Genomic DNA, 56,718 nt, shown 5'->3' with positions numbered 1-56,718 from the left:
TCCTGTTTGCAGCTTTCGCATTCTTTACAGGAGTCTACTAAACATCCAACTCCAGCCAGATCACCGACTTTAAATTTGGTTACTTCATCACCAACTTTGGTAATTCTTCCTACAATTTCGTGTCCGGGAACTGAAGGATATTTGCTGCCGCCCCAATCATTTCTGGCGGTGTGAAGATCGCTGTGACAAACGCCACAATATAAGATTTCGATTTCGATATCGGTTGGAGTAACTTCTCTTCGTTCGATTTGCATCTCGTTCAAATCCTCATCTTTAGAAGGAGTTCCATACGCTTTTACGTTAAATGTATTCATATAATTATTTCTTTTTTAAAGAACAAAGGTAGTTTGTTGTAAAAATATTTGGTGTTAATGAAATGATAAATGTTTAAAGACTTAATTTGATACAATCTATATTAATTAATTTTAAGTCAATCCAAACACTCAAAAACTAGCGGTTTCAAACATCAATATAATTATCAAAATCACCCTTCCGGAACCCAGACAGAAACATTTCCGGCCGGAACAGGGAAAATTCCCCACCCATTTTCATCGATGATGACTTTCTCCGGAAACCAACCCAGGTAATCATAAAAAGTTTTTCCAGCATATTGTTTCCCCATTTCCATTGATTTTTCCGAGGCATCTTTATTACTTAAAACTACTGCGCAACCTTCGTTGTATCCGTCGCCTTCGCGGATCCATCCCAAAGAATTCGGATCCTCAAAATAATCACGTTGCGTTCCATACGCAAACAGTTGACGCGCTTTTAAAAGTTCCTCTATTTTTTCTACTTTATCTAAAAATATTTCCTGATCGTTTCCCTCTTTATCTTTATCGGTATAATGCGCACCAAAAAGATCGGGATAAAATACGCAGGGATAACCATCTTGCCGTAATAAAATGAGTGCATACGCCAAAGGTTTAAACCATTTCTCCACGGGAGCCTCCAGATCCTGAAGTGGCTGCGTATCGTGATTATCAACCAAAGTAACTGATAGCAGTGGATTTGTTGCAGTTAAAGTATCATTGAAAATAGTGCGTAAATCATAATCTGCTCCTGCGATAGACGCTGCGTGAAAATTATGATGAAGGGAGGAATCGAACAAGCTCATTGAACCTTCCGTAGCATCGATATATTTCTGCAATAATGGTAATTCTCCCGGAGCCCAGTATTCACCAACTGCAAAAACGTTTTTTCCTGTATTAATGCGCAGGTCATACAACCATTCCTTATAAAAATCTGGCGACTGATGTTTTACAGCATCCAACCGAACACCATCAAAATGGATCTGATCATGATACCATTTTCCCCACGAATTTAATTCTGCACGAACGAAAGGGTTTCGGTGTTCAATATCATTGTACATGAGGAAATCGTAATTGCCCTTTTCCCGCGCGATCATTTGATCCCAGCCAACACCGTGATCATTGATGATCTGAAAAATACCTTCTTCCTGACCTTCCGCATAATCGACTCCGGAGAAGCATTGAAAATTCCACTTGAAATTTGAATATTTATCTCCTCTTCCCGGAAACGTAAATTTGGTGTAAGATTCAATTTCGAAAGGTTCCGAAATATTTTGCTGACGGTTTTCTGGATTAACTTTCACCGCACTAAACTTTTCTCTTTCGTCGCCACCGGCTTTATGATTAAGCACAATATCTGCGATAACAGAGATTCCGTTTTCCTGCAAAACTTTACAGGCTCCCAGTAATTGATCTTTGCTTCCGTACTTAGTATTGATGCCTCCTTTTTGGTCAAATTCGCCCAGATCAAATAAATCGTAAGGGTCATAACCTACAGAATATCCGCCACCTGCACTTTTATAAGCGGGCGGAAACCAGACTGCAGAAATCCCCATATCTTTTAAATACTGGACAGCATTTTTTGCCTCATCGTACAATTTTGAATCTCCTTCAGAATACCAATGGAAATACTGAATCATGGTCGCGTTCATAAGATAAATTTTTAAAGAATTTTGGTAGCAAAAATTATCCCACAATTTTGGGCTGAGTTTTATTCAGCGTTAATAATCTACTTTAAAATATTTAATTTCTCTTCCTGAAGATCAAGCAGGCGCAAATGTTTTCTGATAATTTCGTCATCGAGCAAAAGTTCTTTTCTATTTTTCGCGATGAGAAATTCCTTCTGTGTCGTGATGATGTCGGAAAATATTTTTTGATATTGGTCGTAATTTATGATAATTTCGGAACTGTTGAGTTTCTTTTCCCAGATCTCAAGTTGATCTTTTAATGCCGGAAAACTTTCGATCTTATCCGAATAATCGCTGCGGATTTTGTTGATCGCAACTTGCGCGAGTTCCGTTCGAATTTCATAATCAATTTCTTTTTCAGTTTTAATAAAATCCCGGTCTTCGGGAGGAAATCTTTTAAGCAAAAGAGGAAGCGTAAGTCCCTGAACAACCAGTGTTAAAAGAATCACAACGAAAGTGATAAATAGAATAAGATTCCTCTGCGGAAAGGGAGAACCATCATCTAAAGTGAGCGGAATTGAAAGTGCTGCAGCCAAAGAAACCACGCCTCTCATTCCAGTCCATCCCAATAATAATGGTGATTTCCAGTTGGGAGCTTCCGGATCGGCAACTTTAATAAAATTACGCATGATCATCGTGGTAATTACCGCGCCATAAACGGCTAAAATTCTTACAACAACTAATACTAAAGTAACTGCTGCGCCATATCCTATCGCGGTGTAAATGTTCGTGTTTCCTAAACCAGATATGATTTCCGGCAATTCTAAACCGATCATCATGAATACGATCCCATTCAATAAATAGCAAAAACTTTCCCAAACCGTCACCGCGCGAAGTCGGGAAGCGCTCGTTAAAAAATCCTGGTTTCTATATGACAAAAATAATCCACCACTTACCACGGCCAAAACTCCGGAAGCGTGAAGTTCTTCTGAGGATAAATACATCGCAAAAGGAGCAACCAAACTGAGCAACATATCGGTGTTCGCATCGGTAGGTAAAATTTTGTGAAGTTTTAAAAAGATATATCCGATCAAAACTCCGATTCCAACGCCACCAATACACATCCAGACAAAACTTCCCGCTGCTTCTTGCCAAACAAATTGTCCCGTCGCGGCGGCGATCATGGCAAATCGGAAGATGATCAAAGACGAGGCATCATTCAATAAACTTTCGCCTTCCAAAATAGAAGCAAATCTTTTCGGAACTTTTACAAATTTTAAGATCGCACCGGAACTCACCGCATCTGGTGGAGAAACGATTCCGCCCAGTAAAAATCCTAAGGCTAAAGAAAAACCAGGGATAAAATGATTTGCAAAAATAGCCACAGAAAATGCGGTCAGAAATACAACTACAAAAGCAAAACTGAAGATGATCCGTCGCCATCTCCATAAATCTTTCCAGGAAGTCGTCCAGGCAGCTTCGTACAATAATGGCGGTAGAAAAATTAAAAAAATGAGTTCTGGTTCTACTTTAATCGTAGGAACTCCAGGAATAAAACTTACGGCAAGACCAGCGATGACCAATAAAACCGGATACGCAACCTGAATTTTTTTTGCTAAAATAAGAAGCAGTGTGATGAGTAAAATCAACCCAAGGTAAAAAGCAAAATTCTCTAGCATCAATAAATTTTGAAGTAAAAGTAATAATTATTTGGGTTTATTTAATTCAAAACTTAAGAGTGATTATTCGAATTCTTCAAATGGAATTTTTAGCTGAACAGAAATTTGTTTTTTTTCCTGTGTATTTAGATTTGAAAGTGATAAACCTAACAAACGAACCGGTTTATCAAAAGGCCGAAGTTCCCAGAGTTTTTGAGCTGTTTCGTAAAAACTTTTTGCATTTTCAAAGTAGTCTTCCTGTGTTCGGCTGCGCGTGTAAACCGTAAAATCTTTATATTTAATTTTCAGCGTTAAAGATTTGCCTTTTATTTCTTTGTTGGAAAGTCGTGTTTCCAGATCTTCACTGATGATTTGCAGCTGTTTAAAAACGGCTTCTTCATCGAGTAAATTCTCCCAGAAAGTTTCTTCAACGCCTACACTTTTTTGAATTCGGTGGGATTTTACTTCACTGTTATGAATTCCGCGAACCACGTTGTAATAGTAATGTCCGGATTTCCCGAAAAGTCGGTGCAGTTCTTCGAGAGATTTTTTCTTTAAATCTGAACCTTTAAAAATATGAAGTTCGTGCATTTTATTTGCCGTTACTTTTCCAATCCCGTAAAATTTCTCGATGGGCAGATCTTCCATGAAATCCAGAATTTGGGTTGGATGGATGGTTTTTTGTCCGTTCGGTTTATTATAATCGGAAGCGACTTTTGCCAAAAATTTATTAATCGAAATTCCTGCGGAAGCAGTTAAACCCGTTTCTTCAAAAATTCTCTTTCGGATTTCGCGTGCGATATCGTTCGCCGATTCCATGTCCTTTTTATTCTCCGTAACATCCAGATAGGCTTCATCCAAAGAAAGGGGTTCTACCAGATCCGTAAATTCGTAAAAAATCGCCCGAATTTGCTGTGAAATCTCTTTATACCGATGAAAACGCGGCTTCACAACAATTAAATGCGGACATTTCTCTAAAGCCAGTCTTCCTGGCATCGCAGATCGAACTCCAAATTTTCGGGCTTCATAACTTGCTGCAGCTACAACTCCATACATTCCACCGCCGACTGCCAAAGGTTTTCCCTTCAACTCCGGAAAATCATGCTGCTCCACAGAAGCGTAAAACGCATCCATATCAACATGAATTATTTTTCGGTCGATTTGCATGGCGCAAAATTAGGGAATGACTTTGGAAGTTTAATAGGATATCAAATAAGTATTAGATATAAGTTAGAATTTGTAAATTTGAAATAAATTGTATCAAATGAGTACCGCTGAAATAAAATTAGATTTAATCAATAAAATTGCGAGGTTAAAAGAAACCCGGATCATTGAGGAGATTCAGAAGCTTTTAGATTTTGAATTGGATGAAGGTATTTTTCAAATTTCCGATTTACAAAAATCAAGACTTACCGCAGCCCAAAATGATATTGTTACAACTGATGAAGAAGCAAATACAGAAATTGAAAAGTGGCTACAAGAAAAATAAATTGGACGAAAGATGCCAACTTTGAAAGAAAAGAAATCCTCTCCTATTGGATCAGTAGAAATAAGTCTAAAATCTACAGCGTGAAATTGAATAAAATGTTCATCGATACTTTAAAACTTCTGGCTGATAATCCTAAAATTGGTCGAAAAACGAATTTTGAAAATGTGTATGTGAAGATCATCAGTAATTATCTCCTCTTTTTTGAATTCGATGATGCCCAAATAAAAGTGCTATCTATTTGGGATGGTAGAAAAGAGGAAAGCACAAATCCACTTAAATAAAAATAATTAATAGAAAAATAATGACCGACGATAAATTAGCCGTCCTCATCGACGCAGATAACGTTCCTTATAAAAATGTAAAAGAAATGTTGGAGGAAATTTCAAGAAATGGAACACCAACAATTAAAAGAATTTATGCCGACTGGACTAAACCTAACGCTTCGGGTTGGAAAAATGTTTTGCTCGAAAATGCAATTACTCCCATTCAACAATACAGTTACACCACCGGAAAAAACTCCAGCGACAGCGCATTAATTATTGATGCAATGGATATTCTGTACTCCGAAAAAGTGAACGGATTCTGTATCGTGTCCAGCGACAGTGATTTCACAAGATTAGCAACCAGACTTCGGGAAGCAGGGATGACGGTTATTGGATTTGGAGAAAAGAAAACGCCAAAACCTTTTATTTCTGCCTGTGATAAATTTATTTATCTGGAGATCTTAAACAGCACCGAAGAGGCGGATACTACAGAAGAATTAGAAAATACAGTTGCCAAAAAACCTGCCAAACAGAAAAGAAAACGTGAGCCTTTAAGTAAAGTTGATTCGCGCACGATTAAATTAATTACTGAAAGTATAAACGATCTGGGTGATGAAGAAGGCTGGACTTTCCTCGGAAATCTTGGTAATTTTATTCTGAAAAAGAAACCCGACTTTGATCCGAGAAACTTTGGATTTGCAAAGTTGCTGCCCTTAATCAGAAGTATCGGTAAGATTGAAATTGATGAGCGCGAAACGGGTCTGAATAATATCCGACACATTTATGTGAAGGTGAAATAGGGGATTTTCAAAATGCCAAAAAAGTTTGATGCATTTTAATTTCCGTAGGAAATCTTAATTTTGTTTCATTTTTAATCTGAAACTTAATAGATTAATTTATAAAAATTATTTCTTAGAAGATTGTAAAACTTTCTAAAACAAAAAAAACGCATCCCAAAAAGATGCGTTTTTCTATTTATAAGGTTGATAAATTAATCGTTGTAATTCTTCACCAAACCTTTTACGATTTTTATAACATTAGGCATTGCTTTATCTGCCGCCTGCAAAACTTCTTCATGAGAAACAGTGAATGCAATATCGGGTCCGCCCACATCAGTAATAATTGAAATCCCAAAACACTTCATTCCCTGATGTTTTGCCACAATAACTTCCGGAACAGTGCTCATTCCTACTGCATCTCCACCGATTGCTTTTATCATTCCGTATTCTGCCGGAGTTTCAAAAGTGGGTCCCTGCAAAGCAACATAACAACCTTGGTGCGCAGTAATGCCTAAATCTTTAGCAACATTCGCCGCAACTTCGATCATTTTTTTATTGTACGGTTCGCTCATATCTACGAATCTTGGTCCGAACTCTTCTAAATTTTTTCCACGGAGCGGATGTTCCGGCATCATGTTAATGTGATCGTTGATGATCATTACATCTGCAACTTGAAAGGCAGGATTTACGCCACCGCAAGCATTTGAAACGATGAGGTTTTTAATTCCTAATAAGTGAAAAACACGAAAAGGAAAAACTACCGTTTGAATATCGTGACCCTCATAATAATGAAATCGGCCATTCATCATTAAGACTTTCTTCCCTTCCAGAATTCCATAAATTAGCTCGCCGCCGTGTCCCGCAACAGTCGTTTGCGGAAAGTTCGGAATTTCGGGATATTGTAATGTATGGATCGCCTGAACTTCATTCTTCAACGCACCCAAACCGGAACCTAACACGATCGCAAAATCAGGCGTTTCCTGAATGATATTCCTGATGAACTCTGCAGTTTCCTTAATTTTTGCTAACATAGTTGAGAATGATTTGGTTAAATTCTTCTTTTTTATCGATGTGAACGTTGATCGGCCAGTAATAAACGATCTCCCGAAGATAATCAAATGTTTTCAGCCTTACATAATCCTTTTCTGTGGTAAGGATCAGTTTGTACTCGCCAAGTTTTTTATACTCTGTGACGATATATTTTATATCCTGATCCGTGAAATTATGGTGGTCTTTAAATTTTAAATGTTTAACTCGCTGAGAAAATTTCGAAAGGTGATCGAGCAAAGGTTTTGGATTTGCGATTCCTGTAATTAAAAGAATATCGTAATAACTCAGATTATTATCAGGCAGAAATTGATCGTGGGCATAAATATTTTCATCATAACCAATACTTGAAAAAAATACTTTCTGGTCATATCGCGGTTTGATCCTTGAGATATAATACTGTTTTTTCTCCTCCGTTAAATCATCAGGACATTTTGAAACCATTATAATTTGAGCGCGTTTTGCACCACTTCTGCTTTCCCGAAGATCTCCTGCAGGCAACAAAAAATCTTTAAAATAAGGATCATTGTAATCCGTCATCAAAATATTAAATCCCGGTTTAATGGCTCTGTGTTGAAAGGCATCGTCTAAAACTAGAACGTTCAGATCCATATTGTCGATCATCTTTTTCGCACCCGGAACCCGTTCTTCCGAAACACCGATCACGAATTTATTTTTGAATCTTTCAAACAATTGCATGGCTTCGTCGCCGACCGTTTTGTAATTGCTTTCGTAGTTGGTGATTCCATAACCTTTCGTGAGTCTGCCGTACCCCCGGGAAAGTACGCCGGTTCGATACGTTTTAGATAAAAATTCTGCGAGATACATCACCATTGGTGATTTTCCGCTGCCGCCCACCGAAAGATTTCCGACGTTAATGATCGGTGTTTTAAATGTGGTCGATTTAGAGATTCCCCAATCATACATTAAGTTTCTTAAACTTGTTACGAAATGATAACCAAGGGAAAAAGGGTAGAGATACCATCTTTTCATAGCCCGCAAAATTACATATTTTACCCCTAAAATAAAATACTAAAACACCCATTTTTGCAACTAATCAAGCTAATATTTTTAATATCGATATTATTTGCGGGTCTCAACCGGAATTTTAAACATTTTGTTTAAATTTGCTCGCATAGATCAAAAGTCATGAAAAAGAAAAATATTGCCGTGGTAATGGGCGGTTATTCCGACGAATACAAAGTTTCCCTAAAAAGCGGACAACTTATTTTTGATTCGCTGGACCGTGATTTGTACAATGTTTACAAAGTCATTATTCTAAAAGAAGAATGGTATTTTTTGGATGATAGAGGAGATAAAGCATCAATCAATAGAGCAGATTTCTCGGTGAATCTGAGCAGTGGTTTCGATGTTAAATTTGATGTTTGCTTTAATATTATTCATGGGAAACCAGGTGAGAATGGCGAGCTTCAGGCCTATTGGGACACGATCGGACAAAAATATACGGGTTGTAATTTTTATCAAAGTGCTTTAACATTTAATAAAAAAGATACTTTAGCCGTATTGTCAAAATACGGAATTCCTTCTGCTGAAAGCGTGTATCTGCGAAAAAATGAGGAAGTAAATGAAGAAGAAATCATCGCAAAATTAGGTTTACCGCTTTTTATAAAGCCCAATCAATCCGGTTCTTCGTTAGGAATTACTAAGGTTAAAGAAAAGTTTGAACTCAGAAAAGCTATGGATTTTGCTTTTGCTGAAGATGACGAGATTTTAATTGAAAGTTTCCTCGATGGAATGGAAGTTTCGGTTGGTGTTCTGGATTACAAGGGTAAAACTATTGTTCTTGGAATAACAGAAATTGTTCCCGATAATGAATTTTTCGATTACGAAGCAAAGTATGAAGGTGCTTCCGAAGAAATTACGCCTGCTAGAATCGATGACGAAACCCGGAAAAGAGTTGAAGACATCGCAAAAAAAGCATACGAATGTTTAGGAATGAGTGGTTTTTCCCGAAGTGAATTTATCATCATGAAAGGCATTCCTTACATGCTGGAAATGAATACGAATCCCGGGTTTTCGCCGACTTCAATTTTACCGCAGCAAGCCAAGATCTATGGGATTTCTCTTCAGGACTTGTGCGGAAATGAAGTTGATAAAGCTTTAATGAAAAGTAAATAAAATATTTTAGATTTGAAAATGACATTCATCTAAAATCTAATAGTCAAAATCTAAAATTATATGAGAGTTGCAGTTTTTCCCGGATCATTTGACCCGATCACCCTTGGACATTTTGATATTGTTGAAAGAGCCACACCGCTTTTCGATAAGATCATCATCGCTATTGGCCAGAATTCGCAGAAAAAATATATGTTCTCTTTGGAACAGCGCATGGAATTTATTCGAAATACTTTTAAGGATTTCCCGAATGTTGAAGTCGACCATTTTGAAGGTTTAACGATTGATTATTGCCATAGCAAAAATGTTAAATTTATTTTAAGAGGACTTCGCAACCCTTCCGATTTCGAATTCGAAAAAGCCATCGCTCAAACCAACCGGGAATTGACGAAAACCGACAAAGTGGAAACTATTTTCCTGCTAACATCCGCGAGCAAAGCGTTCATCAGTTCAAGTATTGTAAGAGAAATTCTCACTTTCAAAGGAAATTACGAATTGTTGGTTCCGGATTCGGTTCGGGTCTAAATAATGAGTAATAAAATTAAATTATGGGTACTGATTTTAATCAAGTTTTCAGAGATCGAACAAAAAAGCTTTGTGTTTTAATAGCAAGAACGCTCTCAATTTTACCTTACTCTGAAGATTTATCAGTCATAAGAAAACAAATTCATCGCTCGTTAACTTCTGTTGCTGCAAATTACAGAGCGGTTGGAAGAGCAAGGTCTGAAAAGGAAAAATTTTTAAAATTGTTTTACTAAAGTTTTGGAAATACATCAAAATTTAAATTTCGTCATCGAGATTCTCGGTACAATTTCTTTTGCAATGTCGGGGAGTTTTGCTGCTATGCAAAAACGCCTGGATCCTTTCGGTGTTTTGATTATCGCTTTTGTAACATCAGTTGGCGGTGGAACGGTGAGAGATGTGCTTTTAGATGTGCCGGTTTTCTGGATGCACGATATGATCATTTGTTCCGTTATTTTTATAACCTGTCTGTTATCGATGATCTTTAAATCGATTGAAAAAAAATTCAGGGTAACTTTATTTGTATTTGACAGTTTCGGGTTGGGACTGTTCACCATTGTGGGAATTCAGAAAGGTTTGAGTGCAGAACTTCATCCTTTGATCTGTTTAACTTTGGGCACGATCACGGGTTGTTTTGGTGGAATCATACGCGATATTTTACTGAACAGAATTCCTTTGATCTTCCGTAAAGAAATTTACGCAACAGCTTGTCTTTTAGGTGGGAGCTTGTTTCTTATGATGGTTAAGTATGGCACTTTTACCTATCTTTTTGTGCAAATTTCGACCATTCTTTTAATCGTTATGATTCGAACTTTAGCGGTTAAATATCAGTGGCAGATCCCTAAATTTTATGGTGCAGATCATAATTCAGAAATGTAGGATAAAGAGCCAGGTAAAAAGTAAAAAGAGCCATGGGAGAAATTTCGTCTTAGGACAGAATTTACCGACTGACGCGTAGAAGTTATCTACGACTTTTATTTGATAAGTCTTAAGCAAAAATTATCGGCGCTCGTTTCTTTCGCACATTCGAAAAAAAAATCCTGCAATTTGCAGGATTTATAATTAAGTGAGGCTTTTATTTAGAACGATTTTCCACGTTGCCGCATATTCGGATTATGCATGTGTTTCTGCATCGACGGCATTTTCAACTGATCTTTCATCATTTTAATTTGATCGGTCATCATTCCGGCGGAATCTAAGCGTTTCGCTTCTTCCAGTAATTTTTGAGCTTCATTTCTGCGACCCTTTTGCATGGCTCCGGCAGCAATGTTTAGCGTCGCCATTGCACGGTCATGTTTCATATTCAGACCATATTCCAGGGCTTTTCTCATCAATGGTTCTACTTTCGCGGGATTATCCTGCGCGAGGAGCAAACCTTGTAAATAATGATAATAGCCATATTGGTTTTTATGAAGTTCTGACTGGTAATTCTTAATTTTTGAAAGCCAAAAAGAGGCTTTCACGGTATTCTGTTTTCTTAAAAACCAAAAAGCCAGCAGGATCAGCTCATTTTTAAAAAATAAAAAGATCGGGATGGCAGAAAGAATAACCACAACAATGCCCCAGCCAATATTTCTGTTCATCATCAGATAAACTCCGGCGGCGATCATTAGAGCGGCAATAACGAATTTTATGTATTTGTTCATTGTTTAAATTTTAGAAGTGCAAAGATAATCATTTGCCTGAATGGTGAAAAGTTCGGGCAGATCTTTTATTTTGTTTTAAATGTTTTCATTTTTCTCTATTCTTTCCCAGGTTTGAAAACTGAAATCATATTCGTTTTTCTCGTCTTTTTCGTGAGCGATCTCCTCAGTTTTCTGCCAGATCTTGGGATTGATCTTCGGAAAATAAACGTCGGCCTTTAATTTTGCATTTACTTGGGTAACTTCCAGCTTATCTACTAATTCCATGGTTTGTTCGTAGATATTTCCACCACCGATGACGAATACTTCTTCGTCCATTTTCTTAGCAAATTTTAAAGCTTCTTTCAAGCTTCCTACGATCAAAATCCCTTCTTCAAACCAGTCTTTTTTTCTGGAAACTACAATGTTTGTACGGTTCGGCAGTGCTTTCCCTATACTTTCATATGTTTTTCTACCCATGATGATCGGGTGATCGGTGGTGATCTCTTTAAAATGTTTTAGATCGGTGGGTAAATGCCAGAGCAACTGATTATCTGCTCCTATCTCATTATCTAAACCCATTGCCACAACTATAGTTACCATTTTTCTGTAATTTTCACAAATTTAAGACATAATTTGTATATTTGGGTATCGAATTAAAACATTAAAAATAATAAACTATGAGAAATAAGGGATGTATGAGCGCCGGAACGATCGGTATTGCTCTGCTTGTAATTGCCGCTGTGTTATTCTTTTGGGGTAAGAACGGCTACAACAGTTTTACGACAAAAGAACAGACGGTAAATACAAAATGGTCAAATGTCGAAACCGTTTATCAAAAGCGGGCGAACCTAATTCCAAACCTGGAAAGAACGGTAAAATCATATTCCCAGTTTGAGCAGGAAACTTTGACCAAAGTTATTGAAGCCCGTTCCAAAGCAACATCGATCACCGTAGATCCAACCAACATGACGGAAGCTGATATGGCGAAATTCCAGGCGGCACAGGGAGAATTGAGTGGCGCTTTAAGCAGATTGATGGCAGTGGTTGAAAGCTATCCAAATTTAAAAGCCGATCAGCAGTACATCAATTTCCAGAGAGAATATACTGCAATTGAAAACAGCGTGAGAAGTGAAACTGTTTATTATAACGAAGCTGCACAGGATTACAACACTTCGATCAAGACCTTCCCAAATAATGTTTTGGCGAATTTCACCAACTTTAAAGAAAAACCTTATTTCAAAGCTGCAGCAGGTGCTGAAAAAGCGCCCGAAGTTTTTACCAATTAATGAATAATTTTTTAACAGACCAGCAAATGGCTTCCCTCGTGGAGGCCATTCAAACAGCAGAAGACCATTCTACGGGGGAAATTCGGATTCATATCGATTCCAATACCGAAGGAAATAATGCAGAGATCGCTTTTGAAGTTTTCAAAAGACTTTGTAAGGATAAAACTGTTGCGAGAAATGCGGTGCTTTTTCATGTCAACTTCGAACAAAAATATCTTACGATTATTGGTGATGAAGGAATTCACGAAAAAGTAAATCAAAATTTCTGGAATAAAATGCACGATGAAATTACCACAGAATTTTCTAAAGGAAATTTTCATGATGGTTTAAAAAGTGCCGTTTTAGAAACTGGTCTCGAACTCAAAAAATATTTCCCGATTTCGGGAGAAAATCCCAATGAATTGCCGAATGAGATCACTTTCTCTTAAAAACTTTTTTATATTTATTTTTCTAGGTTTAAACATTTTTGTTTTTGCACAGAAAATCTCCCCAAAACCGGCGATTCTTTATCCGGTTTATGATGAAGCTGGACTTTTAACTAAAGCAGAAAAAGATCAGCTCAATCAAAAACTGATCAAATTTTCCGATTCAACTTCTACAGAAATTGAGGTCATCATTATTCCTACAACGGGCGGCGAAGATGTGAATTATCTAGCCACAATGTATGGTGAAAAGTGGGGAATTGGGCAGAAAGGAATCGATAACGGAATTGTTTTTCTTATCGCAACCGAAGATCACACCATGGCGATCCAGCAAGGTCGGGCGGTGGAACAATATTTAACCGCTTCTGTCGCAGGACAGATCATGGATTATATTGTTACTCCCAATTTTAAACAGGGTTTATGGTTTGAAGGAATAAATCGCGGAACAACCGCCTTGATGGAAGCTGTTCAGGGAAAATTTAAACCTATTGCAAAAAGTTCTAAGAAAGAAGGGTTAAGTACGCTTCAAATGCTGCTGATCGGTTTTTTCATATTAATGATATTGAGATTCCTATTTAGTAACCGTGGCGGCGGCGGTGGTAATAATGACGATGACGAAATGCTTTCCAGACGGGGTCGACGGTCGTATCCAGGCGGATTTTTTCCATTCCCCGGCAGTTTCGGTGGCGGTGGATTCGGTAGCGGTGGCGGATTTGGTGGCGGTTCAGGCGGTGGCTTTGGCGGATTCGGTGGCGGTGGAAGTTTCGGCGGCGGCGGTGCATCCGGTGGTTGGTAGGGACAAATCGCGATTTGTCCAAGCGCCAAGGTAAAAGTAAAAAGAGCCAAGGTTAATTGTTGTATTTTGAAAGAGCCAAAGATTGATTGGATAGTTTTTGAAGAGCCAAGGAAAAAGTAAAAAGAGCCCAAGTGTCAGAATGTTTTTACTTCAACAAACAATTTTTAATAATCAAATATTTCACAAATCAATAGGAACGGGCTTTAGCCCGTTTTTTCGTTAACGAAATGAATTGGCTTTAGCCGAAACCTATTTTCACATAAAATCTATTTTGAAATAATAAAATAATACTTTGTATAAATTCTTTCTTCATCCAATTACTTTAAAATCTGCATCGAATTAGCGTATAAAAAATCAGCTCCGAAATTTCGAAGCTGATTGTATTTTCATAGGAGGTTTTCTTTATTCAATTGAAATACTTCCGCCACTGCTTTCCTTATTAGAAAGAATATTCAAATTGCCTTTTCTGGTCACATTAATATCACCTGATGAACTGGCAGAAGCGTTGAGCTGATTTGTTACAGAAACACTTACATCTCCAGAACTCGAGGCTTGAAGATCTGCGTTTTCCGCAATGACTTTTTGAGCATTCAAGCTTCCCGAAGAAGAAGCGCTAAGATTCGCGTTTTTTGCTTTACCTGAAATGTCAATATCTCCCGAAGAAGTTGCTTCTGATCTCAGATTTACGGCCCAGATTTTTCCGGTAAAACTTCCTGAACTTGAAACATCGATCGACATCTCATTAGCTTCCAAATCGCCGGTGATATCTCCCGAACTCGACGCTTCGATCGTCATGCGTTCTTGCGTAAATTTATCTTTAATGTCGATTGAGGCAGAAGAACTCGCTTTCACAGCAGAAAAATCTTTTGCGAAAATTTTTGCAGCTACATTCCGTGCAGAAATATTCTCACCAGATTTAAAATGAATGTATATTTTTCCGTTAGAATTTTCTACCAAAATATCATCTATAATATCAGATGGCGCGGTTATGATTATTTTTTCTTCGTCCGATTTAACGACTACCGCATCGATTGATTGAGCGACTTTAATTTCATCAAAAGACATTTTGTATTCTTTGTTTTTTATCATTCCGGTTCCTACTTTTGGCTTTATGTTGAAAGGGAAACCGTTGTCTGATTTCACGTTGCATGACGATAGGATTAGGAATGCGGAGAAAATAGAGATTGTTAATGTTTTCATAGTTTTTTGTTTTAGCGAATGTTTATCATGTTAAAGATAAATTTTAAATTAATATCTTTATGCTTTAATAACAATTTACGAATGAAAAATATTACATCTGTTTTTTTAATTTCATCTTTGGTAATGACAACTGCCTGTACTACTATGAAAACTACTGAAAATTCTCCCACAGAAATTCCGGCACCGGATGCCAATATGGCGAACAATCCATTTATGAAAAAAAGTTCCCTGCAATACCAAGCACCGGAATTTGATAAGATCAAAGACGAACATTTTAAACCAGCCTTCGATTACGGGATGAAAGTTCAGTTGGCCGAATTTGAGAATATCGCGAATAATTCTACAGCTCCAACTTTTGAAAATACCATTCTGGCTCTGGAAAATAGTGGTGAAGTTTTAAAAAGAGCACAACTTGTTTTTTATAATCTGACGGGTTCGAATACCAATCCAACTTTACAGAAGTTAGAAGAAGATTATGCACCTATTTTTTCTGCATTGAGCGATAAAATGTATTTGAACGAAAAGTTGTATGCTCGAATTAAAGCCATTAAAACTGAAAATTTAGGTTCGGAAGAGAAGAGAGTTTTAGAATTATACACTACCAATTTCGAAATCGCCGGAGCCAATCTTTCTCCGGAAAATAAAGCGAAGGTTAAAAAAATCAATGAAGAATTAGCAACGCTTTCTACGCAATTTTCAAGTAAACTGCTCGATGCTAGAAAAGATGGGGCGCTTTTGATTACTGATGTTAAAGAATTAGATGGACTTTCTGCGGATGAAATTGAAGCTGCTGCAGCAGATGCAAAAGCTGCCGGAAAAAAAGGATATTTATTGGCGCTGCAAAATACGACGCAGCAGCCGATGCTTCAAAATTTGAAAAACAGAGCAACTCGCGAAAAGCTTTTCAAAGCCTCTTGGTACAGAGCTGAAAAAGGAGACGCCGATGATACGAGAAGTATTTTGGAAAGACTGGCTAAAATCAGAATGGACAAAGGACATTTGATGGGTAAGAAATCTTTTGCAGAGTGGAAACTTCAGGATCAAATGGCAAAAACTCCGGAAAATGCGATGAATCTTTTAGCGCGTTTGGCAACTCCAGCGGTGGAAACGGCAAAAAGAGAAAGCGATGAAATTCAGGCATTGATCGATAAACAAAAAGGTGGATTTACCGTAGAACCCTGGGATTGGAATTTTTATGCAGAGCAAGTTCGAAAAGCAAAATATGATTTAGATGAAAATCAGATCAAACCTTATTTTGAAGTAAGAACAGTTCTCGAAAAAGGAGTTTTCTACGCCGCTGAACAATTTTATGGAATCACTTTCAAAGAAAGAAAGGATATTCCGGTTTACCATCCCGATGTGAAAGCGTACGAAGTTTTTGACAGAGATGGAAAATCTTTAGCCATTTATTATTTAGATTTCTACACCAGAAACAATAAAAATGGTGGAGCGTGGATGAGTAATTTTGTTGAGCAATCTCATTTGTTAGGTCAGAAACCTGTCATCGTAAATGTATTCAATTTTCAGAAACCTGCGGAAGGAAAACCTTCTTTGATATCTTATGATGATGTTACGACCATGTTCCATGAGTTTGGACATACTTTACATGGATTGTTTGCTGACCAGAAATATATTTCGATTTCTGGTACAAATGTGCCGCGTGATTTTGTAGAATTTCCTTCTCAAATTAATGAATTCTTCGCTTTGGAACCATCAGTTTTGAAAAATTACGCTTTGCATTATCAAACGAAACAGCCGATGCCACAAGCTTTGGTTGATAAAATTAAAAAAGCCGGGACTTTCAACCAGGGATATTCAACTACTGAATTAGTTTCTGCGGCAACTTTAGATATGAACTGGCATTCCGTAACGGATGAATCTCAGTTTAAACCAGCGCTGGAATTCGAAAAAGACGTTTTGGCGAAATTTGGTTTTAACTTAAAAGAAGTTCCGCCAAGATATCATACTCCATATTTTGCGCACATTTGGGGCGGTGGATATTCTGCAGGATATTACGCTTATATGTGGAGTGATATGTTGAATGCTGATGCTTGGGACTGGATCACAACGCATGGTGGAATGACCCGTGAAAATGGCGATCGTTTCCGTAAATATATTTTATCTGTCGGAAATTCAGAAGATCTGAACAAAGCAATCAAGGATTTTACAGGAAGAGATCCTGATTTGAAACCATTGTTGAAAAGCAAAGGATTTATTAAATAGAACTTTTTTCAATTTGATCAATATGAACCGCAGATATTTCTGCGGTTTTTTTTATTTCTCTTAAACACAAATGGCGAGAATGATCTCAGAAATTCCACATTTTTAATATATACTTTCTTGAATGTCGGTGATTATAATTGGATTTAAGATGCTTAGAAAATCTCAGCATGACCGTCTTTTTTTATAATTGAATTCTAGTCATTGTCAGGTTGAGCTTATCGAAACCTGCCGTCACAAAGATTTCAAACATCCAATTGTTACAGTAATCGACTAGTATTATTTGTGCGGTAAATTTGTGGGATTTGTGTTTAGAAAAAATTGGAAAACAAACGACTTATACTTCTAGCCCGGATTGCAGTGAAAATCCTTTTTTTTGCCGCTGCAAACAAAAGATTGCAACGGAAAGCCGGAACCTCTTTTTGGCATATATTCATGCTACATTGCTCCGAAAAAATTCTTAATTTTGCAAAAAATAAATAGAATGCCGAAAATTTCTCAGCGCGCGCAAAATATGCCTGCCTCGCCCGTTAGAAAACTAGTTCCTTACGCATTACTTGCTAAACAAAAAGGAATAAAAGTGTATCACCTGAATATTGGTCAACCCGATATCGAAACGCCGCAATCTGCTTTGGATGCAGTGAAAAACAACGATTTAAAGATCTTTGAGTATGCGCTTTCTGAAGGGAATTTAGACTACAGAACGGCTTTGAAGGATTATTATCATACGCTGGGGTTTACGGATTTAACACCCGATAATTTTATTGTAACCAATGGTGGATCGGAAGCATTGAATTTTGCGCTTTCCACTTTGTGCGACGCAGAAGATGAAGTGATTATTCCAGAACCCTATTACGCGAATTATAATGGTTTTGCAAGCACTTTTAATGTAAATGTTGTTGCGGTTTCCTCTACGATCGACAGTGGTTTTGCATTGCCTCCGATCGAAGATTTTGAGAAGAAAATTACACCAAAAACGAGAGCGATCTTAATTTGTAATCCGGGCAACCCAACCGGTTATCTTTACACGCGCGAAGAATTGCAGCAGTTGGCAGACATTGCGGTAAAGCATGATATTGTGATTATTTCTGATGAGGTTTACCGGGAATATGTATATGATGGAAAGCAACAGATCTCGATGTTTGAGTTCCCCGAAATTGCTGATAATTGTATTATTATTGATTCCGAATCAAAGCGATATTCGATGTGTGGCGTAAGAATTGGGTCGTTGATCACCAGATCAAAAAAGATCCACGATGCAGCAATGCTTTTTGCACAGGCAAGGTTAAGCCCTGTTCTATTGGGACAGATCGCAGCGGCCGCAGCTCATCAAAATGATGCCGATTATATACTGAAAGTTCGTGCAGAATATACGCACCGTAGAAATGTTTTGGTCGATCTGCTGAACGGAATTCCGGGCGTGATTTGTCCGAAACCAAAAGGAGCTTTTTATTGCGCGGTAGAATTACCCGTAGATGATACCGATAAATTTGCACAATGGCTTTTAGAGAGTTATTCGAATAATAACGAAACCATTATGGTTGCCCCAATGAGTGGCTTTTACAGCAATCCGGAATTGGGCAGAAAACAAGTGCGGATCGCCTATGTTTTGAAGGAGGAAGATTTACGCAGAAGTGTAGAATTGCTCAGCGATGCACTTCAGAAATATAAAATTGAATTTAATTTGTAATCAAAAAAAATCTATGTTCAAAAAAATAAAAAACTTTGCGATTTTGGGATTACTTGCTTTTGTGGTTAACAGTTGCGCAGGTATTAATCCAAATAATTCATCGAAAAGTAGCGACATCAATTTCGTTTCTTATTCAAAAACTTTGGGAAGAGCCGGTTTTCTGAAAATTGTCGCAACGAAAGATTCTTTGATTTCGACAAAATTCGGAAGTGCTTTTGATGACATTCCAGAGGTTAAAGAGAAAATTAATTCTGCAGACTGGAACAAAATTGTATCTGCTATTAATTTAGAGATGATCAAAAAAACCAAAAGTGAGGAGGCGCGAGGACATTACGACGGTCCAGATGAGATCTTTGAGATCAACACCTCAGAAAAGAATTATACCTTAATGAACGTAGCTGATTCAAAGTCGTATCAACAACTTGAAAATCTGAAAGACCTTCTTAAAAAACTGACTGTAGCGAAATAATGAAGGAAAATATATCCTTAAAACCTTACAATACTTTCGGCGTAGATGTTTCTGCAAAATATTTTGTGGAAGTCACTTCATTGGAGGAATTGCGTGAAGCACTCAACTACTCAAAAACTCAAAACATACAACTCCTCATCCTCGGTGGTGGAAGTAATTTGTTGTTTACGAAGGATTTCGATGGTTTAGTGATTCAATTAGATTTAAAGGGAATTTCTGAAGAAGTCGTTGATGAAAATAAAGTTTTGGTGACCTCGAAAGCCGGTGAAAACTGGCATGAGTTTGTGCAGTATTGTCTGGATCGAAATTACGGAGGTTTAGAGAATTTATCGCTCATTCCGGGGAATGTTGGAACTTCGCCGATGCAGAATATTGGCGCGTACGGAACGGAAATCAAAGACACTTTTGATAGTTGTAAAGTTCTGAATTTAGAGACTCTGGAAGTCGAAATTTTCGATCGTGAAAAATGCAGGTTTGGCTATCGCGAATCGATTTTCAAAATAAAAGAAAAGGGAAAATATATTATTTTAGAAGTTACCTTTAAGCTGACCAGAAAAGATCACTTCATTAAAACCGAATACGGCGCGATTCAATCTGAATTACAAAATTTAGGATTTCAACACTTCGACAAGCTCAGTGTGACCATTCAGGATATTTCAAAAGCCGTGATTAATATTAGAAAAAGTAAGTTGCCTGATCCGAAAGTCATTGGAAATGCGGGAAGTTTCTTTAAAAATCCAACAATTCCTCTATCTCAATTTGAAGATTTGAAAGAGAAATTCTTAACTATTCCCGGTTATCCAAACGGTGATTTCGTAAAAGTTCCTGCAGGTTGGTTGATTGAACAATGTGGCTGGAAGGGTAAACAGATCGGAAACGTCGCTTCGCACAAATTACAGGCTTTGGTCATCGTAAATGCTACTGGAAATGCTTCTGGAAAAGAAATTTATGATTTTTCCACCATGATCATTGAGTCTGTTAAAGAAAAATTCGGAATTGAATTGGAAAGGGAAGTGAATATTATTTGATGTGATAATGCGATGATGTATAAATTTGATCATCGCAAATTTTTTAAATATCGACACAACATAACATTCAATCATCGCCTTGTCACTTCGTCAAATCAACACATGAACTTATGAAAATAGCCGTCCTCGGAGCTGGAAATATGGGTTTGTCCTTTTCAAGATCTTTTTTGAAATACGAACTTATTCTCCCTGAAAATCTTCATTTAATTACCCGTAAAAAAGAAAAGATAAACAAAATATCAAAACTTTTTCCAGGTTCTAAAGTTTCTGCTTTTGAAGAGGTGAAAGAGATTGAGGCCGATTTAATTATTATTGCCGTGAAACCACAAGATTTTCAATATGTCGTGGAGAATATTTCCTTTCAATTGAAGGAAGATCAAATGCTGCTTTCCATCATGGCGGGAATCAAAATTGAAAAAATTCAGCATCTTTTAAATCATAAAAAAGTCGTCCGAGCCATGCCAAATTCGCCCACGCTTTTGGGAATGGGAATTACGGGTTATACTGCGGCAGAAGGAATTTCTTTTCCTGATCTGATGCAAATTGAACGATTTCTAAACTCGACGGGACGATCCGTTTATTTAGAAGATGAAAATCTTTTGGATGGCGTTACAGCACTTTCCGGAAGTGGACCTGCTTATTTTTATTACATCGTTGACGCCATGATCAAAGCTGGAACAGAAATGGGAATCGAGGAAAATCTCTCGAAACTTTTTGTAAAGCAAACCATGTTGGGCGCTTATCATTTGATTAATAATTCTGATAAAAATTTAGAGGAACTCATCAAAGATGTGGCCTCAAAAGGCGGAACAACGGAAGCAGCGTTGAAAGTTTTTGAAGATAATGAACTGAAAGAAACTTTAAGGAAAGGAATTTTAGCTGCGGAAAAGCGATCAAAAGAATTGAGTAACTAAATTGCTTACTGAAGCATTTAGTTACTAAAATAATGTAAAATTCTACAGAATTAATTTCATAAACATTTGTCTATTTGAAATTTTCTTCGTTATTTTGCACTCTCAAATATTCATAAGAAATAAGAACATCCAGATATGTCAAGAATTTGCCAAATAACAGGAAAGCGTGCAATGGTAGGAAACAATGTTTCTCACGCTAATAACAAAACGAAGCGTCGTTTTGAAATTAACTTATTAGAGAAGAAATTTTACCTTCCAGAGCAAGAGAAATCTGTAACTTTAAAAGTTACTGCTCACGGATTGAGAATTATTAATCGAATTGGGATTGAAGAAGCGATCCTGAGAGCAACTAGAAACGGATTTATTAAAAAATAAGAATCATGGCAAAAAAAGGAAATAGAGTACAGGTGATTTTGGAGTGCACAGAGCACAAAGAAACAGGTGTTGCAGGAATGTCAAGATACATCACTACCAAAAATAAAAAGAACACTACTGAGCGATTAGAATTGAAAAAATTTAATCCGGTTCTTAAGAAATACACCCTTCACAAAGAAATTAAGTAATTTTTTAAAAGAATAAAAAATGGCAAAGAAAGTAGTAGCAACGCTTCAGGGTGGTGCAGGTTCTAAAAAAATGACCAAAGTTGTGAAAATGGTAAAATCCGCAAAAAGTGGTGCTTACGTTTTCGAAGAAAGAGTAATGAACGCTGACGAAGTTGAAGGTTTTTTGAAAAAATAATTTCTGCTTAAGCGAGAATATATAAAACTATCCTATTGGGTAGTTTTTTTGTTTTATCTTTGGTTGCAGTCCGCTTAAAGGCTGTAATTTCTAATTTTAAATTTGTATTTCTTATAATGAGCTGGTTTAAAAAAGTATTTAAAAAAGAAGAGAAAGAAACTTTAGATAAAGGTTTGGAAAAATCGAATCAAGGTTTTTTTGAGAAAATTTCGAAAGCAGTTGTCGGAAAAAGTACTGTAGATGCGGAGGTTTTGGATGATCTGGAAGAGGTCCTCATCGCTTCCGATGTTGGCGCTACTACAACAATAAAAATTATCGAAAGAATTGAGCAGCGCGTTGCAAGAGATAAATTTGTCGGAACCGATGAACTCGATCAGATCCTTCGCGAGGAAATCACAGGTTTGCTATTAGAAAATCCACATGCCGGAACCGGCAATATCGACGGGTCCAAAAAGCCTTACGTTATTATGGTTGTTGGGGTGAATGGAGTAGGAAAAACAACGACCATCGGGAAACTGGCACACCAGTTTAAAACGGAAGGCAGAAATGTTGTTTTAGGAGCTGCAGATACTTTTCGTGCAGCAGCAACAGAACAGTTAACGATATGGAGCGAAAGAGTAGGAGTGCCGATCGTGAAACAGAATATGGGATCTGATCCTGCTTCTGTGGCTTTTGATACTGTACAAAGTGCGGTGGCTACTAAAGCAGATGTTGTAATTATTGATACCGCCGGGAGACTTCACAACAAAGTGAATTTAATGAATGAGCTCACCAAGATCAAAAGAGTAATGCAGAAAGTTATTCCAGATGCGCCCCATGAAATCTTATTGGTTCTGGACGGTTCCACAGGGCAAAACGCTTTTGAGCAGGCCAAACAGTTTACCGCTGCGACGGAAGTTAACGCATTGGCGGTGACGAAATTAGATGGTACGGCAAAAGGAGGTGTCGTGATTGGAATATCGGATCAGTTTCAAATTCCTGTAAAATATATTGGCGTTGGGGAGAAAATGACAGACCTGCAATTATTTAATGGAACAGAATTTGTAGATTCTTTTTTCAGAAAACGGAATTAGAAAGATTTTAATTATTCTAATTTTTTTTCTAACTTTAAAAAATCAAATTCTAAATTATTAACATTAAATTTTTAAAACTATGGGAATTTTAACTTGGATCATTTTTGGTCTTATCGCAGGAGCAATCGCTAAATTCATCATGCCTGGAAATCAGAACATGGGTTGGATTTTAACAATTATTTTAGGTATAGTAGGTGCATTCGTAGGTGGATGGATCGGAACAATGCTAGGATGGGGAACGGTAGAAGAGTTCGACATTAAAAGCATGTTGCTTGCAGTAGTTGGAGCTTTAGCAGTCCTCTGGATATATGGAATGGCTACAAAAAGAGCCTAACCAAAAACATTAAAAAAATCCCGGTTTGAATTTCAAACCGGGATTTTTTGTGGCGTTAATCGAATTTTATCTGATAAGCTGTTTCCATCATTACGCTGCTTTTTAATTTTGGATTGGTTACCTGTTCGAAAATCTTGTAATTATCTGCGCCAATTTTATTTTTAATGAGCCGTGCAGAAATTTGATCTTCGCCCATATCTTTAAACAGTTGCTCGAATTTGCTTATTCGTTTTGGATAACTCGCCGTATTGTATTCTTTCAGGTTTGCTTTTTTCGCTGCAAAGTTAATCGCATCATTCAAAGTTCCCAGTTCATCAACCAGACCAATTTGCTTGGCTCTGGTTCCGCTCCAAACTCTGCCGCCTCCAATTTCATCAATTTGCTCGAAAGATTTTTTGCGGTTCACCGTTACAAAATGCACAAATCTTTTATAAGTCTGTTCTACACTTCTCGTCATCATCGAAATGCCGCCCGGCGTTATGCCATTAATTGGAGAGTACATATTGGAATTGGCATTCGTATTTACGGCGTAAGAATTTAAACCGTTCTTGTTGGCGATTTCTTTAAAATAAGGGATCATTCCGAAAACACCTATTGAACCCGTTAACGTATTAGGTTCAGAATAAATTTTATCGGCAGCCATGGCAATATAATATCCGCCGGATGCAGCGTAATCACCAAAAGAAACGACCAGTGGTTTTTTCTTTTTCAGTTGTTGAAGTTCAAAAAGGATCTCGTCGGAAGCATTTGCGCTTCCACCTGGAGAATTGATTCTGAAAACAACGGCTTTCACTTTTTCATTGTCTCTCAGTTTCTGAATCTCCTTTACGAAGTTTTCTGCGTAAACCGCATCGTAACCTTCGCCGTTATAAATTGCTCCAGATGCATAAAGAACTGCAATCTGATTGTCTTTCTTCCCTTTTTCATCCTCTTCAAAACTACTTATATAAGTGTTGAAAGATATTTTACTGAGTTTATCTTTTTCTTTCAGGTTTAATTTTGCTTTAAGAAGCTGGTCATATTCTGTTTTCTGAATAAGCTGATCTGCCAATTTATATTTTAAACTTAAATCTGGAATGATCCCGTAAAGACTGTCGACAATAGTTCTAAACTGAGCAGTATCGATTTTTCGTGAATTTGCAATCTTCGCAGAATTTACAGACCATATATCATTTAGCAAAGTAGAAAGTTGTTCTCTGTTCTCCGGCGACATATCATCTCTTAAAAAAGGTTCCACTGCAGATTTGTATTTTCCGTGGCGAATGACTTCAATCCCGATCCCAAATTTCTCTGCGAAACTCTTCATATATAAAACTTCGGTCGATAAACCTTTCAATTCAATTCCGCCCGCAGGATTAAGATAATATTTGTCGGCTACAGAACCTAAATAATAGGCAGGTTGCGAAACTACATTTCCATAAGCGTAAACGAATTTTCCACTTTTTTTGAAATCTTCTAAAGCGGCCCGAATATCATCAAGTTGTGTCATTCCGGCTTTTATTCCGTCCGTTTCAATGCTGATGCCTTTGATTTTGGAATCTGCTTTGGCATTCTTAATCGCTTCGAGCATATCGAAGATCAAAATATTCTTCTGCTTTTCATTAAAGGAGAAGATTCCCTCATTATCTTCGGAAGGACTATCGATAACATGGGTTTTAAAATCTAAAGTAAGCACCGAATTATCTTTTACGCTCGCTTTTTTATCATTACTGAAAACGCTGGCCATAATCATCATCACTAGAAACAGTAAGAAAATGGCTCCAATGATCATAATTGCTACTATATTTGCTAAGACATTTTTAAAAAAACTTCTCATAATCTAATAATATTTTGCAATATGTCGCACTATGATGTTACTTTGTTACTCGGAAGTAATCTTGGGGATTCCGAGGCAAATATCGAAACTGCTTTAAGTCTTATTCAGCAGGACATTGGGTCAATTATCAAGCAAAGTTCAATGTTGAAGAATGACCCTGTCGAATTTGTTAGTAATAATATTTTTTGTAATATTGCAGTATTAATAAAAACACAATTTTCGCCTGTTAATCTTTTGAATTTGATAAAAAGAATTGAGTTTAATATGGGAAGGATAACAGACTCATCACTTACAAATACCTACTCCGACAGGATTATAGATATTGATATTGTAAGATATGGGAACGTTAAATTTGAATGTGAAATTTTACAAATTCCTCACCACAAGCATTTGTATGAACGCGATTTCTCTCGAAAATTGTTAGTAGATATTGAGAAACATTAAAAACACACATATGAAATTAGGTTTATTTTTAGCATTAACTCTACCTATTGCTTTCTACGCACAAGATAGTTTAGCGGTTTCAGGTAGTAATGATTATCCCAACACTTTCTCCAGCGGTTCTTCAAAGGTTCAAAAATTTGATAACTCTGCCAGAAGGTTTAACGATTGGGCAATTTCTATCGGCGGCGGTTCAGCATTTCTGGCCAAAGGCGATCTAACATCTTTTTATGATAAGAAGATTAACTGGGGCTATAACGCTTACGTAAGTTTAGACAAACAGATCACCCATACTTTTGGGATGAGCTTGCAATACCAATTAGGAAAAACAAACCAACGTGGACAATTACCCGGCGCCGAAGGTGCTGTTGCGGGAGTTGCAGACGCTTGGACCAAATTCCAGCAAATCGCTGTAATAGGAGATGTTAATTTTTCTAATTTATTGAGAAGAGTTGACAATCATTCCCCTTACCGATGGGCGCTGCACGGTTACGCTGGTGTAGGTATTCAGGCTTATGAGACTTTGTTGCTGGACAATGACATTTCTAAATATGCACCAAATACTTTTCCACTTGCTGTAGATCAAAAATTTGGTCTTGCATCTTTTTTTTATCAAACCGGTCTTGGACTTAAATACAAAGCATCAAAACGAGTTGATGTAGAATTAAGAACGATGTACATCGTAAGTGGCGATGACGAATTCGATGGTGGCGGTGACTTAAGAGACACCGGATATCCAAGGATTAATTATAACCTTATCAATGACAGCTATTCTGATGATATGATGACCGTTAATTTAGGTTTAACATTTAAATTAGGAAAGCATGGTTCTCATTTAACATGGCATGATCCTTTGCAGGAAGTATATTACAAAACCAATCTTTTAGAAAATTCATCCCAGGACTTAATTGTTTGCCAAAAAGGTGATAATGATAATGATGGCGTTTGTGATGATTGGGACAGACAACTTGATACTCCTGCAGGCGCAAGAGTTGATGGTGCTGGTGTCGCATTAGATATGGATTTAGATGGAGTGATCGACCTTTACGACAAATGTGTAACTGTTCCAGGTCCTGTAGAAAATAACGGATGTCCGGTAAATTCTACGACAATATCAACTTCTGGAAATAATTAATTATAAAAATCCTTCCTTGGCACGGTGTTTGCTCATAGGCACGGAGATCAGGCTTTTTTTTAACAAAATATTGGCAAATGATCAATTCCCTTGGAAAATATAAAAAATATATCATTTATTAACTTAACAAAAAAAATTATGAAACTAAATTTAGCAATCGTGGCTTTAGCCGTAGCCTTGCCTACTGCTATGTTCGCTCAAGATTCAGTGGCAGTTTCTACTGAAGGTTACCCGAACACTTTCTCCTCAGGTTCTGCAAACGTGTCTCCGTTTACGCAAAACTCTAAGAGATTTAATGATTGGGCAATTTCAGCAGGAGCCGGTGTACCACTTTTACAGTCTGCAGACTTAACATCCATCAAAAATGGTAACGGAAAAAACGTTTTCGGATATTCTGCTTACTTAAGTGTTGACAAAGCAATTACTCATGCTTTTGGTTTAAATCTGCAATATGACAGAGGTGAAACAAGACAGGGGTTTTTCAATACAAAAACTGATAACGCAGCAGGGACTGGTTACCAAGATGTTGGAGCGAGAACACAGTACGATGCGATCTCAATCTTAGGAGATGTCAATTTTTCTAATCTTTTAAGAAGAGTTGATAATAAATCACCTTACAGATGGGCTTTACATGGTTATGCTGGTATCGGAACTTTGGCATATAGATCTTATTTAGAAAATGCAGGCGGTCAAAAATTAATGACGGAGATCAAACCATTTTCTTTCAATTCATTATTTGGTCAGGCAGGAGCTGGATTAAAATATAAAATTAACAGAAGAATTGATCTTGAAGGTAGAGTAATGTATGTCGTTACAACTGATGATCAATTTGATGGTGGTGGTGCACAATACAGCACAATCAACAAAAGAGAAGATCAGGTTTCTGACAATTTCTTAAACGCAACTTTAGGTCTTTCTTTAAAATTAGGAAAACATCAGTCTCACTTAATGTGGCACGATCCTTTGCAGGAAATTTATTACAAATTAGACGTTTTGGCTGATAAAAACCAAGATATCGAAGTATGTAAAAAAGGTGATGCAGATAATGATGGAGTTTGTGACGATTGGGACAGACAACTTGATACTCCTGCAGGTGCAAGAGTTGATGGTGCAGGTGTAGCTTTAGACACAGATTTAGATGGAGTAATTGATCTTTATGACAAATGTGTAACCGTTCCTGGTCCAGTTGAAAATAATGGTTGTCCAACTAATTCTAGTTCTACGATTACAGACAATACAAGAACAATGGAGGGAATCGAATTTGATTTGAATTCAGACAGAATTCTTCCGTCAAATACGCCGATCTTGAACAATGCTGTAAATTATATCAATTCTTCTACAGGCGCTTATAACGTAGTAGGTGGAACGGATACAAGAGCTTCAGATGCTTATAACCAAAAACTTTCTGAAAGAAGAGCAAACACAGTTAAAAGTTATTTAATGCAGAACGGTGTAGAATCTGGAAAATTAAACGCAATCGGTAGAGGTGAAAAAGACCTTAAATACCCAGAGTGTGAACCAGCTACTAAATGTCCGGAATGGAAAAACAGAGCAAACAGAAGAGTTTACTTCGAAACTAAATAAATTTTAATTAATTATAGTTTAAAAGCCACGCATTGCGTGGCTTTTTTTGTTTAATGAATTTTGTTTCAGTATTTTTACTCCATGATTTCGTCGCAGGATTATCAAAAATTAAAATTTCAAACCCTAAAACATTTTTGGGGCTACGATTCTTTTAGAGATTCACAGGAAGAGATCATTAATGCTGTTATCGAAGGAAGTGATACTCTAGCACTTCTACCAACTGGCGGTGGAAAATCTTTATGCTATCAACTTCCTGCTCTGATTTTAGAGGGAACCTGTTTAGTGATTTCTCCGCTTTTAGCCTTGATGAAGGATCAGGTTTACCAACTTAAAAATAACGGTATTGAAGCTGAATATTTATCCTCGGAACTCGATGACTTTGATGCAGAAACTATTTTTAACCGGTGCAAAAATGGCCTAACCAAGTTACTGTATGTTTCGCCTGAACGACTTACGAACCGTGTTTTTTTACAAAATTTAGAAGAAATTCAAATCTCTTTTATAGCGGTTGATGAGGCACACTGTATTTCTGAGTGGGGACAAGACTTTCGGCCGAGCTATCAAAATATTAAACTCTTCCGGGAGAACTTAAAAAAGATTCCGTTGTTAGCCCTTACTGCAACGGCTACTCCAAAAGTTCTGTCAGAGATTCAACTTAAATTAAACCTTAAGAATCCTGTAATTTTTCAGCGAAGTTTCCGAAGAACGAATATCAAAATTATTTCCGATAAAATTTCCGATAAGTATGAAATGGTTCTAAATGTGATGAAAGGCAATAATTCCTCCGGCATTATTTATGTTAGAAGTCGTAAAGAAACCGAAGAACTTACCAAATTTCTCCAGAGAAATCAGATTCAAAATATAGATTTTTTTCACGCAGGATTACCTTTAAGAGAAAAAAATGCAAAACAAAAATTATGGATCCAGAGTAATAATCATGTCCTAATTTCCACAAATGCTTTCGGAATGGGCATCGATAAAGATCAGGTTCGGTTTATTATCCATTTTTCTCCACCTCAATCTCTTGAGAATTATTATCAGGAAATTGGTAGAGCAGGAAGAGACGGTTTAGAATCGTTCGCTTTTCTTTTGTGGAACGAACAGGAGCTGTTAAATTTTGATCAGATCTTAAGAAATCAAATTCCTTCAAAGGCAGAATTTCAGAAAATTATTTCCTATTTGTATTCTACTTTTCAGATTGCAGAAAACGATCTCCCCGAAAATGTTTTTCAGCTTCATATTCAGCGAATCCAGAATTTTACAAAAACTTCTTTGGCTAAAATAAAAAATGTTTTAAATTTTCTGCATAATCAGGAATTCATCTTTTTCAATGCTAATCAGTCTTTATCTTCTTTAGAATTAAAAATTGCTCCAGACGAACTTGATCTGCTGCCTCAAAATGATTCCTATTTTATTGAAATATTATTGCGGAATTTCTCGGGATTAACAACGCACAAAATAATGTTCAGCGAACAAACTTTAAGCAAAAAGATCGATTCTGATGTTCATTTGGTGAAAGAACGTATTAAAGAACTTCAACGGAAAGGTTATGTTGAATATATCGATGGGGCATTATCGAGTATAAAGTTTTTGAAACCGCGTGATGACCGACATTTTAGTGGAAGATACTGGAATGTTTTTGAACATATACAGAAAAATAAGCTTCAAAAATGGGAAGAGATGAAGTTTTTTATTCAAGATTCAGATTTCTGCAAGTTGAAGTTAATTCTGTCTTATTTCGGAGAGAAAAATGTTAAAAATTGCGGCAAATGTTCAGTTTGTGACCAGCAAAAAGAAAATATTTTTGGTCGGAATATTGGATTAGAAATAGTTGAGATTTTGAAACAAAGTCCTTCAAATGTTGAAGAAATCGCCATTAAACTAAAATATTTTGAAAAGGAAAATATTTTAGAAAATCTCATTCATCTTTTAGATTCGGGGCAGGTAAAAATGCTCAACTTCAGAACGTATACGGTGACTTAAATTGGTAAGTTGTGACTTACTTAAAAACCACTTCAAAATTAATTTAATAATCTTTTTTCAAAAAAATGAAAGTATTAAAAGTCCTCTTTTTCGGAACTCCAGAATTTGCAAAAACCTGTTTAGAATCCATTCATCAATCTGCGCATGAAGTTGTAGGCGTGGTGACCGTTGCCGATAAAGCCAGTGGTCGCGGACAAAAAATGAATCAGTCTGCGGTAAAGATCTTTGCTGTAGAAAATGATCTTCCTGTTTTTCAACCGGAGAAATTAAAGAATGCTGAATTTTTAGAAGAGATTGAAAAATTGAATGCCGATGTTTTTGTGGTCGTGGCATTTAGAATGATGCCTAAGATTTTATTCGAAATGCCTGAACTGGGAACGTTTAATCTTCACGCTTCATTGTTGCCTGATTATCGCGGTGCAGCACCGATTAATTATGCGGTGATTAATGGGGAAAAGAAAACAGGTGCAACCACTTTTTTTATTAATGAAAAAATTGATGAGGGAAATATTCTTTTACAGGAGGAACTGGAAATTTCACCAGATGAAAACGCGGGAGCATTGCACGACCGTTTGATGGAGATGGGTGCAAAACTGGTCGTAAAAACGTTAGATGGTTTAGCAGAAAATTCAATTAAGGAAAAACCACAGCCTCAAGTAGAACATCCGAAAAATGCTTTTAAAATTTTTAAAGAAGACACTCGAATCAACTGGGATCAAAATTCAGAAAAAGTTCATAATTTCATTCGCGGAATGTCGCCCTATCCTTGTGCATTTACAGCATTAAAGATAGGTGAAGACGAAAAAACCTTAAAGATTTATCAGGGAAAGTTTGAATTATTGTCTCATGATAAAGCTCCTGGAACTTTAGCAATTGATAAACATCAATTTAAAATTTTTACAAATGATGGTTTTTTTATTCCGGAACAATTACAATTGGAAGGCAAGAAGAGAATGTCTGTAAAAGATTTCCTGAATGGTTTTCAGAATTACGACCATATTTCAATGCCTTAAATTAATTTCTATTTTTCAACAAGATCCAGCCTTTGTAGGAAACGGGTAAGTTGGTATCTGGTTCGGTCCAGTTTAAAATATACCAATAGTTGCCGGTCGGTAAAACTCTTCCGTTCATTTTGCCGTCCCAAATAAATTGCTGGTTTTTAGAAGTAAAGACCGGGATTCCATAACGGTCGTAAATAGAAATACTCACCTCTTTTTTAATCTTCAAATCAGAATAGTCCAGAACATCGTTCTTTCCGTCGTTGTTTGGTGTAATGAAATTGATGAGATTGATCAACAAAAATTCCTTTTTGATGATGTCGCAACTTTGGGCATCTTTTACGGAGATCTTGTGAATTCCGCGTGAAATATTTGTGAAAATATTAGAGGTTTGAAAAGGTTCGTTGTCCAAAGAATATTGATAAGGAGGATTGTTACCCATTACAAAAACGATGGACGTACTTCCAGATACATCAATATTTGTAATTGTTGGAAGTTCTGCGGCAAGAATATTTACTATCTGTTCCAGTTTACAACCGTTTATCGAGGTTAATTCGACAATGTATTTACCGACGGGAACATCGTCTATATAATTGATAGAAGGACCTTCAGCGATGATCTCGCCATTTTCGCTCATCCATTTATAGTTTTGAAAGCCAGTTTCTGCTTCAAGTCTTGTTACCGCATTTGGACAAATTATTTGATCAACAAGAAGGATCGATTTTACAGGCAGGTAAAAATGAACGATCTGATCAACAGGTGTACAATTTCCACTTTTAACTTGTACGTAAATAGTTACATCATGAATATAAGTGAAGATATTTGTTATTGGAATTAAGTGGGTCGCATCCTCAAATTTTCGCAAAATGCTGTTCCCGCAGACAGAAGCCGGACTGATCCCAGATCTTTAGTCAAAAAAAATCTCTTTCTATAATTAGAAAGAGATGATCTTTTTTAAGTTTTTAGCGTATTAAGTAAGACTAACTCTTACAAAACCGATCACTTTTAAATCTCCGTTAACAGATTTTACGTAATCAGCAACCGAAGTACTTCCGTCTTTAATAAAAGCCTGGTGAACTAAAGTATTGTCTTTATAGAATTTCTGCATTTTACCTTTTAAGATATTATCAATAATGTTTGCAGGTTTTCCTTCTTTCGTTAGAATTTCTCTTTCAATGTCCAGTTCTCTGTCGATCGTTTCCTGAGAAATCATTGTTTCATCTAAAGCTAGTGGATTCATTGCAGCAACCTGCATAGAAACTGATTTTGCAACCTCAACAGCACCATCAACATTTGCAGAAAGGGAAGTGATCGCAGCAATTTTATTTCCGGCGTGAATGTAAGCTCCTAAGAATGGACCTTCAATTCTTTCGAAAGAACCGATTTCGATTTTTTCTCCAATTACACCTGTTTGCTCGATTAATTTTTCTGCAACTGTCATTCCGTGGAAATCAGATGCTAAAAATTCTTCTTTATTTGAATAAGCTACTGCCTGTTCAGCAAGTTCATGTGCTAATTCTACGAAACTGTCATTTTTTCCAACGAAATCTGTTTCACAATTTAAAGCGATGATCGCTCCCATGGTGTTATCTTCGTTTACTTTTGCAATTACAGCACCTTCAGCTGAGTCTCTGTCTGCTCTGTTAGCCGCAACTTTCTGACCTTTTTTTCTTAAATTCTCAATGGCTTTGTCGAAGTCTCCTTCTGCTTCAACCAAAGCTTTTTTGCAGTCCATCATTCCTGCGCCTGTAATGTTTCTTAATTTAGCTACATCTGCAGCAACCGGTGTATACATATTTTTATTTTTATATTAAATAATTACTTAATTTAGCATTATTTCAGCCGTGCAAAGATAATAAATTTCACACAAACTAAAAAGTAAGTTTTTGCGTTATTATTTAAATTTAAACTTTTAAAAACCACCTTGTTTATGAAGAAGTATCTTTATTTTTTTGCTCTTTTCATCTCAATTTCATCCTTTGCACAATCTAATTATACCGCTGCACAAGTTGAAAAAAGTACAGATCCTCAGGTTATTGCGAACTTTATAAAAAATAATCCCAATAATCCTAAAACTCCTGAATTCAAAAGGAAATTAATTGCGGTAATTAACAGCGGAAAATCATCTTCGCAACAGGCGAAAGTGGCAAAACCCAGTGTAAAAGCAATCAGCACATCCAAACTATCAACATCGATTAAAAGAGACGTGGCGAAAGACGGATCCAACGATAAGCATAAGCGAACAGCAGATTTGCTGAACCACCTTTTTAATACCGATCCAAGCAGCAGAACAGCTTATGTGCAAATCGTAAACAAATCGAAATGTAATTTGATTGTGAAAATTAGTGGCCGAAAGTTTTACAACCTGGATGTTCCAGCGAATAATCAGAATTTTCTTTTGGTTGATAAAGGAAGTTATACTTTAACAACTTCCGTTTGTGATGCAAAGTATTCCTCCACGAAAAACATTGGTAAAGATATTGTGGTTACGCTGAACGCCCCAAAATAGATCATTATTTCTTACTTTAAGAATTGATGAAAGTCTTTGGTGAGTTCCAGATATTCTTCGCTGTAAATCCTCGGAGATTTTTCTATTACAAATTCTGTCTCTAAAATGTTTCCCTTATTACGACTGAATTCAAAAATCCATCTTTTTGGTGCAGCGTTTTTAATTCCGAAAATTTTAATTTTTCCGGATGGAAATAGACCATTTTCAAGACACTTGCTTTCGAAATAGTTTCCGGACTCAAAAGGAATAATTACAGAAAGCAGTCCTTCTGATGAAAGCAGTCCTGCAGATTTTTGAATGAGATTTTCAAATGTCAGTTCGGTTTGCTGTCTGGCTACAATATCTTTGCTGGACGAATTTTCCGAGAAATACGGTGGGTTCGAAACGATTAAATCATATCGCTCCTCAGACGAACAATCTTTAAAATCTTGATGCTGAACATTTAGTTGTCTTTGAAAGGGTGAATTTGCAAAATTTTCCCTTGCGAGATCTACAGCTTCCTTGTTAAGATCAATAGCTAATATATCCGAAGTTGGATTTCTTTGCGCTACCATCATAGATATTAAACCAGTTCCTGTGCCGACTTCCAATATTCTAATCGCATTTTGAACAGTTGACAAAGCACCCAATAAAACGCCATCTGTTCCGACGCGAAAAACATCGGTGGACTGATTAATACTAAATTTTTTGAACTGAAAAGGCTTCATTAATGATGGAAATAGTCGGAATAGCGATTTTGATTTACAAATTATTTGGCAGTAAAATAGTAAAAGTTGAACCTTTACCAATTTCCGATTTCACAGAAATTTCTCCTTTATAATCTTCTACCATTTTTCGAACCATGGTTAAACCGAGGCCGGTTCCGCTGGTTTTCGACGTAAAATTCGGTTCAAAAATTCGGTCGTACAATTCTTCCGGAATTCCAACGCCATTATCTTCAACCGTGATGATAATCCGCTTTTGGCGCTGCTCTACATCAACGTTAATGATATTTTCGCGGTTCTCATCTCTGGCTTGTCTCGCATTTGCCACAAGATTGGTAATGATTCGGGACAAATAAATTTTGTCCATATCGATCATGATATTTTCGTGATTAGCATGAAAGTAGATTCGTTCATCGCTAAAAATATTGGTGATGTTTTTAATTTCTTTATTTAGATTGAAAACTTCGTTATTTTTTTCCGGCAACTGTGCAAATTGAGAAAAAGCGCTTGCCACTTTTGCGACCAGATCGATTTGATCCACAACGGTCTTGCTTAAATGTTTCACTTTTTCACAAATGTCAGGATCATTAGGATCAAATTTCCGTTCGAAATTTTGAATGGTCAGCTTCATTGGTGTTAAAGGATTTTTAACCTCGTGGGCAACCTGCTTTGCCATTTCGCGCCACGCTTCCTCTTTTTCTTTGAAACTCAAGCGTTCTTTCTGCTCTTTGATCTGCAGGATCATTTTGTTGTACGCTTTTACGAGCTGACTGAGTTCATCATTTTGATAATAGCGAATCGCCTGCGGATCCTTTTCGAAAAGGGTAACTCTGTTAATTAAGTCGGAGAATTTGGTAACTGCTTTTGTCAAATTATTTGAGATGATCCAGCTCAGCCAAACTGCAAACGCAATGATAAATAAATTAACGATGACGATGTAATTCACATATTTATTAAAGACATTGAAATAGGAACCGTCATTATGATAAAAGGGGAAATAAACAATCGCAATCGGTTCTAACATGTTGTTTTTCAGTACTGTGTAAGAGGATGTTACATTAGAATCTGTCTTTTTATCATAATTTTGAATATCAACTCTTTTGTCGCTTTTCAAGACTTGATTTACAATTCCGAGTGGGATCTTTTTCTCTGCGATCAGATTGCTGTCTTTATTAGAAATTAAAAGCTTTCCGTTTAAATCGTAAATAATAATATCCTGATTATTAATATCGGCGATTTCGAATATGTCGTTACTAAGAATAGTGGGTAAATCAGCAGTTTCAACCTGGGTATGACTTACGCCATAATCAAGCGCAGACATCAAAGATTCTGATTTTTTCTGAAGATCGGTGCGGCTTTGTTCGACCGCATTATTTTTTAAGATATAAAAAGAGAGAATAGAAGAGCCTAAAATACTAAGCAAACAAATCAGCAGAAAACCGCCGAAAACCTTATTTCTTAAGCTATAACCTTTGTATTTAGAGAACGGCATTTTTTTTCATCAGTTTCGTTACATATTTACCAATAATGTCGAATTCTAAATTAACCATATTTCCAATTTTAAGGTCTTTCATATTAGTGAATTCCCAAGTGTAAGGTATAATTGCTACAGAAAATTCTCCAGCGCCGCTTGCAGCAACCGTTAAACTAATTCCATTAACTGTTATTGAACCTTGCGCTACGGTAGTAAAATCATCTGTTTCATCGTATTGAATGGTGATGAAAAAGCTCCCATCTTTATCTTCAATATTTTTTACAGTTCCGGTTTTATCGACATGCCCCTGAACAATGTGTCCATCGAGTCTACCATCGAACTTCAAACAACGTTCCAAATTCACTTCAGTTCCAACATTCCACTCACTTAAGTTGGTTTTTTCTAAAGTTTCTGCAATTGCAGTAACGCGGTATTGATCGCCGGAAATTTCCACAACAGTTAAACAACAACCATTGTGAGCCAAACTTTGGTCAATTTTTAACTCTTGAGTAAAGGGGCAGATTAAAGTGATATTAATGTTTTCTGCCTGTTTTTCAATTTTTTGAATTGTAGCCGTAGCTTCGATAATACCTGTGAACATAAAAGGAATATTTACTGTTGAAATGTTAAGTTTAGAAATAAAACGAGATAGTTATTTCTAATTTCCTAAATTTGTGAAATTCTATTAATTTTTTCAAAGATAATTAAAAATGAGTCCGAAACAGCACAAAATAAAAGTGGGTATTTCTATAGGCGATTTCAATGGCATTGGTCCGGAAATCATCATGAAATCTCTAAAAGATAAAGCAATTACCGATTTTTTTACACCGATTATTTTTGGTTCCGGAAAGTTATTTACTTATCAGAAAAATATTTTCAAACTGAACCATAATTTTCATTACATCACCGAAACTTCTCAGGCGCAGGTTGATAAGATTAATATGGTGAATCTTTGGAAAGATAATGTAAATGTTGATTTAGGGAAGCCAACTGAAGAATCTACGAAAATGGCGATCGAATCATTAGAAGCTGCGACCAATGCTTTGATGAATGGTGAAATTGACGTTCTCGTAACGGCGCCCATCAATAAAGAAGAGATGATGAAACATGGTTTTGCGCATGCAGGACACACCGGCTATTTAGAAGAGAAGTTTGGTAAAAAAGGATTAATGTTTTTAGTGACTGAAGATCTGAAGGTTGCTGTTTCTACACATCATATCCCAATTGTACAGGTCGCAGAAAATATTTCGAAGGAAAAAATAAAAAAGCAAATCAAAATGCTCAACCAGTGTTTGATTGAAGATTTTCAGGTAGAAAGACCAAAAATCGCAGTTTTAGGATTAAATCCACATGCGGGCGACGGCGGTGCAATTGGTAATGAAGAAATTGAAATCATCGAACCAGCGATCCGCGAACTTTTTGATAATGGAATTTTAGCTTTTGGACCATTTCCCGCAGACAGCTATTTTCAACCTAATAAGTATAAGAACTTTGACGCTGTTTTGGCGATGTATCACGATCAGGGCTTAGCGCCTTTTAAAACACTGGCTTATGAAGAAGGCGTAAATTACACGGCGGGATTGCCTTTTATCAGAACATCTCCGGATCACGGGGTTGCCTATGATATTGCAGGACAAAATATTGCCGATGAACAAAGTTTTAGTGAAGCTATTTTCATGGCGATTAAAATCTATAAGAACAGACAGGAATATAATGACTTAATGACCAATAGAATGCAACCTCGCAGAAGTGGAGTTGGACACGGCGTTGACGAAGATCTACCCAGAGATCGACACCACTAAATAATGGCAAATATTATTTCTCTGATATTTGTTTAAGAAATTATTTGTAATATTAAAAAATTTGCATATTTTTGCACACTCATTTTATGGACAGACTAAGAAACTACGACATCGTGTTTTCGGGACTGAAAAACGGTAAACACGAATTCAAATTTGAGATAGATAAGAAGTTCTTTCAACTTTTCGAAACGGAACAGGAATTTACAGAACCACAGATCGTTGCTGATGTTTTAATGGAAAAACACACGACTTTCTTAGAATTTTGGATGAAGACAGAAGGCACTGTTAATTTAGTTTGTGATATTACAAACGACAACTTTCATCATCCTTTAGAAAACGAAATGAAGGTTTTAGTGAAATTCGGGGAAGAATACGATGACAGCGAAATTGATGTTATTACAATTTCAGCTAAAGATCACGCGTTCAATATAGCGCAGTTGATCTATGAAAATGTAATGTTATCGATCCCGATGAAAAAAGTTTCTCCCAATATTTCTGAAGAAGATTTAGAAATATTAGAAAAATTTTGCCCGAAAGAAGAAATAGTAGAAGAACCGACAAGCGACCCGAGATGGGAAGCACTTAAGAATTTAAAAGATAATAATAAATAGTTTAAAATGATGAGAATTGAGCAATCAACGTCTCATCGCTCATCAAATTAAAAATATAAGAAATGGCACATCCTAAAAGAAGACAATCCTCAACAAGAAGAGATAAAAGAAGAACGCATTACAAGGCAGAAGTTCCTCAATTAGCAAAAGATGCAACATCAGGTGAAATGCACTTGTACCACAGAGCACACTGGTCTGAAGGAAAAATGTACTACAGAGGTAAGGTAGTAATGGAAAAAACAGTAGAAACTACAGAAGAGATTTAAGCGTAAAACTTAATAAAACTTCAATTTTATATCAAAACCACTCGATTTTTTGAATTTTGAGTGGTTTTTTGTTGTTTTTTATTATCTTTGGCATACTAAACAAAAACCAATTATATGGACATTAAAGACATCCAAAATCTAATAAAATTTGTGTCTAAAGCGGAAGTTTCCGAAGTAAAATACAAAACGAAAGATTTCGAAATTACTATTAAAACCCCGCTTGGAGGGAACGAAATGACCTACATGCAACAGCCGCCTGTTTATCATTCTGCTCCACAGCAGCAAAATTTATCTGCACCGGCTCCCGCTGCAACTTCTTCTGATTCACCTGCTGCAGAAAATACTTCTGACGAAAGTAAATTTATTACGATTAAATCTCCGATGATTGGAACGTTTTACAGAAAACCTTCGCCAGACAAAGATGTTTTTGTTAATGTTGGCGACGAGGTTTCTAACGGTAAAGTGGTTTGCGTAATCGAAGCAATGAAATTATTCAACCAGATCGAATCTGAAATTTCCGGAAAAATCGTGAAAATTCTGGTAGACGATATGACGCCGGTAGAATACGATCAACCTTTATTCTTAGTAGATCCTTCTTAAGAAATTTTAAATTATAAATTATAGATTTTAAGTGGAAACGCATTTAAAATAATTTAAAATTCAGAATTTAAAATTTAAAATATCAAAAAGATGTTCAAAAAAATATTAATAGCCAACCGTGGCGAAATTGCAATGCGGATTCTACGAACCTGCAAAGAAATGGGAATTAAAACGGTTGCGGTTTATTCTACGGCAGATAAAGACAGTCTTCATGTTCGTTTTGCGGATGAAGCGGTTTGTATTGGTCCGCCGGCAAGTAAAGATTCTTACCTTAAAATTTCTAATATCATTGCAGCTGCAGAAATTACGAACGCCGATGCTATTCATCCGGGATATGGATTTTTATCAGAAAATTCTAATTTCTCCCGGATCTGTCAGGAAAACGGAATTAAATTTATTGGCGCAACTCCGGATCAAATCGATCGAATGGGCGATAAAGCCAACGCTAAAGCGACGATGAAAGAAGCCGGCGTTCCTTGTGTTCCCGGTTCTGAAGGTTTAATTGATGGTTACGAACAAGCTGCAATTCTAGCTGAAGAAATGGGTTATCCCGTGATGATCAAGGCAACTGCAGGTGGTGGTGGAAAAGGAATGCGTGCTGTCTGGAAAGCCGAAGATCTTCACGAACACTGGGATTCTGCAGTGCAGGAGGCAACCGCTGCTTTCGGTAACGGTGGAATGTACATGGAAAAACTAATTCAGGAACCCCGACATATCGAAATTCAGGTTGCAGGCGATCAATACGGTAGAGCATGTCATCTTTCCGAAAGAGATTGTTCTGTACAACGTAGAAATCAAAAATTAACGGAGGAAACTCCTTCTCCTTTTATGACCGATGATCTTCGAAAAAGAATGGGCGACGCTGCGGTTAAAGCTGCAGAATATATCGCTTATGAAGGGGTTGGAACGATTGAGTTTTTGGTTGACAAGGATCGTAATTTCTATTTTATGGAAATGAATACCAGGATTCAGGTCGAACATCCAATTACAGAACAGGTTGTTGATTACGATTTAATTCGGGAGCAGATTCTATTAGCTTCCGGAACAGCGATTTCCGGAATTAATTATTTGCCGAAACTTCATTCCATTGAATGTAGAATTAACGCAGAGGATCCTTACAACGATTTCCGACCTTCTCCGGGTAAAATTACAGAATTGAATATTCCTGGTGGACACGGAATTCGTGTTGATACTCATGTTTATTCAGGGTACACGATTCCTTCCAATTACGATTCTATGATCGCTAAGCTAATTACAACGGCTCAAACTCGCGATGAAGCAATCGCAAAAATGAAACGTGCCTTAGAAGAATTTTATGTTGAAGGCGTAAAAACAACAATTCCTTTCCACAGACAGTTGATGGAAAATGAAGATTACCTCGCCGGAAATTACACTACAAAATTTATGGAGGATTTTGTAATGGACAAAAAATTCGACAATTAAATCTGTTTTTTTAAATATTACTGCCTCTTTTGAGGCAGTTTTTGTTTCAATTATTATCATTAAATTTGCAAAAAGTAAAAGATATGTCAGCAGTTACGCAACAAAAAGATTCTCAGTATTACATTGATTTAGAAAATGAACATGGCGCTCACAACTATCATCCGCTTCCTGTGGTTTTAGATAAAGGCGAAGGAGTTTACGTGTGGGATGTTGAAGGGAAAAGATATTACGATTTTCTCTCCTCTTATTCCGCCGTGAATCAGGGCCATTCTCATCCAAAAATCGTGGATGCATTAATCGCTCAGGCGAAGACTTTGGCTTTAACTTCACGTGCTTTTTATAATAATGTATTAGGTCCTTACGAGAAATATGTTACCGAATATTTTAGGTTTGATAAAGTCTTGCCAATGAATACTGGTGCCGAAGCTGTAGAAACAGCTATTAAATTATGTCGTAAATGGGCATATGAAAAAAACGGTGTTGCAGAAAATGAAGCTGTAATTGTTGTTTGCAAAGGAAATTTTCATGGTAGAACAACGACCATTATTTCTTTTTCTGATGATGACAACGCTCGTGATAATTTTGGTCCTTATACAGGTGGATTTATCAGTATTCCTTACAATGATATCAACGCTTTGGAAGAAGTTGCGAAAGATAAAAACGTTATTGGATTTTTGGTAGAACCTATTCAGGGTGAAGCTGGAGTTTATACGCCAGATGAAGATTTTATTGCAAAAGCACAAGCTGTTTGTCATGCAAATGGAATGTTATTTATCGCAGACGAAGTTCAAACGGGAATTGCCCGTACCGGAAGTTTATTAGCAGTTTGCGGTAATTGTTCATGCGAAAATCAATGTGAGCAACAACCTACTTACACCAAACCAGATATCTTAATTTTAGGTAAAGCTCTTTCAGGAGGTGCTTATCCGGTTTCTGCGGTATTAGCAGATAATGAAATCATGGAGGTCATTAAACCAGGTCAGCATGGTTCTACGTTTGGTGGTAATCCTATCGCTGCGAAAGTTGCGATGGCTGCTTTGGATGTAGTTTCTGAGGAGCATTTAATTCAAAATGCACGCAGATTGGGAGATATTTTCCGTCAGGAAATGAACCGAATTATTGAAAAATCAGATTTAATAGTCAAAGTTCGTGGGAAAGGTTTATTAAACGCAATCATCATCAACGATTCACCGGAAAGCGAAACTGCCTGGAATCTATGTGTACAGTTAAAAGAAAATGGATTGCTTGCAAAACCTACTCATGGGAATATTATTCGTCTCGCGCCACCTTTGGTAATTACCGAGGAGCAAATGGCTGAATGTGTTGCCATTATTGAGAAAACGATTATGGGATTCAAGAAATAATATAATTTTGGAACTGAAAGAAAAAGTCAGTGGTCTGATCATCACCTTTAATGAAGAAAAAAATATTCGGGAAGTTCTTGATGATTTTTCTATTTGTGATGAAATTATCGTCGTTGATTCTTTCAGTTCTGATCGAACAGTTACCATCGCTAAAGAAAACCCAAAGGTTAAAATCATTGAACATGCATTTGATGATTTTACTAAACAGAGAAATATAGCCTTGGATGCTGCTAAGAATGACTGGGTTCTTTTCTTAGATGGTGATGAAAGAATAACGCCTGAACTTCGACGGGAGATTATTGCAGAACTGAATAAGTCTGATAAAAAAGATGCTTATTATTTCTATCGCAAATTTTATTTCGCTGGAAAACCGATTCACTTTTCAGGAACACAAAACGATAAGAATTTTCGACTTTTCCGACGAAGTAAATGCAGATATATCGCAGAAAAAAAAGTTCATGAAACGCTTCAGGTAAAAGGTACAATCGGAATTCTTAAAAATAAATTAAGTCATTATTCTTTTGAGAATTATGAACAATTCAAAATGAAAATGCGCTATTATGGTTTATTAAAAGGAAGTGAACTTCGTGATAAAGGAAAAAAATATTCAGTTTTTACGCATTGGGGAAAAGTTGCATTAAATTTCGTGAAAACTTATTTTTTAAAGTTGGGCTTTTTAGACGGAATTGACGGACTGAAAATAAGTTACCTACAAAGTCTTTATGTTAATGAGACCTACAGAAGTTTAAAAAATAATAAGTGAGCAGTATTTAAAAATGATCGAAAGAAATTTCGTTCATTTTTTTATTTAGAGTTAATCATTAAAAATGTATTTGTTGGGAATTGAATCTAAATATTAAATTCCAATTAATTAGTTGAATTACTGTTTTTTACAGATAAAGATTTTATTTTTTTAAGTAAACAGATTTTTTGTTCTGAAAAAATCGGTCAACAAATTGTTTTAATCTTCTCTGAGTATTGGAGTCTTTTACCCGAATTGCGTTTTGTGTAAGATCCATTTCCTTTACGTGTTCGATAATTTCATCAAAAGAATAATTTTTCATAAAACATTCTTTCAGGAATCGATCAATAATTTTGTTCCATTGTTTTTTATTTCCCCAATAATGTCCCACTAAATCATCCGCAGATTTCAGGGCTGAATATTTGTTAAGACCCAAAGAGAAAGCAAACTGCTCTATAAGTCGTCGGGTTACGTCATCTGCACACATCGCATCATTAATTTTTAAAGTTGACTCAAGACATTCGAGATGTTTGTTAGAAATCCCAATCAGTCCTGCATTCCACATTGCAGAACTTCCATCTATTTTAGTATCATGATAGGTTTTGCCTTTCATTTGTCGCCACATCAACTTTTCGGTTTTCGAAGAAAGTGCGGAAAGTTTTCCTTCTTCAAGATGCATATAATTCTGCCCATTTTTAAGGCCAGTACGCATCGCATCTACATTTTTATAAAAGAAAGTGTCGCCGTCTAAATAGACAATGGACTCCAAAGGATATTTTTTGGCGACCAGCTGAAGAGCTTTAATTTTCACCCGCCAGAAAAAATGGTATTTTCCTTCCCATTCTTTTACATCATCGCTGTTGATAGGGATAACTTCTACATGATCTATTAAAGAGCTGAACAAAGAAGGATTCTCTGCGATAACTATAATTCTATCTTCATTATTTTTATAAGCGCAGAAGGTATAAATTGAAAAATAAACCTGCTGATAGTGATCCATATTATTGCCAAATAGTAGGTATACAACATTCATGTTAGTGAAATTATTTATTAAAAGCCTGTGGTAGTATGCTAAATTATTTTTATATCGTTCAAATTTAGAACAAAACAATGGGTTTTTAAGAATTTGTTTGTTTTGATATTTTCAATTAAATTGCAGAATAAATATCCGCAAAGCATCGCTGTCTTTTAGAGACTTTCTTTTTACTCAAAAAATATCAAGGATGGTCTTTCGCTCTGATGTAGACAGTTGCAACTCTTATGAATAATTTTCCATTAATAAGTCTGATCATTCCTTGTTATAACGCCGAGCAAACGTTAGAGAAATGTCTTATTTCGGTGAGTCAACAATCTTACCTTAATTTAGAAATACTTATCGTTGATGATGGCTCCACCGATGGAACTGCAAATATCTGCGAAGAATTTCAGCGTAAAGATGAACGTATAAAACTTTTCAAACAGCAAAATTTAGGTGTTTCGAAAGCGAGAAATAAAGGTATTAAAGTCGCTGCAGGAGAATACATTTGTTTCGTAGATTCCGATGATTGGGTTGAAAATGATTATTGTTCAGTTCTTTATAATTTACTGTTTACCGAAAATGCTGATATTGCCATTATTGAAGCATCTTATGAAGATGAAAACGGAAAGGTTGTTTTTAACAAACCGATTTCGAAGGATAAAGTGTATGATGGAAGAAGAGCTTTAATCCTATTGTTGGAGGACGAAGTGATACAAAGTCATCCCTGGGGGAAATTATACAAAGCCAATTTTTTAAAAGATGTAAGTTTTCCTGAAAACTTGAAATGTTTTGAAGATTATTCAACACTTTTCAAGATTTTTGATAAGGCCGTAAAGGTTGCTAGATCTGATGAAAAACTTTATCATTACATTCAACATGAAGACAGTCTTTCTCACAATCTTTCGCCGGCAACTGCTTATTATTTCTATTTAGCGATCATGGAGGTCTTCACCTTTTGGCAAAACACAACACAGGTCAACAATCAGGAAAGTATCACAAAAAATATTATTAGGAAACTTTTGATGGTACTTAAACGTATCATTCGAAATACGACCAAAGAAGAAATGCAGCCTCAGAAAGAACAAATTAGGCAATCATTTAAATCTTTTCTTAAATATTCAGTTAAAGAAATAGGTGTAGAATATTATTTTTATATAAGATTATACTACTATTATCCAAGTCTATATGCGAAACTAGTTTCAAAAAAATGATAAAAAAACCTCTTGTCTCTATTATTATCCCTTGTTATAATGTGGAGAAATATCTTGAAGCTTGTATCAATTCTGTTTTATTACAAGATTATGAAAATTGGGAATGTCTTTTAATTAATGATGGCAGTAAGGACAATACCTTAGAGATAATACAACGTTTTAGCTCAAAAGAAATTAGAGTTCGTGTTTTCACACAAGAGAATTTGGGTCTATCTACTACTAGAAATAGAGGAATAGATAATGCAAACGGAGAATTTTTATTTTTTTTAGATTCGGATGATATTTTGAGCAATAATGCAATAAGCACTTTGGTTGCGTCATTTAAAAATAATGATATAATTACTGGTATTACTACTTGTTCAGCATTTTCTAAGGATAATATGATCAAAGGAGCAATATTAATTCATCCGAAAGAAGACACGATCACATTTCAAAACAATCATTTTGAAGTTTTACGCAGAACCATGGAATCCGGCCTTACTCCTGTGGCGCAAAATAGATTGTATAGAAAAAGTTTTATTGATGAAAATAAGCTTCGTTTCAAATCGGGTATTTTACATGAAGACGAACTGTGGTTTTTTGAAACAATGCTTTTAGCTAAAAATGTAAAGTTTATAAATAACGAAACGTATATTTACAGAATTGACAACCATGATTCTATCACAAAAAATGTAAGTGACCGAAATTTAGAATCCTATATTCAAGTGATGGAGGAAATTATTAAAAAATATTCTAAGCACGGCCGCTTTAATATTATTGCAAGTTGGTATGCGGTTTATATAAAAAAAATATTTCTTGATTTTGCTATTAGAGATCGATCTAAATTAAGCAACGAAGTCATTTTGAAATTAGAGTCAGCTTTAAAGAACAGTTACATCGCTTTAGGGAAAGAGCGTGTGTTATCCAAAAACAATGAACTCTATTACAAAACGATTAATAAATTGTCTTTGCAAGACTTTAGTATTATTCAAAAATATTTCTTTCGAAACCCGGTGAATAGTCTTAGAAAAATTAAAAACGTCCTCACAATTTCCTATTTCTTAAAATAAATGGTAACTCCTAAAACTTTTCTATTGATAATGCCCGAATATTCAGATTTCCCAGATCTTTTTATGAAAAATCTGAAAAAATCTGGATTTCAACCTTCCATAATTACCGATAAACTCCCTGATTTTAAATATCGAGGAAATGAAAGGTTACTGAATTTTTTTAAAAAAACTTTTTTAAAAGATAAAAACTTTAAAAAAAAACTTGTTGCCCAATCTAAACAAAAAGAATTTTTAAAGATCGCAAATAAGTTGACGGAAAATTATGACTATATTTTAGTTATTCGTCCTGATCAGTTTCCAATTTCTTTTATTGAAAAGTTAAAAATGAAAACTTCCAAATTAATTGGTTACCAATGGGATGGGATCGAGAAATTCCCTGAAGTAAAGAATTATTTTTCTCTTTTTGATTCTTTTTTTTGTTTTGAAGAGGTAAAGGATGTTGTAAATGTAAAGAAAATAACCAATTTTTACTTTGATTTCGATAATTTCAAATCATTACAATCGATACAAAAAAACACCGCTCCGATCTTCTATTTTGTCGGTTTAGATTGGGAGAATAGAAGAAATAAGATTAATAAATTTGTTCAGTTTGCTCTTGAAAATAATATTTTACTCAATTTTTATTTACAAGAATTTGATAAAAATGAAGATAAAAATCCGAACATAAAATATATCAAAAATCGGATAAGTTTTGCTGAAAACCTGGAGTTGGTTAAGAAATCAGATATTATTTTGGATTTTGTAGATCCTCGACACGCTGGATTGTCTATTCGTTTTTTTGAAGGAATGTATTATAAGAAAAAGATTATTACCGATAATTTGATGGTGAAAAATTACGATTTTTATCACCCGAACAATATTTTTATTTTAGATAATAATTATGAGAATGTTGGAGATTTTCTGAAGGTTCCTTATTATGAAACTCCTCTTGAAGTTATTAAATATTACTCTTTTGAAAGTTGGATAAAAAGGATAATACAATAGCTTTTTTAAAGTTTTAAAAGTTTTCTAATATTTTGCTCCTGCTTTTTTACTGAAAAATACTCGAGTCCTTCTTCACTATGCTCATGAAGTGTTTTCCACAGCGACTCATCTTCATAGAGTTGCAAAATATGATTTGCAAATGTTTGAGCATCATCAGTATCTGCAACTAATACGTTGACATTAGGGTTCAGCATCATTCCTTCAACTCCAATTGTTGTAGAAATTACTGGTAATTTATATTCTAAAGCTTGACCTATTTTTCCTTTCACACCAGCGCCGTAACGCAATGGTGCAACAAATGCTTTTGCCGACAGAAAATAATTATCGATCTCTTTTTGATATCCTCGAATCTGAAATGTCTCGCTATGAAGCGCTTTTATTTCTTCAGGTAAATTACCTCCAATAATTTTAACTTTTATATTTAGATTCTTTTTCCAAACCAGAGGCATGATTTCTTTGTTTAAATATAAAACTGCGTCAACATTAGGCTGATGATAAAACCCACCGATAAAGATCAGATCATTTCTATCTTCAAAATCAAGTTTTTCTATGTTTTTTTTAACATTGTGAATATTACTAACGATAGATATTTTTTCCTGATCAATCCCTAATTTTACAATAATGTCTTTTTCGATATCGCTTATTGCCACAACAAGATCCGATTCTTTCAATGCCTTTTGTTCTAATTCTTTGACTTCGTTTTCTATTTTAAGTTGATTTTTTGATTTTTCAATAAAATCAGTTTCCCTGGCAATTCTGAGGAAATGTAAATCGACCATATCATAGATGATCTTGGCTTTCAAGTCTGCTTTAGCTAAGAAATTTTCATAATACTTGTAACCTTCTGGACGAAAAACCCAGATATAATCAAAAGTTTTACCCAGTGACGCAATTTGTTTGTCAACTCTTTCAATAGTACCTTTGGGGGTTACAAACTCTCTTAAAACCTCTACGCCCATACTTTCGAATAGCGAAATGTAAGTAATATCATTTTCTACATTAATATTTTTTACTAGTAAATAGACTTTGCATTTATTTTTGACTAAAATTTTTACAATTTCTGTAAAGCGATTGGAACCAGAATCTTGGTCGTACTTTGGTAGATATTCCTCCACTAAAAGTACTGTTTTTTCATAGAAAGCAAGATCACTAGTAAGTTTTCCCTCTGATGATTCAGTCGATGCTTCGTGTGAAACTTTAGATTTCCATTTATTCCAAAACAGTTTGTGATTTTTCTGGATTAATTTAGTTTTATTTTCAGATTTATTTTGGTAACTGATGTTTTCAAAATGTATAATTTCTGATCTGGGTTGGTAATAAATGGATAAATTTTGTTCATGGACGAACCTCATGCATAAATCGGTTTCCTCATAATATGCGGGCGAATAGATCTCGTCAAATAGATTGAGATTTTCTTGCCGATCAACTCGTCTGAATAGCAAACTACAACCAGAACAGTAATCTACTTTCTTCAAATAATTAAATTTTGGATCGTCTACAGATTGGGTTGCTCCTCTGTTAATTATTGCCTCATTTTTGAAAACTAGACAGCCGGCCTCCTGTAGAGTACCATCTGCAAATATAAGTTTTGAACCGACTGCACCCGTGTCGTTATGATTTTTAAAAACTACTAAAAGACTGGTTAAGTATTTGGGCAAAACTTTAGTGTCATTATTAAGTAAATAAATAAATTCTGAAGTAGATTTTTCAATTCCTTTGTTTACACTTTTTAGAAAACCAATATTTTCCTTGTTTTCAATAATGGTGATTCCGACGATATTTTTTAAAAAAATTAAAGATTGATCAGTGCTTTTATCATCAATAATAATAATTTCTTTGGCAATACCATCTTCAACTTGCATTATAGAATAAAGGCAATTAAGAGTGTATTGTAATTGATTATGAATAGGAATTATTATGGAAACTAAAGCGTTTTCTTCAGATTGAAAACTGATTTTATAATTTTCGAAAAATTCAATAGGAAATAGATTAGTATCGAATTTTCTTAAACTTTTTCTAAATTTTCGATCTTTCTTAAATTGTCTATACAGTTTCTTAAAAGGCATTTTAAACTATTATAAATTATTATCTCGCATAATCATCCTGCAGCCTTACAATATCATCTTCCCCAAAATACGTTCCGGTTTGAACTTCAATAAAGATTACGGGATCTTGAGTAAGATTCATAATGCGGTGTTTTGCACCTTGCGGAATAAAAATGCTTTCGCCATAGGCTAAAGAAAGTTCCTTGTCATCGAGAATAATAGTAGCATTGCCTTCAACGATTGTCCAGTATTCCTGGCGATGATGATGAAACTGGTAAGAAAGTCGCTCCCCTGGATTCACCACAATTTTTTTCAGTTTATAATGCGGTTCATCTGCTAAAACGTAATATTTCCCCCAAGGCCTTTCGCTAATTTCTAACATATTTGCATTATTTACCTGCAAAAATAAGTAATTTTATCAAACACGCTGTTCAGATTTTTTGATTAATCGAAAACAATTGAAGAGTTGCATTATCAAACAGCGGAAAACAACTGAAATAAACCGATGAAAGGCGAATATTTTCTTTAAATTTGCATCTTAAATTTTAAGTAGAATGAGCAAAGTAAGAGTGCGTTTTGCGCCAAGTCCCACCGGACCTTTACATTTAGGAGGAGTTAGAACTGCTTTATATGATTATCTTTTTGCTAAAAATCAAGGCGGTGATTTTATATTAAGAATCGAAGATACTGATACCGCAAGATTTGTTGAAGGTGCTGAAGAATATGTGTTGGAAGCATTAAACTGGTGTGGAATTATTCCGGATGAAAGTCCTGTACACGGCGGTCCTTTCGGTCCTTACCGGCAATCTGAAAGACGTGATATTTACGATAAACATTTAGCAGAAATTCTGAAAACGGATTCCGCTTATCTTGCCTTTGACACGCCCGAAGAGCTGGATGAAATTCGAAATGAATTCGAAAAAAACGGCGATGTTTTCGCTTACAATTATATAACGAGGAACCGTTTGAAAAATTCCTTAACCCTTTCAAAAGAAGAAGTTGAGAAATTGATCGAGGAAAAAGTTCCTTATGTCGTACGTTTTAAAATGCCCATTGACCGAATTTTAAATCTGGAGGATCTGATCCGTGGTAAATCTGCGGTGAATACAAATACTTTAGATGATAAAGTTTTAGTAAAGCACGACGGGATGCCGACCTACCATTTTGCAAACGTTGTTGATGATCACGAAATGGAAATTTCTCATGTGATTCGCGGCGAAGAATGGCTTCCTTCTTTAGGATTACATTATTTACTTTATGAAGCGATGGGTTGGGAGAAACCGCAGTTTGCACATTTATCATTAATTCTTAAGCCCGAAGGAAAAGGAAAATTGAGCAAAAGAGATGGCGATAAATTTGGTTTCCCTGTTTTTCCTTTAAATTTTACCGACGCTGAAACTGGAAATGTTTCTAAAGGATATCGCGAAGAAGGTTACCTCCCTGAAGCTTTTATCAATATGGTTGCGCTCTTAGGCTGGAGTCCTGCCAATGACCGCGAAATTCTTTCTTTAGAAGAAATGACCCAGGAATTTGATCTGAATAAAGTTCATAAAGCCGGTGCAAGATTCAATAAAGAAAAAGCAGAATGGTTCAACCAGGAATATCTAAAGACAAAATCCCCACAGGAAGTTTTAGGTTTGCTCCGAAATGTGGAGGATCTAGATTTGGTGAATGCAACGGACGATAAATTATTAAAAGTAATTGCGCTTATGCAGGAACGTGCAGTTTTTGTAAAAGACATTTATATTGATGGAATTTACTTTTTCGAAGCACCTCAGCAATATGATGAAAAAGCGGTTAAGAAATCCTGGAGTCCAGCTGCAGCAGAAATTATGTCTCAGTTTATTCTCATATTAGATCATTCTGATTTTGAAGCTGAAAGTTTAAAGAAAGAGATTCATGATTTTGCAGAAAGCAAAGGTTTGGGTATGGGAAAAGTAATGATGCCGCTGCGATTATGTCTGGTTGGTGAATTAAAAGGTCCCGATGTTCCGGATATTTTGCAAATCCTTGGAAAAGAAGAAAGTATCGCGAGAATAAGAAATGCGGTGAATAATATCTACTAATTTCCTATATTTTTCCCTAAATTTGAAACATAATTTTTAATTACTGAAATGGAATACTTAAGTTTTGAACTTCCGATTAAAGAGCTGATAGATCAGTATCAAACCTGCTCATTGGTAGGTGAAGAAAGTGGGGTAGACGTTAAACTCGCCTGCTCGCAAATCGAAGATAAAATTATAGAAAAAAAGAAAGAAATATACCTCAACCTTACGCCGTGGCAAAGGGTGCAGCTTTCGCGTCATCCAGATCGTCCTTACACCTTAGATTTCATCAAAGGAATTACCGATAAAGACAGTTTCTTAGAATTGCACGGCGACCGTAATTTTGCCGATGATCCTGCAATGATCGGTGGTTTGGCGACAATTGGTGGCGAAAGAGTCATGATTATCGGAACACAGAAAGGAAGAACCACAAAAGAAAGACAATTTCGCAGATTCGGAATGAGCAATCCTGAAGGATACAGAAAGGCTCTGAGATTAATGAAGCTTGCAGAAAAATTTCGAATTCCTGTAATTTCTTTGATCGATACTCCTGGAGCATATCCTGGTTTAGAAGCGGAAGAACGCGGACAGGGAGAAGCCATTGCAAGAAATATTTTTGAAATGACCATGCTTAAAACTCCGATTTTCGTTTACATTATTGGTGAAGGCGCAAGTGGTGGAGCATTAGGAATTGGTGTTGGCAATAAAGTATATATGTTAGAAAATACTTGGTACACTGTAATTGCCCCGGAAAGTTGCTCCTCAATTTTGTGGAGAAACTGGGATCATAAAGAGGATGCAGCAAATGCTTTAAAACTAACTCCAAATGATGCTTTAAAAGAAAAGTTCATCGATGGGATTATTGAAGAACCTCTTGGTGGAGCGCAATATGATCCGGCAGTAGCTTATGATCATTTGAAAACTTCTATTTTACAGAATATCAAAGCCTTCTCTAAATTTACAGGAAAAGAACTGGAAACTCAACGCCAGGATAAATTCATTGCGATGGGTCAGTTTAAAGGATAAGATTAAATTAATAGATTTTATTACAAAAATCCAAAAGAAACGGGCTTCAACCCGTTTTTTTGGCGTAATAAGACTTCAGCAAATATATTTAAATTCTAATAAAGTCGATTCTCATTGCTCTTAATAGAAGCATAGAGTGACGATTTAAAGAAATATAAGATAAAGTCCTGTCGATAGTTTCTTTAAATAGAAAAATCCTGCAATAATATAATTACAGGATTTTTTATGTTTTGAAAATAGTTTTGTTATTATTCAAAAAGCTCAGCCGTATCTAAAACGGTCACTTTTCCATCTTCGCACCGGATTGCTTCTCCGGGGAAATTTTGAATCATATGATAATCGTGTGTGGCCATAACAACAGCAGAGTTATTTTCGAAAGCAACTTGCTTCAAAAGCGTCATAATTTCGTTTGAGGTTTCCGGATCCAGATTTCCCGTCGGCTCATCTGCCAGGATCAGTTCGGGATGGTTTAATAGCGCTCTCGCGATGGCGACCCTTTGTTGTTCACCTCCGGAAAGTTCGTGTGGCATTTTATGCTTTTTCGATTTCATTCCTACACTTGCAAGAACTTCATTGATCCGGTCATCCATTTTAACTTTATCGGTCCAGGCAGTCGCTTCCAGAACAAATTTTAGATTCTTTTCTACCGTTCTGTCCGGTAGTAACTGAAAATCCTGAAATACGATCCCTAACTTACGTCTTAAATTGGGTACGTCTGATGTACGAAGATTCTCCAGATCAAATCCGGCAACATTACCCTGACCTGAACTTAAAGGAATATGTCCATAAAGCGTCTTTAACAAAGAGCTTTTTCCGGAACCTGTTTTACCGATAAGGTAACAGAATCTTCCTTTTTTAATGTGAAGATTAACTTCATTTAAAACAGTAAAGTTTTTCTGTGCAATTTTTGCATTGGTTAGATGAATTACGTCCTGGCCTTCCTGATAAGAATGTGGCATATATTTTCAGATTGTTGTTGATAAATAGAATCGCTGCAATAGCGATTCAAAAATAGAAAAAACTTTCCCGTCCCGCTAAACTTTGGCAAATTTTAACAAACAAAATATGCTTGAAAATGTACTTTCAAGCATATTGTTTATATGATCGTTCCAGAGTTTATCTCTTAGCGCGTTGTGCACTTACAGTTAAACTCTTTCTGCCTTTTGCTCTTCTTGCAGCCAGTATTCTTCTACCGTTAGGTGTTGACATTCTTAAACGGAAACCGTGTTTGTTTCTTTTTTTTCTTTCAGATGGTTGGAACGTTCTTTTTGGCATTGCTTATATTTTTAGTGAAACCCTATCTTATTTTTCAGATTGCAAAGATAAGAAAGTTTTTATTTATCACAAACAATATTTTAAGTTTTTATAATAAAAAGAGATTTACTCCTGAGAGTAAACCTCTTAGATCAGCTAATTAATGGCTTTATTTTTTGATGAATTTAGTAGTTGCACTTTTTCCATCTTTATCTTCCATTTTTAGAATGTAATTTCCTTTTGGAAGCTTTTGGGTGTCTATGGTACTTCCGCTAATTTTAGCGGGAATTAATTTTCCACTGTTGTCGAAAATATCAGCTTTTTTGGGCTGCATTCCACTCACAAACAAAACGCCGGTTGTAGGGTTTGGATAAACACTTACCCCATCCTTTGGATTCTCTATTGTTTTGAGAATGCTGCCACAGTTTGCGGAAATTACGTCAATCTTAAAATCAGCAGTAAATACGGTGTTGGCTGTAGGTTCAGTTGCAACAATCACAACCGTTGTGTTTGCTGGAATCGTTACGCTCATCGTTACAACACTTCCTGAAAGGGAACTTAACCCGGTATCTCCCAAATAGTTTTGAGAAATATTTGCAGGATTGAAACTTCCGGCGTAGGCAACTAAATGAACTTGATTAAGACTATTCGGATCTGAATTTGTCAAGTTGAACGTTACGCATTCGGGTGAAGCAGAGGTGTTTTGAACATTATAACTTTTATAGTGAAAATTCGCACTCCCGAAATCCCCTGGATATGCTTTTGCAGTTCCGCATAATGACGCTACCCCATCCCTTGTTATTCTTGGGGTGTGTGTTGGATCTGTGGTCAAAATTCTACCCGTGATTGTTTTACAGGGAGCGACAACGATTCCATTCAAAGAATACTGAAGATCAGTTAGTTGTCCGGCCAGACAAATTGAACCCGTATTCCAGCCAGTGCTGCATGTTGTACCGAAACCGTTTCCTGGATTGGTCCAGGCGAAAGGAGCACCCAAAGTACTCCCTGAAGTATAGGTATTCCAAAACCATTGAGCGCCAGCACTCGAATCCATGGCTGCCTGTACAGAAACCCAGTAGGTTCCCGGAGCAAGAACTAATGGAGTTGCTAAAACCAGGGTTGGGCTTATAGATCCCGCTGCAAGAACTATATTTTCTGTTCTTATAACAGCTGCTGGTAAATTTGATCCGGAATTCGCGTAAAATGTTACATTGTAAGAGTCCGGATAAGTAACACCGGTTGAGGTCCCGCTTACATAAATATCAGATATATTCCAGGATACGCCTGCAGGAACTACAAAATCATCAGCTGCATTGGAATCGTAGGTGGAAAAGCCAGCCTCAAATTTCTGAGAGGTGACGTTTGTCGCGTAGTTTAGTTCCTGTTTGTACAATTTTGGATTAATTGCATTTTGAGTATTCAAATTCTCATAATAATCACGCGAACTCACTGCAGGTTTTTCTAGAACTTTCTTCGTGACACTAATTTTTTTAGTTGGCACCTGGTGATTAACGTCGAATGATTTGACATTTTGAGCGAACATCATGGCGCCGCAAAAACTTAACATAAGTAAAAATTGTTTTTTCATGGTAAATATTTTTAAGGTTATTTAGTGGCGTAAAATTACCTCCATTATGTGATAAACAAATGTTGAAAGAACCCAATTTCAATAGTGAATTAACCCTTGTGTACTCTATGAATTTTTATCCAAAGCTTATTACTTTCCTCGTATTTTATTATTGATTTTAACTTCCTGAAATATCAAACCCCTGTCCTTCAAAAAAAATAATTTTTCAATTAGCAGGTTTACAGAAACCAAATTATATAAGGTTCCATTCCCCGAAAATCAAAACAAACCTTATCTTTGTAGTCAACAAAAAGATTCCATTTCATGTTTACTTCCTCAGAAATTTCAGAAATCCGACAACTCATCACTCCCGATAAGAAAATTGTAATTATTACCCATCATAATCCAGATGGGGACGCGATTGGATCCAGTTTAGGATTGAAGCATTTTTTGGCTCAGAAAGGAGTAGAAGCCGATGTTATCGCTCCAAATGACTTTCCGAAGTTTTTAAAATGGATGCCCGATTCAAAAAAAGTGATCATCGCAGAATACAAGAGAAAGTTAGCCGGCGAAGCTATTTATAATGCCGATGTTATTTTCATTCTCGATTTTAATGCATCGCATCGAAGTGGTAATTTAGTTGGACCGTGGATCGAGAAAGCAAGAGCTACGAAAATCCTCATCGATCATCATCAACAACCAGACGCATTCGATTACGTTTATTCTGATGTTACCATTCCGGCAACCTCGCAAATGGTGTATCATTTTATACAGGCTTTGAATGAGGAAGATCTAGTGAACAAAGATATTGCGGAATGTCTTTACACCGGAATTATGACAGATACCGGTGGATTTCGCTTTCGTTCTACAAGTGCAGATACGCACAGGATCGTGGCTAATCTTATTGAAAAAGGCGCAGATCCTACAATGATCACGTCAAACACCTGGGATACCAATACCATTTCCAGACTGCATCTTCTGGCGCTGATTTTGGGCAGAATTGAAGTGATGAAAGATGGAAAAGTAGCCATTCTCTGGCTTAAACGCGATGAGCTGAAAGAATTCGGTTTCCAAAAAGGAGATACCGAAGGTTTTGTGAATTATGGCTTAAGCATTATGGGAACTCAGGTTTCTGCCTTCTTTATGGAAGATCTTTATGATGATTTTATCAAAATTTCTTTCCGTTCCAAAGATGATGTTGATGTGAATCAATTTTCCAGAAAATACTTCAACGGCGGTGGTCACATTAATGCAGCGGGTGGCAAGTACATGAAAAGTATTGAGGAAACGATCGTCGACTTTAAAGAAAAAATGGAGCAGGAAGATTTTTAAATTATTTTAACAGAAGTGCCAGTAATGCCAGAATTGCGGGTAATGCCTGTAAAAAAAATATCTTCCGGGACGCTGTAACGGCACCATAAG

61 protein-coding genes (2 of these 61 running past the window's edge) are annotated in these 56,718 nt (G+C 36.1%); 39 read left to right on the top strand and 22 right to left on the bottom strand.

Annotation, left to right across the window (positions count from 1 at the left end; all coding sequences use genetic code 11):
• The 4 genes from ACZ9HT_RS11470 to dinB all read right to left on the bottom strand — a co-directional run.
• Positions 1-314, bottom strand: the start of a protein-coding gene (locus ACZ9HT_RS11470) for an NAD(P)-dependent alcohol dehydrogenase (protein WP_476040629.1). 745 nt of this gene lie to the left of the window's left edge; 314 of the gene's 1,059 nt are visible here — the first part of the coding sequence; the start codon lies at positions 312-314; its stop codon lies beyond the left edge, outside the window.
• A gap of 170 nt (positions 315-484) precedes the next feature.
• Positions 485-1,960: an alpha-amylase gene (locus ACZ9HT_RS11465; protein WP_476040628.1), complete on the bottom strand. Its 1,476-nt coding sequence runs from the start codon at positions 1,958-1,960 to the stop codon at positions 485-487.
• Positions 1,961-2,037: 77 nt separating this feature from the next.
• Positions 2,038-3,615: a Na+/H+ antiporter gene (locus ACZ9HT_RS11460; protein WP_476040627.1), complete on the bottom strand. Its 1,578-nt coding sequence runs from the start codon at positions 3,613-3,615 to the stop codon at positions 2,038-2,040.
• A 63-nt stretch (positions 3,616-3,678) separates the two neighbouring features.
• Positions 3,679-4,761, bottom strand: coding sequence for a DNA polymerase IV (gene dinB / locus ACZ9HT_RS11455; RefSeq protein WP_476040626.1), 1,083 nt, complete (start codon positions 4,759-4,761; stop codon positions 3,679-3,681).
• Positions 4,762-4,858: 97 nt separating this feature from the next.
• Between dinB and ACZ9HT_RS11450 the strand changes: the two genes are divergently transcribed.
• The 3 genes from ACZ9HT_RS11450 to ACZ9HT_RS11440 are packed head-to-tail and all read left to right on the top strand — an operon-like array spanning position 4,859 to position 6,146.
• Complete coding sequence (locus ACZ9HT_RS11450; RefSeq protein ID WP_476040625.1) at positions 4,859-5,083, top strand: hypothetical protein; 225 nt, start codon at positions 4,859-4,861, stop codon at positions 5,081-5,083.
• A complete protein-coding gene (locus tag ACZ9HT_RS11445) occupies positions 5,065-5,364 on the top strand; it encodes a type II toxin-antitoxin system RelE/ParE family toxin (RefSeq protein ID WP_476040624.1) in 300 nt (99 codons plus the stop codon). Before ACZ9HT_RS11450 ends, ACZ9HT_RS11445 begins: the two co-directional genes overlap by 19 nt.
• Before the next feature lie 20 nt (positions 5,365-5,384).
• Positions 5,385-6,146, top strand: coding sequence for an NYN domain-containing protein (locus ACZ9HT_RS11440; RefSeq protein WP_476040623.1), 762 nt, complete (start codon positions 5,385-5,387; stop codon positions 6,144-6,146).
• Between the two features lie 191 nt (positions 6,147-6,337).
• Here the strand turns inward: ACZ9HT_RS11440 and ACZ9HT_RS11435 are convergent, their stop codons facing one another.
• Both ACZ9HT_RS11435 and lpxK read right to left on the bottom strand, forming a co-directional pair.
• Positions 6,338-7,156, bottom strand: coding sequence for a purine-nucleoside phosphorylase (locus ACZ9HT_RS11435; protein ID WP_476040622.1), 819 nt, complete (start codon positions 7,154-7,156; stop codon positions 6,338-6,340).
• Positions 7,140-8,165: a tetraacyldisaccharide 4'-kinase gene (lpxK, locus tag ACZ9HT_RS11430; RefSeq protein ID WP_476040621.1), complete on the bottom strand. Its 1,026-nt coding sequence runs from the start codon at positions 8,163-8,165 to the stop codon at positions 7,140-7,142. Before lpxK ends, ACZ9HT_RS11435 begins: the two co-directional genes overlap by 17 nt.
• 156 nt (positions 8,166-8,321) lie before the next feature.
• On the opposite strand from lpxK, the gene ACZ9HT_RS11425 reads away from it, so the two are divergent.
• Genes ACZ9HT_RS11425 through ACZ9HT_RS11410 form a run of 4 tightly spaced genes read left to right on the top strand, consistent with a single transcriptional unit; the run spans position 8,322 to position 10,709 of the window.
• Positions 8,322-9,311: a D-alanine--D-alanine ligase gene (locus ACZ9HT_RS11425; RefSeq protein WP_476040620.1), complete on the top strand. Its 990-nt coding sequence runs from the start codon at positions 8,322-8,324 to the stop codon at positions 9,309-9,311.
• A gap of 60 nt (positions 9,312-9,371) precedes the next feature.
• Positions 9,372-9,833, top strand: coding sequence for a pantetheine-phosphate adenylyltransferase (gene coaD / locus ACZ9HT_RS11420; protein ID WP_476040619.1), 462 nt, complete (start codon positions 9,372-9,374; stop codon positions 9,831-9,833).
• Positions 9,834-9,856: 23 nt separating this feature from the next.
• On the top strand, positions 9,857-10,066 hold the full coding sequence (locus ACZ9HT_RS11415) for a four helix bundle protein (protein ID WP_476040618.1): 210 nt from the start codon (positions 9,857-9,859) through the stop codon (positions 10,064-10,066).
• A gap of 10 nt (positions 10,067-10,076) precedes the next feature.
• Positions 10,077-10,709 (top strand): trimeric intracellular cation channel family protein, encoded by a 633-nt coding sequence (locus ACZ9HT_RS11410; RefSeq protein WP_476040803.1) that lies wholly within the window; start codon positions 10,077-10,079, stop codon positions 10,707-10,709.
• A 200-nt stretch (positions 10,710-10,909) separates the two neighbouring features.
• Here ACZ9HT_RS11410 and ACZ9HT_RS11405 read toward each other — a convergent pair whose 3' ends face one another.
• Together ACZ9HT_RS11405 and ACZ9HT_RS11400 are read right to left on the bottom strand one after the other, a co-directional pair.
• Entirely contained in the window at positions 10,910-11,476 is a 567-nt protein-coding gene (locus ACZ9HT_RS11405; RefSeq protein ID WP_476040617.1) for a DUF2892 domain-containing protein, read from the bottom strand.
• A 75-nt stretch (positions 11,477-11,551) separates the two neighbouring features.
• Entirely contained in the window at positions 11,552-12,055 is a 504-nt protein-coding gene (locus ACZ9HT_RS11400) for a dihydrofolate reductase (protein WP_476040616.1), read from the bottom strand.
• Positions 12,056-12,132: 77 nt separating this feature from the next.
• Between ACZ9HT_RS11400 and ACZ9HT_RS11395 the strand changes: the two genes are divergently transcribed.
• From ACZ9HT_RS11395 to ACZ9HT_RS11385, 3 genes are read left to right on the top strand one after another with little or no spacing between them, the layout of a single operon-like run.
• Positions 12,133-12,741, top strand: coding sequence for a LemA family protein (locus ACZ9HT_RS11395; protein WP_476040615.1), 609 nt, complete (start codon positions 12,133-12,135; stop codon positions 12,739-12,741).
• Entirely contained in the window at positions 12,741-13,169 is a 429-nt protein-coding gene (locus tag ACZ9HT_RS11390; RefSeq protein ID WP_476040614.1) for a TPM domain-containing protein, read from the top strand. Before ACZ9HT_RS11395 ends, ACZ9HT_RS11390 begins: the two co-directional genes overlap by 1 nt.
• Positions 13,150-13,959, top strand: coding sequence for a TPM domain-containing protein (locus tag ACZ9HT_RS11385; RefSeq protein ID WP_476040613.1), 810 nt, complete (start codon positions 13,150-13,152; stop codon positions 13,957-13,959). Before ACZ9HT_RS11390 ends, ACZ9HT_RS11385 begins: the two co-directional genes overlap by 20 nt.
• A 402-nt stretch (positions 13,960-14,361) precedes the next feature.
• Here the strand turns inward: ACZ9HT_RS11385 and ACZ9HT_RS11380 are convergent, their stop codons facing one another.
• Complete coding sequence (locus ACZ9HT_RS11380) at positions 14,362-15,159, bottom strand: head GIN domain-containing protein (protein WP_476040612.1); 798 nt, start codon at positions 15,157-15,159, stop codon at positions 14,362-14,364.
• 81 nt (positions 15,160-15,240) lie between these two features.
• Here ACZ9HT_RS11380 and ACZ9HT_RS11375 point away from each other — a divergent pair, with 81 nt between their 5' ends.
• The 10 genes from ACZ9HT_RS11375 (at position 15,241) to ACZ9HT_RS11330 (ending at position 23,625) form a co-directional block, all read left to right on the top strand.
• Complete coding sequence (locus ACZ9HT_RS11375) at positions 15,241-17,382, top strand: M3 family metallopeptidase (RefSeq protein WP_476040611.1); 2,142 nt, start codon at positions 15,241-15,243, stop codon at positions 17,380-17,382.
• Positions 17,383-17,863: 481 nt separating this feature from the next.
• Positions 17,864-19,069, top strand: coding sequence for a pyridoxal phosphate-dependent aminotransferase (locus ACZ9HT_RS11370; protein WP_476040610.1), 1,206 nt, complete (start codon positions 17,864-17,866; stop codon positions 19,067-19,069).
• A 13-nt stretch (positions 19,070-19,082) separates the two neighbouring features.
• Positions 19,083-19,538: a hypothetical protein gene (locus ACZ9HT_RS11365; RefSeq protein WP_476040609.1), complete on the top strand. Its 456-nt coding sequence runs from the start codon at positions 19,083-19,085 to the stop codon at positions 19,536-19,538.
• On the top strand, positions 19,538-20,566 hold the full coding sequence (gene murB / locus ACZ9HT_RS11360) for a UDP-N-acetylmuramate dehydrogenase (protein WP_476040608.1): 1,029 nt from the start codon (positions 19,538-19,540) through the stop codon (positions 20,564-20,566). The genes ACZ9HT_RS11365 and murB overlap by 1 nt, the downstream gene beginning before the upstream one ends.
• Before the next feature lie 110 nt (positions 20,567-20,676).
• The gene (gene proC / locus ACZ9HT_RS11355) at positions 20,677-21,480 is read left to right on the top strand and encodes a pyrroline-5-carboxylate reductase (RefSeq protein WP_476040607.1); all 804 of its coding nucleotides are present in this window, start codon (positions 20,677-20,679) and stop codon (positions 21,478-21,480) included.
• A 135-nt stretch (positions 21,481-21,615) separates the two neighbouring features.
• The gene (rpmB, locus tag ACZ9HT_RS11350) at positions 21,616-21,855 is read left to right on the top strand and encodes a 50S ribosomal protein L28 (protein ID WP_476040606.1); all 240 of its coding nucleotides are present in this window, start codon (positions 21,616-21,618) and stop codon (positions 21,853-21,855) included.
• A gap of 5 nt (positions 21,856-21,860) precedes the next feature.
• Positions 21,861-22,043, top strand: a complete 183-nt coding sequence (rpmG, locus tag ACZ9HT_RS11345) for a 50S ribosomal protein L33 (RefSeq protein WP_015806891.1) — start codon at positions 21,861-21,863, stop codon at positions 22,041-22,043.
• Positions 22,044-22,062: 19 nt separating this feature from the next.
• Positions 22,063-22,218 (top strand): DUF4295 family protein, encoded by a 156-nt coding sequence (locus ACZ9HT_RS11340; protein WP_235142855.1) that lies wholly within the window; start codon positions 22,063-22,065, stop codon positions 22,216-22,218.
• A 116-nt stretch (positions 22,219-22,334) separates the two neighbouring features.
• Positions 22,335-23,291: a signal recognition particle-docking protein FtsY gene (gene ftsY / locus ACZ9HT_RS11335; protein ID WP_476040605.1), complete on the top strand. Its 957-nt coding sequence runs from the start codon at positions 22,335-22,337 to the stop codon at positions 23,289-23,291.
• Positions 23,292-23,370: 79 nt separating this feature from the next.
• Complete coding sequence (locus ACZ9HT_RS11330; RefSeq protein ID WP_476040604.1) at positions 23,371-23,625, top strand: GlsB/YeaQ/YmgE family stress response membrane protein; 255 nt, start codon at positions 23,371-23,373, stop codon at positions 23,623-23,625.
• Positions 23,626-23,680: 55 nt separating this feature from the next.
• On the opposite strand, the gene sppA is transcribed toward ACZ9HT_RS11330, so the two are convergent.
• On the bottom strand, positions 23,681-25,441 hold the full coding sequence (sppA, locus tag ACZ9HT_RS11325) for a signal peptide peptidase SppA (RefSeq protein WP_476040603.1): 1,761 nt from the start codon (positions 25,439-25,441) through the stop codon (positions 23,681-23,683).
• A gap of 21 nt (positions 25,442-25,462) precedes the next feature.
• Here sppA and folK point away from each other — a divergent pair, with 21 nt between their 5' ends.
• The 5 genes from folK to fmt all read left to right on the top strand — a co-directional run bounded on the left by folK (position 25,463) and on the right by fmt (position 31,597).
• Entirely contained in the window at positions 25,463-25,885 is a 423-nt protein-coding gene (folK, locus tag ACZ9HT_RS11320; RefSeq protein WP_476040602.1) for a 2-amino-4-hydroxy-6-hydroxymethyldihydropteridine diphosphokinase, read from the top strand.
• A gap of 10 nt (positions 25,886-25,895) precedes the next feature.
• Positions 25,896-27,017 carry an OmpA family protein gene (locus ACZ9HT_RS11315; protein WP_476040601.1) on the top strand — a complete coding sequence of 374 codons (1,122 nt, stop codon included), beginning with the start codon at positions 25,896-25,898 and terminating at the stop codon, positions 27,015-27,017.
• Positions 27,018-27,155: 138 nt separating this feature from the next.
• Entirely contained in the window at positions 27,156-28,601 is a 1,446-nt protein-coding gene (locus ACZ9HT_RS11310) for an OmpA family protein (protein WP_476040600.1), read from the top strand.
• 81 nt (positions 28,602-28,682) lie between these two features.
• Complete coding sequence (locus tag ACZ9HT_RS11305) at positions 28,683-30,584, top strand: RecQ family ATP-dependent DNA helicase (protein ID WP_476040802.1); 1,902 nt, start codon at positions 28,683-28,685, stop codon at positions 30,582-30,584.
• 65 nt (positions 30,585-30,649) lie between these two features.
• Positions 30,650-31,597 carry a methionyl-tRNA formyltransferase gene (gene fmt / locus ACZ9HT_RS11300; protein WP_476040599.1) on the top strand — a complete coding sequence of 316 codons (948 nt, stop codon included), beginning with the start codon at positions 30,650-30,652 and terminating at the stop codon, positions 31,595-31,597.
• Position 31,598: 1 nt separating this feature from the next.
• Here fmt and ACZ9HT_RS11295 read toward each other — a convergent pair whose 3' ends face one another.
• Positions 31,599-32,447 carry a T9SS type B sorting domain-containing protein gene (locus ACZ9HT_RS11295; RefSeq protein WP_476040598.1) on the bottom strand — a complete coding sequence of 283 codons (849 nt, stop codon included), beginning with the start codon at positions 32,445-32,447 and terminating at the stop codon, positions 31,599-31,601.
• Between the two features lie 105 nt (positions 32,448-32,552).
• A complete protein-coding gene (gene tsf / locus ACZ9HT_RS11290) occupies positions 32,553-33,377 on the bottom strand; it encodes a translation elongation factor Ts (protein ID WP_476040597.1) in 825 nt (274 codons plus the stop codon).
• A gap of 135 nt (positions 33,378-33,512) precedes the next feature.
• Here tsf and ACZ9HT_RS11285 point away from each other — a divergent pair, with 135 nt between their 5' ends.
• Complete coding sequence (locus ACZ9HT_RS11285) at positions 33,513-34,091, top strand: DUF6759 domain-containing protein (protein WP_476040596.1); 579 nt, start codon at positions 33,513-33,515, stop codon at positions 34,089-34,091.
• A gap of 11 nt (positions 34,092-34,102) precedes the next feature.
• Here ACZ9HT_RS11285 and ACZ9HT_RS11280 read toward each other — a convergent pair whose 3' ends face one another.
• The 3 genes from ACZ9HT_RS11280 to ACZ9HT_RS11270 are packed head-to-tail and all read right to left on the bottom strand — an operon-like array spanning position 34,103 to position 36,870.
• Entirely contained in the window at positions 34,103-34,798 is a 696-nt protein-coding gene (locus ACZ9HT_RS11280; RefSeq protein WP_476040595.1) for a tRNA1(Val) (adenine(37)-N6)-methyltransferase, read from the bottom strand.
• Between the two features lie 34 nt (positions 34,799-34,832).
• Positions 34,833-36,287 carry a sensor histidine kinase gene (locus ACZ9HT_RS11275; RefSeq protein WP_476040594.1) on the bottom strand — a complete coding sequence of 485 codons (1,455 nt, stop codon included), beginning with the start codon at positions 36,285-36,287 and terminating at the stop codon, positions 34,833-34,835.
• Positions 36,274-36,870, bottom strand: coding sequence for a riboflavin synthase (locus ACZ9HT_RS11270; protein ID WP_476040593.1), 597 nt, complete (start codon positions 36,868-36,870; stop codon positions 36,274-36,276). Before ACZ9HT_RS11270 ends, ACZ9HT_RS11275 begins: the two co-directional genes overlap by 14 nt.
• Before the next feature lie 109 nt (positions 36,871-36,979).
• Here ACZ9HT_RS11270 and pdxA point away from each other — a divergent pair, with 109 nt between their 5' ends.
• From pdxA to ACZ9HT_RS11235, 7 genes are all read left to right on the top strand, one after another.
• On the top strand, positions 36,980-38,071 hold the full coding sequence (pdxA, locus tag ACZ9HT_RS11265) for a 4-hydroxythreonine-4-phosphate dehydrogenase PdxA (protein ID WP_476040592.1): 1,092 nt from the start codon (positions 36,980-36,982) through the stop codon (positions 38,069-38,071).
• 86 nt (positions 38,072-38,157) lie between these two features.
• Positions 38,158-38,682, top strand: a complete 525-nt coding sequence (locus tag ACZ9HT_RS11260) for a YceD family protein (protein WP_476040591.1) — start codon at positions 38,158-38,160, stop codon at positions 38,680-38,682.
• Between the two features lie 62 nt (positions 38,683-38,744).
• Positions 38,745-38,948, top strand: a complete 204-nt coding sequence (rpmF, locus tag ACZ9HT_RS11255) for a 50S ribosomal protein L32 (RefSeq protein ID WP_476040590.1) — start codon at positions 38,745-38,747, stop codon at positions 38,946-38,948.
• 114 nt (positions 38,949-39,062) lie between these two features.
• Positions 39,063-39,548, top strand: coding sequence for an acetyl-CoA carboxylase biotin carboxyl carrier protein (gene accB, locus ACZ9HT_RS11250; RefSeq protein ID WP_476040589.1), 486 nt, complete (start codon positions 39,063-39,065; stop codon positions 39,546-39,548).
• Positions 39,549-39,638: 90 nt separating this feature from the next.
• Complete coding sequence (accC, locus tag ACZ9HT_RS11245; RefSeq protein WP_476040588.1) at positions 39,639-40,991, top strand: acetyl-CoA carboxylase biotin carboxylase subunit; 1,353 nt, start codon at positions 39,639-39,641, stop codon at positions 40,989-40,991.
• An 83-nt stretch (positions 40,992-41,074) separates the two neighbouring features.
• Positions 41,075-42,355 (top strand): ornithine--oxo-acid transaminase, encoded by a 1,281-nt coding sequence (gene rocD, locus ACZ9HT_RS11240; RefSeq protein WP_476040587.1) that lies wholly within the window; start codon positions 41,075-41,077, stop codon positions 42,353-42,355.
• Between the two features lie 7 nt (positions 42,356-42,362).
• On the top strand, positions 42,363-43,118 hold the full coding sequence (locus ACZ9HT_RS11235) for a glycosyltransferase family 2 protein (protein WP_476040586.1): 756 nt from the start codon (positions 42,363-42,365) through the stop codon (positions 43,116-43,118).
• A gap of 142 nt (positions 43,119-43,260) precedes the next feature.
• Here the strand turns inward: ACZ9HT_RS11235 and ACZ9HT_RS11230 are convergent, their stop codons facing one another.
• Positions 43,261-44,130, bottom strand: a complete 870-nt coding sequence (locus tag ACZ9HT_RS11230; RefSeq protein WP_476040585.1) for a hypothetical protein — start codon at positions 44,128-44,130, stop codon at positions 43,261-43,263.
• A gap of 227 nt (positions 44,131-44,357) precedes the next feature.
• Here ACZ9HT_RS11230 and ACZ9HT_RS11225 point away from each other — a divergent pair, with 227 nt between their 5' ends.
• The 3 genes from ACZ9HT_RS11225 to ACZ9HT_RS11215 are packed head-to-tail and all read left to right on the top strand — an operon-like array spanning position 44,358 to position 47,359.
• Entirely contained in the window at positions 44,358-45,326 is a 969-nt protein-coding gene (locus ACZ9HT_RS11225) for a glycosyltransferase family 2 protein (protein ID WP_476040584.1), read from the top strand.
• Entirely contained in the window at positions 45,323-46,375 is a 1,053-nt protein-coding gene (locus ACZ9HT_RS11220; RefSeq protein WP_476040583.1) for a glycosyltransferase family 2 protein, read from the top strand. The genes ACZ9HT_RS11225 and ACZ9HT_RS11220 overlap by 4 nt, the downstream gene beginning before the upstream one ends.
• Positions 46,376-47,359 carry a WaaS/CpsH family glycosyltransferase gene (locus tag ACZ9HT_RS11215; protein ID WP_476040582.1) on the top strand — a complete coding sequence of 328 codons (984 nt, stop codon included), beginning with the start codon at positions 46,376-46,378 and terminating at the stop codon, positions 47,357-47,359.
• Between the two features lie 5 nt (positions 47,360-47,364).
• Here the strand turns inward: ACZ9HT_RS11215 and ACZ9HT_RS11210 are convergent, their stop codons facing one another.
• Both ACZ9HT_RS11210 and ACZ9HT_RS11205 read right to left on the bottom strand, forming a co-directional pair.
• Positions 47,365-49,425, bottom strand: a complete 2,061-nt coding sequence (locus tag ACZ9HT_RS11210; RefSeq protein WP_476040581.1) for a glycosyltransferase — start codon at positions 49,423-49,425, stop codon at positions 47,365-47,367.
• A 19-nt stretch (positions 49,426-49,444) separates the two neighbouring features.
• On the bottom strand, positions 49,445-49,786 hold the full coding sequence (locus tag ACZ9HT_RS11205) for a phosphomannose isomerase type II C-terminal cupin domain (protein WP_476040580.1): 342 nt from the start codon (positions 49,784-49,786) through the stop codon (positions 49,445-49,447).
• 172 nt (positions 49,787-49,958) lie between these two features.
• Here ACZ9HT_RS11205 and gltX point away from each other — a divergent pair, with 172 nt between their 5' ends.
• Positions 49,959-51,470, top strand: a complete 1,512-nt coding sequence (gltX, locus tag ACZ9HT_RS11200) for a glutamate--tRNA ligase (protein ID WP_476040579.1) — start codon at positions 49,959-49,961, stop codon at positions 51,468-51,470.
• Between the two features lie 48 nt (positions 51,471-51,518).
• Entirely contained in the window at positions 51,519-52,475 is a 957-nt protein-coding gene (locus tag ACZ9HT_RS11195; protein WP_476040578.1) for an acetyl-CoA carboxylase carboxyltransferase subunit alpha, read from the top strand.
• A gap of 248 nt (positions 52,476-52,723) precedes the next feature.
• Here the strand turns inward: ACZ9HT_RS11195 and ACZ9HT_RS11190 are convergent, their stop codons facing one another.
• The 3 genes from ACZ9HT_RS11190 to ACZ9HT_RS11180 all read right to left on the bottom strand — a co-directional run bounded on the left by ACZ9HT_RS11190 (position 52,724) and on the right by ACZ9HT_RS11180 (position 55,317).
• Entirely contained in the window at positions 52,724-53,434 is a 711-nt protein-coding gene (locus ACZ9HT_RS11190) for a cell division ATP-binding protein FtsE (RefSeq protein ID WP_476040577.1), read from the bottom strand.
• 157 nt (positions 53,435-53,591) lie between these two features.
• Complete coding sequence (rpmH, locus tag ACZ9HT_RS11185; RefSeq protein WP_290219627.1) at positions 53,592-53,750, bottom strand: 50S ribosomal protein L34; 159 nt, start codon at positions 53,748-53,750, stop codon at positions 53,592-53,594.
• Positions 53,751-53,898: 148 nt separating this feature from the next.
• Positions 53,899-55,317: a T9SS type A sorting domain-containing protein gene (locus ACZ9HT_RS11180; protein WP_476040576.1), complete on the bottom strand. Its 1,419-nt coding sequence runs from the start codon at positions 55,315-55,317 to the stop codon at positions 53,899-53,901.
• A gap of 303 nt (positions 55,318-55,620) precedes the next feature.
• Here ACZ9HT_RS11180 and ACZ9HT_RS11175 point away from each other — a divergent pair, with 303 nt between their 5' ends.
• Entirely contained in the window at positions 55,621-56,628 is a 1,008-nt protein-coding gene (locus ACZ9HT_RS11175) for a DHH family phosphoesterase (RefSeq protein WP_476040575.1), read from the top strand.
• 1 nt (position 56,629) lies between these two features.
• Here the strand turns inward: ACZ9HT_RS11175 and ACZ9HT_RS11170 are convergent, their stop codons facing one another.
• A protein-coding gene (locus ACZ9HT_RS11170; protein ID WP_476040801.1) for a DUF1304 domain-containing protein crosses the window boundary here: on the bottom strand, positions 56,630-56,718 show its final stretch. Its footprint extends 277 nt past the window's final position; only the last 89 of its 366 coding nucleotides appear in the window; its start codon lies beyond the right edge, outside the window; the stop codon is at positions 56,630-56,632.

The organism is Chryseobacterium sp. UYP7 (genome assembly GCF_056279225.1).
This window is presented reverse-complemented; position numbering and strand designations above follow the sequence as displayed.

Coding starts and splice junctions, on each gene's coding strand:
- ACZ9HT_RS11465 (WP_476040628.1), bottom strand. CDS start 1,960: ATGAACGCGACCATGATTCAGTATTTCCATTGGTATTCTGAAGGAGAT.
- ACZ9HT_RS11460 (WP_476040627.1), bottom strand. CDS start 3,615: ATGCTAGAGAATTTTGCTTTTTACCTTGGGTTGATTTTACTCATCACA.
- dinB (WP_476040626.1), bottom strand. CDS start 4,761: ATGCAAATCGACCGAAAAATAATTCATGTTGATATGGATGCGTTTTAC.
- ACZ9HT_RS11450 (WP_476040625.1), top strand. CDS start 4,859: ATGAGTACCGCTGAAATAAAATTAGATTTAATCAATAAAATTGCGAGG.
- ACZ9HT_RS11440 (WP_476040623.1), top strand. CDS start 5,385: ATGACCGACGATAAATTAGCCGTCCTCATCGACGCAGATAACGTTCCT.
- ACZ9HT_RS11435 (WP_476040622.1), bottom strand. CDS start 7,156: ATGTTAGCAAAAATTAAGGAAACTGCAGAGTTCATCAGGAATATCATT.
- lpxK (WP_476040621.1), bottom strand. CDS start 8,165: ATGAAAAGATGGTATCTCTACCCTTTTTCCCTTGGTTATCATTTCGTA.
- ACZ9HT_RS11425 (WP_476040620.1), top strand. CDS start 8,322: ATGAAAAAGAAAAATATTGCCGTGGTAATGGGCGGTTATTCCGACGAA.
- coaD (WP_476040619.1), top strand. CDS start 9,372: ATGAGAGTTGCAGTTTTTCCCGGATCATTTGACCCGATCACCCTTGGA.
- ACZ9HT_RS11415 (WP_476040618.1), top strand. CDS start 9,857: ATGGGTACTGATTTTAATCAAGTTTTCAGAGATCGAACAAAAAAGCTT.
- ACZ9HT_RS11405 (WP_476040617.1), bottom strand. CDS start 11,476: ATGAACAAATACATAAAATTCGTTATTGCCGCTCTAATGATCGCCGCC.
- ACZ9HT_RS11400 (WP_476040616.1), bottom strand. CDS start 12,055: ATGGTAACTATAGTTGTGGCAATGGGTTTAGATAATGAGATAGGAGCA.
- ACZ9HT_RS11395 (WP_476040615.1), top strand. CDS start 12,133: ATGAGAAATAAGGGATGTATGAGCGCCGGAACGATCGGTATTGCTCTG.
- ACZ9HT_RS11390 (WP_476040614.1), top strand. CDS start 12,741: ATGAATAATTTTTTAACAGACCAGCAAATGGCTTCCCTCGTGGAGGCC.
- ACZ9HT_RS11385 (WP_476040613.1), top strand. CDS start 13,150: ATGAGATCACTTTCTCTTAAAAACTTTTTTATATTTATTTTTCTAGGT.
- ACZ9HT_RS11380 (WP_476040612.1), bottom strand. CDS start 15,159: ATGAAAACATTAACAATCTCTATTTTCTCCGCATTCCTAATCCTATCG.
- ACZ9HT_RS11375 (WP_476040611.1), top strand. CDS start 15,241: ATGAAAAATATTACATCTGTTTTTTTAATTTCATCTTTGGTAATGACA.
- ACZ9HT_RS11370 (WP_476040610.1), top strand. CDS start 17,864: ATGCCGAAAATTTCTCAGCGCGCGCAAAATATGCCTGCCTCGCCCGTT.
- ACZ9HT_RS11365 (WP_476040609.1), top strand. CDS start 19,083: ATGTTCAAAAAAATAAAAAACTTTGCGATTTTGGGATTACTTGCTTTT.
- murB (WP_476040608.1), top strand. CDS start 19,538: ATGAAGGAAAATATATCCTTAAAACCTTACAATACTTTCGGCGTAGAT.
- proC (WP_476040607.1), top strand. CDS start 20,677: ATGAAAATAGCCGTCCTCGGAGCTGGAAATATGGGTTTGTCCTTTTCA.
- rpmB (WP_476040606.1), top strand. CDS start 21,616: ATGTCAAGAATTTGCCAAATAACAGGAAAGCGTGCAATGGTAGGAAAC.
- rpmG (WP_015806891.1), top strand. CDS start 21,861: ATGGCAAAAAAAGGAAATAGAGTACAGGTGATTTTGGAGTGCACAGAG.
- ACZ9HT_RS11340 (WP_235142855.1), top strand. CDS start 22,063: ATGGCAAAGAAAGTAGTAGCAACGCTTCAGGGTGGTGCAGGTTCTAAA.
- ftsY (WP_476040605.1), top strand. CDS start 22,335: ATGAGCTGGTTTAAAAAAGTATTTAAAAAAGAAGAGAAAGAAACTTTA.
- ACZ9HT_RS11330 (WP_476040604.1), top strand. CDS start 23,371: ATGGGAATTTTAACTTGGATCATTTTTGGTCTTATCGCAGGAGCAATC.
- sppA (WP_476040603.1), bottom strand. CDS start 25,441: ATGAGAAGTTTTTTTAAAAATGTCTTAGCAAATATAGTAGCAATTATG.
- folK (WP_476040602.1), top strand. CDS start 25,463: ATGTCGCACTATGATGTTACTTTGTTACTCGGAAGTAATCTTGGGGAT.
- ACZ9HT_RS11315 (WP_476040601.1), top strand. CDS start 25,896: ATGAAATTAGGTTTATTTTTAGCATTAACTCTACCTATTGCTTTCTAC.
- ACZ9HT_RS11310 (WP_476040600.1), top strand. CDS start 27,156: ATGAAACTAAATTTAGCAATCGTGGCTTTAGCCGTAGCCTTGCCTACT.
- ACZ9HT_RS11305 (WP_476040802.1), top strand. CDS start 28,683: ATGATTTCGTCGCAGGATTATCAAAAATTAAAATTTCAAACCCTAAAA.
- fmt (WP_476040599.1), top strand. CDS start 30,650: ATGAAAGTATTAAAAGTCCTCTTTTTCGGAACTCCAGAATTTGCAAAA.
- tsf (WP_476040597.1), bottom strand. CDS start 33,377: ATGTATACACCGGTTGCTGCAGATGTAGCTAAATTAAGAAACATTACA.
- ACZ9HT_RS11285 (WP_476040596.1), top strand. CDS start 33,513: ATGAAGAAGTATCTTTATTTTTTTGCTCTTTTCATCTCAATTTCATCC.
- ACZ9HT_RS11280 (WP_476040595.1), bottom strand. CDS start 34,798: ATGAAGCCTTTTCAGTTCAAAAAATTTAGTATTAATCAGTCCACCGAT.
- ACZ9HT_RS11275 (WP_476040594.1), bottom strand. CDS start 36,287: ATGCCGTTCTCTAAATACAAAGGTTATAGCTTAAGAAATAAGGTTTTC.
- ACZ9HT_RS11270 (WP_476040593.1), bottom strand. CDS start 36,870: ATGTTCACAGGTATTATCGAAGCTACGGCTACAATTCAAAAAATTGAA.
- pdxA (WP_476040592.1), top strand. CDS start 36,980: ATGAGTCCGAAACAGCACAAAATAAAAGTGGGTATTTCTATAGGCGAT.
- ACZ9HT_RS11260 (WP_476040591.1), top strand. CDS start 38,158: ATGGACAGACTAAGAAACTACGACATCGTGTTTTCGGGACTGAAAAAC.
- rpmF (WP_476040590.1), top strand. CDS start 38,745: ATGGCACATCCTAAAAGAAGACAATCCTCAACAAGAAGAGATAAAAGA.
- accB (WP_476040589.1), top strand. CDS start 39,063: ATGGACATTAAAGACATCCAAAATCTAATAAAATTTGTGTCTAAAGCG.
- accC (WP_476040588.1), top strand. CDS start 39,639: ATGTTCAAAAAAATATTAATAGCCAACCGTGGCGAAATTGCAATGCGG.
- rocD (WP_476040587.1), top strand. CDS start 41,075: ATGTCAGCAGTTACGCAACAAAAAGATTCTCAGTATTACATTGATTTA.
- ACZ9HT_RS11230 (WP_476040585.1), bottom strand. CDS start 44,130: ATGAATGTTGTATACCTACTATTTGGCAATAATATGGATCACTATCAG.
- ACZ9HT_RS11225 (WP_476040584.1), top strand. CDS start 44,358: ATGAATAATTTTCCATTAATAAGTCTGATCATTCCTTGTTATAACGCC.
- ACZ9HT_RS11220 (WP_476040583.1), top strand. CDS start 45,323: ATGATAAAAAAACCTCTTGTCTCTATTATTATCCCTTGTTATAATGTG.
- ACZ9HT_RS11215 (WP_476040582.1), top strand. CDS start 46,376: ATGGTAACTCCTAAAACTTTTCTATTGATAATGCCCGAATATTCAGAT.
- ACZ9HT_RS11210 (WP_476040581.1), bottom strand. CDS start 49,425: ATGCCTTTTAAGAAACTGTATAGACAATTTAAGAAAGATCGAAAATTT.
- ACZ9HT_RS11205 (WP_476040580.1), bottom strand. CDS start 49,786: ATGTTAGAAATTAGCGAAAGGCCTTGGGGGAAATATTACGTTTTAGCA.
- gltX (WP_476040579.1), top strand. CDS start 49,959: ATGAGCAAAGTAAGAGTGCGTTTTGCGCCAAGTCCCACCGGACCTTTA.
- ACZ9HT_RS11195 (WP_476040578.1), top strand. CDS start 51,519: ATGGAATACTTAAGTTTTGAACTTCCGATTAAAGAGCTGATAGATCAG.
- ACZ9HT_RS11190 (WP_476040577.1), bottom strand. CDS start 53,434: ATGCCACATTCTTATCAGGAAGGCCAGGACGTAATTCATCTAACCAAT.
- rpmH (WP_290219627.1), bottom strand. CDS start 53,750: ATGCCAAAAAGAACGTTCCAACCATCTGAAAGAAAAAAAAGAAACAAA.
- ACZ9HT_RS11180 (WP_476040576.1), bottom strand. CDS start 55,317: ATGAAAAAACAATTTTTACTTATGTTAAGTTTTTGCGGCGCCATGATG.
- ACZ9HT_RS11175 (WP_476040575.1), top strand. CDS start 55,621: ATGTTTACTTCCTCAGAAATTTCAGAAATCCGACAACTCATCACTCCC.